This window comes from Clostridium cylindrosporum DSM 605, assembly GCF_001047375.1.
Classification (GTDB): domain Bacteria; phylum Bacillota; class Clostridia; order Clostridiales; family Caloramatoraceae; genus Clostridium_AB; species Clostridium_AB cylindrosporum.
Genome location: NZ_LFVU01000001.1, coordinates 1 through 57,671 on the forward strand (window position 1 = coordinate 1; position 57,671 = coordinate 57,671).

General features: G+C 32.0%; 52 protein-coding genes, 1 tRNA gene and 1 pseudogene (1 of these 54 running past the window's edge). 11 read left to right on the forward strand and 43 right to left on the reverse strand.

Annotation, left to right across the window (positions count from 1 at the left end; translation table 11 throughout):
- Window positions 1-151 precede the first annotated feature (151 nt).
- The 5 genes and pseudogenes from CLCY_RS00005 to CLCY_RS00020 form a co-directional block, all read right to left on the reverse strand.
- Window positions 152-227, reverse strand: a tRNA-Pro gene (locus CLCY_RS00005).
- A gap of 285 nt (window positions 228-512) precedes the next feature.
- Entirely contained in the window at window positions 513-998 is a 486-nt protein-coding gene (locus tag CLCY_RS00010) for a metallophosphoesterase (RefSeq protein ID WP_048569087.1), read from the reverse strand.
- Between the two features lie 17 nt (window positions 999-1,015).
- Window positions 1,016-1,630: an XTP/dITP diphosphatase gene (locus tag CLCY_RS14100; protein ID WP_423230483.1), complete on the reverse strand. Its 615-nt coding sequence runs from the start codon at window positions 1,628-1,630 to the stop codon at window positions 1,016-1,018.
- A pseudogene (rph, locus tag CLCY_RS14105) lies at window positions 1,625-2,359 on the reverse strand (ribonuclease PH); the annotation flags it as partial. The pseudogene rph and the gene CLCY_RS14100, both read right to left, overlap by 6 nt.
- A 30-nt stretch (window positions 2,360-2,389) precedes the next feature.
- Window positions 2,390-3,358, reverse strand: coding sequence for an AIR synthase family protein (locus CLCY_RS00020; RefSeq protein ID WP_048569089.1), 969 nt, complete (start codon window positions 3,356-3,358; stop codon window positions 2,390-2,392).
- Between the two features lie 138 nt (window positions 3,359-3,496).
- Between CLCY_RS00020 and CLCY_RS00025 the strand changes: the two genes are divergently transcribed.
- Together CLCY_RS00025 and CLCY_RS13555 are read left to right on the forward strand one after the other, a co-directional pair.
- A complete protein-coding gene (locus CLCY_RS00025) occupies window positions 3,497-5,041 on the forward strand; it encodes a hypothetical protein (protein WP_048569090.1) in 1,545 nt (514 codons plus the stop codon).
- Between the two features lie 33 nt (window positions 5,042-5,074).
- Window positions 5,075-5,224 (forward strand): hydroxymyristoyl-ACP dehydratase, encoded by a 150-nt coding sequence (locus CLCY_RS13555; protein ID WP_152668057.1) that lies wholly within the window; start codon window positions 5,075-5,077, stop codon window positions 5,222-5,224.
- 95 nt (window positions 5,225-5,319) lie between these two features.
- Here CLCY_RS13555 and CLCY_RS00030 read toward each other — a convergent pair whose 3' ends face one another.
- From CLCY_RS00030 to pyrB, 22 genes are all read right to left on the reverse strand, one after another.
- Window positions 5,320-6,945: a peptide ABC transporter substrate-binding protein gene (locus tag CLCY_RS00030; RefSeq protein WP_048569091.1), complete on the reverse strand. Its 1,626-nt coding sequence runs from the start codon at window positions 6,943-6,945 to the stop codon at window positions 5,320-5,322.
- Window positions 6,946-7,087: 142 nt separating this feature from the next.
- Window positions 7,088-7,396: a hypothetical protein gene (locus CLCY_RS00035; RefSeq protein WP_048569092.1), complete on the reverse strand. Its 309-nt coding sequence runs from the start codon at window positions 7,394-7,396 to the stop codon at window positions 7,088-7,090.
- Entirely contained in the window at window positions 7,389-9,383 is a 1,995-nt protein-coding gene (ligA, locus tag CLCY_RS00040) for an NAD-dependent DNA ligase LigA (protein ID WP_048569093.1), read from the reverse strand. Before ligA ends, CLCY_RS00035 begins: the two co-directional genes overlap by 8 nt.
- 14 nt (window positions 9,384-9,397) lie before the next feature.
- Window positions 9,398-11,614 carry a DNA helicase PcrA gene (gene pcrA / locus CLCY_RS00045; protein WP_048569204.1) on the reverse strand — a complete coding sequence of 739 codons (2,217 nt, stop codon included), beginning with the start codon at window positions 11,612-11,614 and terminating at the stop codon, window positions 9,398-9,400.
- Between the two features lie 164 nt (window positions 11,615-11,778).
- Window positions 11,779-12,081, reverse strand: coding sequence for a YerC/YecD family TrpR-related protein (locus CLCY_RS00050; RefSeq protein ID WP_048569094.1), 303 nt, complete (start codon window positions 12,079-12,081; stop codon window positions 11,779-11,781).
- A gap of 76 nt (window positions 12,082-12,157) precedes the next feature.
- Window positions 12,158-12,883 carry a pseudouridine synthase gene (locus CLCY_RS00055; RefSeq protein WP_048569095.1) on the reverse strand — a complete coding sequence of 242 codons (726 nt, stop codon included), beginning with the start codon at window positions 12,881-12,883 and terminating at the stop codon, window positions 12,158-12,160.
- 9 nt (window positions 12,884-12,892) lie between these two features.
- Window positions 12,893-14,239, reverse strand: coding sequence for a patatin-like phospholipase family protein (locus CLCY_RS00060; protein ID WP_048569096.1), 1,347 nt, complete (start codon window positions 14,237-14,239; stop codon window positions 12,893-12,895).
- Between the two features lie 21 nt (window positions 14,240-14,260).
- Window positions 14,261-15,115, reverse strand: a complete 855-nt coding sequence (locus tag CLCY_RS13250) for a lytic transglycosylase domain-containing protein (protein WP_053083203.1) — start codon at window positions 15,113-15,115, stop codon at window positions 14,261-14,263.
- A 117-nt stretch (window positions 15,116-15,232) separates the two neighbouring features.
- Window positions 15,233-16,654 carry an NCS2 family permease gene (locus tag CLCY_RS00070; RefSeq protein WP_048569097.1) on the reverse strand — a complete coding sequence of 474 codons (1,422 nt, stop codon included), beginning with the start codon at window positions 16,652-16,654 and terminating at the stop codon, window positions 15,233-15,235.
- Window positions 16,655-16,765: 111 nt separating this feature from the next.
- Window positions 16,766-17,395 carry a pyrophosphatase PpaX gene (gene ppaX / locus CLCY_RS00075; RefSeq protein WP_048569098.1) on the reverse strand — a complete coding sequence of 210 codons (630 nt, stop codon included), beginning with the start codon at window positions 17,393-17,395 and terminating at the stop codon, window positions 16,766-16,768.
- A 72-nt stretch (window positions 17,396-17,467) separates the two neighbouring features.
- A complete protein-coding gene (locus CLCY_RS00080; RefSeq protein ID WP_048569099.1) occupies window positions 17,468-18,559 on the reverse strand; it encodes a hypothetical protein in 1,092 nt (363 codons plus the stop codon).
- A 147-nt stretch (window positions 18,560-18,706) separates the two neighbouring features.
- Window positions 18,707-19,846 carry a CheR family methyltransferase gene (locus CLCY_RS00085; RefSeq protein WP_242844917.1) on the reverse strand — a complete coding sequence of 380 codons (1,140 nt, stop codon included), beginning with the start codon at window positions 19,844-19,846 and terminating at the stop codon, window positions 18,707-18,709.
- Window positions 19,847-19,920: 74 nt separating this feature from the next.
- Complete coding sequence (locus CLCY_RS00090; RefSeq protein WP_048569100.1) at window positions 19,921-23,082, reverse strand: response regulator; 3,162 nt, start codon at window positions 23,080-23,082, stop codon at window positions 19,921-19,923.
- 94 nt (window positions 23,083-23,176) lie between these two features.
- Window positions 23,177-24,388: a hybrid sensor histidine kinase/response regulator gene (locus tag CLCY_RS00095; RefSeq protein WP_242844918.1), complete on the reverse strand. Its 1,212-nt coding sequence runs from the start codon at window positions 24,386-24,388 to the stop codon at window positions 23,177-23,179.
- A 359-nt stretch (window positions 24,389-24,747) separates the two neighbouring features.
- The gene (guaA, locus tag CLCY_RS00100; RefSeq protein WP_048569102.1) at window positions 24,748-26,280 is read right to left on the reverse strand and encodes a glutamine-hydrolyzing GMP synthase; all 1,533 of its coding nucleotides are present in this window, start codon (window positions 26,278-26,280) and stop codon (window positions 24,748-24,750) included.
- 224 nt (window positions 26,281-26,504) lie between these two features.
- Window positions 26,505-27,071, reverse strand: a complete 567-nt coding sequence (gene pyrE, locus CLCY_RS00105) for an orotate phosphoribosyltransferase (protein ID WP_048569103.1) — start codon at window positions 27,069-27,071, stop codon at window positions 26,505-26,507.
- Between the two features lie 5 nt (window positions 27,072-27,076).
- Entirely contained in the window at window positions 27,077-27,982 is a 906-nt protein-coding gene (locus tag CLCY_RS00110; RefSeq protein WP_048569104.1) for a dihydroorotate dehydrogenase, read from the reverse strand.
- Window positions 27,975-28,715 carry a dihydroorotate dehydrogenase electron transfer subunit gene (locus tag CLCY_RS00115; protein ID WP_048569105.1) on the reverse strand — a complete coding sequence of 247 codons (741 nt, stop codon included), beginning with the start codon at window positions 28,713-28,715 and terminating at the stop codon, window positions 27,975-27,977. Before CLCY_RS00115 ends, CLCY_RS00110 begins: the two co-directional genes overlap by 8 nt.
- Window positions 28,696-29,565, reverse strand: a complete 870-nt coding sequence (gene pyrF / locus CLCY_RS00120) for an orotidine-5'-phosphate decarboxylase (RefSeq protein WP_048569106.1) — start codon at window positions 29,563-29,565, stop codon at window positions 28,696-28,698. The genes CLCY_RS00115 and pyrF overlap by 20 nt, the downstream gene beginning before the upstream one ends.
- A gap of 1 nt (window position 29,566) precedes the next feature.
- Window positions 29,567-30,760 (reverse strand): dihydroorotase, encoded by a 1,194-nt coding sequence (locus tag CLCY_RS00125; RefSeq protein ID WP_048569107.1) that lies wholly within the window; start codon window positions 30,758-30,760, stop codon window positions 29,567-29,569.
- 5 nt (window positions 30,761-30,765) lie between these two features.
- On the reverse strand, window positions 30,766-31,197 hold the full coding sequence (locus tag CLCY_RS00130; protein WP_048569108.1) for an aspartate carbamoyltransferase regulatory subunit: 432 nt from the start codon (window positions 31,195-31,197) through the stop codon (window positions 30,766-30,768).
- Window positions 31,197-32,123, reverse strand: a complete 927-nt coding sequence (gene pyrB, locus CLCY_RS00135; protein WP_048569109.1) for an aspartate carbamoyltransferase — start codon at window positions 32,121-32,123, stop codon at window positions 31,197-31,199. The genes CLCY_RS00130 and pyrB overlap by 1 nt, the downstream gene beginning before the upstream one ends.
- A gap of 282 nt (window positions 32,124-32,405) precedes the next feature.
- Here pyrB and CLCY_RS00140 point away from each other — a divergent pair, with 282 nt between their 5' ends.
- Window positions 32,406-32,591 carry a hypothetical protein gene (locus tag CLCY_RS00140; protein ID WP_048569110.1) on the forward strand — a complete coding sequence of 62 codons (186 nt, stop codon included), beginning with the start codon at window positions 32,406-32,408 and terminating at the stop codon, window positions 32,589-32,591.
- A gap of 10 nt (window positions 32,592-32,601) precedes the next feature.
- Here CLCY_RS00140 and CLCY_RS00145 read toward each other — a convergent pair whose 3' ends face one another.
- Both CLCY_RS00145 and CLCY_RS00150 read right to left on the reverse strand, forming a co-directional pair.
- Window positions 32,602-33,486 carry a glycoside hydrolase family 73 protein gene (locus CLCY_RS00145; RefSeq protein WP_048569111.1) on the reverse strand — a complete coding sequence of 295 codons (885 nt, stop codon included), beginning with the start codon at window positions 33,484-33,486 and terminating at the stop codon, window positions 32,602-32,604.
- A gap of 208 nt (window positions 33,487-33,694) precedes the next feature.
- On the reverse strand, window positions 33,695-35,368 hold the full coding sequence (locus CLCY_RS00150) for a DEAD/DEAH box helicase (protein WP_048569112.1): 1,674 nt from the start codon (window positions 35,366-35,368) through the stop codon (window positions 33,695-33,697).
- Window positions 35,369-35,651: 283 nt separating this feature from the next.
- Between CLCY_RS00150 and CLCY_RS00155 the strand changes: the two genes are divergently transcribed.
- From CLCY_RS00155 to CLCY_RS00170, 4 genes are all read left to right on the forward strand, one after another.
- The gene (locus CLCY_RS00155) at window positions 35,652-36,224 is read left to right on the forward strand and encodes an ECF transporter S component (RefSeq protein ID WP_082141637.1); all 573 of its coding nucleotides are present in this window, start codon (window positions 35,652-35,654) and stop codon (window positions 36,222-36,224) included.
- Between the two features lie 12 nt (window positions 36,225-36,236).
- Window positions 36,237-37,376, forward strand: a complete 1,140-nt coding sequence (locus tag CLCY_RS00160) for a pyridoxal-phosphate-dependent aminotransferase family protein (RefSeq protein ID WP_048569113.1) — start codon at window positions 36,237-36,239, stop codon at window positions 37,374-37,376.
- Window positions 37,377-37,494: 118 nt separating this feature from the next.
- Window positions 37,495-38,244, forward strand: coding sequence for a hypothetical protein (locus CLCY_RS00165; RefSeq protein ID WP_048569114.1), 750 nt, complete (start codon window positions 37,495-37,497; stop codon window positions 38,242-38,244).
- On the forward strand, window positions 38,241-38,666 hold the full coding sequence (locus CLCY_RS00170; protein WP_048569115.1) for a hypothetical protein: 426 nt from the start codon (window positions 38,241-38,243) through the stop codon (window positions 38,664-38,666). The genes CLCY_RS00165 and CLCY_RS00170 overlap by 4 nt, the downstream gene beginning before the upstream one ends.
- Before the next feature lie 43 nt (window positions 38,667-38,709).
- On the opposite strand, the gene groL is transcribed toward CLCY_RS00170, so the two are convergent.
- From groL to CLCY_RS00195, 5 genes are all read right to left on the reverse strand, one after another.
- Window positions 38,710-40,332: a chaperonin GroEL gene (groL, locus tag CLCY_RS00175; RefSeq protein ID WP_048569116.1), complete on the reverse strand. Its 1,623-nt coding sequence runs from the start codon at window positions 40,330-40,332 to the stop codon at window positions 38,710-38,712.
- Window positions 40,333-40,363: 31 nt separating this feature from the next.
- Window positions 40,364-40,648, reverse strand: a complete 285-nt coding sequence (gene groES, locus CLCY_RS00180) for a co-chaperone GroES (RefSeq protein ID WP_048569117.1) — start codon at window positions 40,646-40,648, stop codon at window positions 40,364-40,366.
- Window positions 40,649-40,881: 233 nt separating this feature from the next.
- Window positions 40,882-41,328: an ACT domain-containing protein gene (locus CLCY_RS00185; protein ID WP_048569118.1), complete on the reverse strand. Its 447-nt coding sequence runs from the start codon at window positions 41,326-41,328 to the stop codon at window positions 40,882-40,884.
- A gap of 10 nt (window positions 41,329-41,338) precedes the next feature.
- The gene (locus tag CLCY_RS00190) at window positions 41,339-42,898 is read right to left on the reverse strand and encodes a hypothetical protein (RefSeq protein WP_048569119.1); all 1,560 of its coding nucleotides are present in this window, start codon (window positions 42,896-42,898) and stop codon (window positions 41,339-41,341) included.
- Window positions 42,899-43,048: 150 nt separating this feature from the next.
- Window positions 43,049-43,936: a DNA-3-methyladenine glycosylase family protein gene (locus CLCY_RS00195; protein WP_048569120.1), complete on the reverse strand. Its 888-nt coding sequence runs from the start codon at window positions 43,934-43,936 to the stop codon at window positions 43,049-43,051.
- Between the two features lie 282 nt (window positions 43,937-44,218).
- On the opposite strand from CLCY_RS00195, the gene trxA reads away from it, so the two are divergent.
- Complete coding sequence (trxA, locus tag CLCY_RS00200; protein WP_048569121.1) at window positions 44,219-44,542, forward strand: thioredoxin; 324 nt, start codon at window positions 44,219-44,221, stop codon at window positions 44,540-44,542.
- Window positions 44,542-45,375: an NAD(P)/FAD-dependent oxidoreductase gene (locus CLCY_RS00205; protein ID WP_048569122.1), complete on the forward strand. Its 834-nt coding sequence runs from the start codon at window positions 44,542-44,544 to the stop codon at window positions 45,373-45,375. The genes trxA and CLCY_RS00205 overlap by 1 nt, the downstream gene beginning before the upstream one ends.
- 52 nt (window positions 45,376-45,427) lie before the next feature.
- Here CLCY_RS00205 and CLCY_RS00210 read toward each other — a convergent pair whose 3' ends face one another.
- Entirely contained in the window at window positions 45,428-46,882 is a 1,455-nt protein-coding gene (locus CLCY_RS00210; RefSeq protein WP_048569123.1) for a methyl-accepting chemotaxis protein, read from the reverse strand.
- Between the two features lie 248 nt (window positions 46,883-47,130).
- Window positions 47,131-47,784, reverse strand: coding sequence for a redox-sensing transcriptional repressor Rex (locus tag CLCY_RS00215; protein ID WP_048569124.1), 654 nt, complete (start codon window positions 47,782-47,784; stop codon window positions 47,131-47,133).
- A 190-nt stretch (window positions 47,785-47,974) separates the two neighbouring features.
- Between CLCY_RS00215 and abc-f the strand changes: the two genes are divergently transcribed.
- Window positions 47,975-49,900: a ribosomal protection-like ABC-F family protein gene (gene abc-f, locus CLCY_RS00220; protein WP_048569125.1), complete on the forward strand. Its 1,926-nt coding sequence runs from the start codon at window positions 47,975-47,977 to the stop codon at window positions 49,898-49,900.
- Between the two features lie 266 nt (window positions 49,901-50,166).
- Here the strand turns inward: abc-f and CLCY_RS00225 are convergent, their stop codons facing one another.
- The 6 genes from CLCY_RS00225 to CLCY_RS00250 all read right to left on the reverse strand — a co-directional run bounded on the left by CLCY_RS00225 (window position 50,167) and on the right by CLCY_RS00250 (window position 56,070).
- On the reverse strand, window positions 50,167-51,423 hold the full coding sequence (locus tag CLCY_RS00225; RefSeq protein ID WP_048569126.1) for a glycoside hydrolase family 18 protein: 1,257 nt from the start codon (window positions 51,421-51,423) through the stop codon (window positions 50,167-50,169).
- Window positions 51,424-51,515: 92 nt separating this feature from the next.
- Entirely contained in the window at window positions 51,516-52,139 is a 624-nt protein-coding gene (locus CLCY_RS00230; protein WP_048569127.1) for a cadmium resistance transporter, read from the reverse strand.
- 244 nt (window positions 52,140-52,383) lie between these two features.
- Window positions 52,384-52,848: a sporulation membrane protein YtrI gene (locus CLCY_RS00235; RefSeq protein ID WP_048569128.1), complete on the reverse strand. Its 465-nt coding sequence runs from the start codon at window positions 52,846-52,848 to the stop codon at window positions 52,384-52,386.
- Entirely contained in the window at window positions 52,836-53,174 is a 339-nt protein-coding gene (locus CLCY_RS00240) for a YtrH family sporulation protein (protein WP_048569129.1), read from the reverse strand. Before CLCY_RS00240 ends, CLCY_RS00235 begins: the two co-directional genes overlap by 13 nt.
- A gap of 179 nt (window positions 53,175-53,353) precedes the next feature.
- A complete protein-coding gene (locus CLCY_RS00245; RefSeq protein ID WP_048569130.1) occupies window positions 53,354-55,408 on the reverse strand; it encodes a HelD family protein in 2,055 nt (684 codons plus the stop codon).
- Window positions 55,409-55,659: 251 nt separating this feature from the next.
- Entirely contained in the window at window positions 55,660-56,070 is a 411-nt protein-coding gene (locus CLCY_RS00250; protein WP_048569131.1) for a CGGC domain-containing protein, read from the reverse strand.
- Between the two features lie 127 nt (window positions 56,071-56,197).
- On the opposite strand from CLCY_RS00250, the gene pdxR reads away from it, so the two are divergent.
- Window positions 56,198-57,604 carry a MocR-like pyridoxine biosynthesis transcription factor PdxR gene (gene pdxR, locus CLCY_RS00255; RefSeq protein WP_048569132.1) on the forward strand — a complete coding sequence of 469 codons (1,407 nt, stop codon included), beginning with the start codon at window positions 56,198-56,200 and terminating at the stop codon, window positions 57,602-57,604.
- Window positions 57,605-57,663: 59 nt separating this feature from the next.
- Here the strand turns inward: pdxR and CLCY_RS00260 are convergent, their stop codons facing one another.
- Window positions 57,664-57,671, reverse strand: the 3' portion of a protein-coding gene (locus tag CLCY_RS00260) for an LURP-one-related/scramblase family protein (RefSeq protein ID WP_048569133.1). Its footprint extends 487 nt past the window's final position; only the last 8 of its 495 coding nucleotides appear in the window; the start codon falls outside the window, past its right edge; its stop codon occupies window positions 57,664-57,666.

Sequence of the window (57,671 nt, forward strand, 5' to 3'; positions counted from 1 at the left end):
AACCCACACAACCAGCTTGGAAGGCTGGGATTCTACCATTGAACTACACCCGCATGTAGTACTTAACACCATTTCATTGTTTTAAGCATTTACTATTTTAATGCTTTTATTTTGTTTTGTCAAACGTTTTTTAAATCTTTTTTAAAGATTTTGGTCGGGGTGACAGGTCTCGAACCTGCGACCTCATGGTCCCAAACCATGCGCGCTACCATCTGCGCCACACCCCGAAGTGTTTCTTTCGTATCGCCCGTTTGCCCTAGCGACAAGATTAAGTATATACTATGTTTCATATTCCGTCAACACTTTTTTAGATATTTTTTTATGTTTTTTTGTATTTTTTTCTGAAACCTTGTATTTCCAAAGGTTTCAGAGGTTATCTTTTTCACTTTTTTATAATAATACAGGTTTAAAGTCATATTTAGCTACACTTTTTCCCCCTATAATTATATAAAAATATAAAGAAAAAGAATAGGTTTTTCATAATATTCCTATCCTTTTTCAATAATTTTATGTTAAACAGACTGCATCCTCATTGGGAAGATCGTAAATTCCCCTTGATTTATATCGATAAGTCCAAATCCTGGTCCTATATCCCTAGGATAAGCTATACTTCCTGGGTTAAAAAAAGTTATACCATCATATAGTTCATAAAATTGCCTATGGGTATGACCAAAAAGTACAACATCTGCATTTAGTTCTTTTGCTCTATAATACAGTTTGTCTATTCCATAGTGAATCCCATATCTATGCCCATGGGATAAAAAGATTTTTAACCCCTCTATATCTATTAATCTTTCCTTTAGAGAAGAATCTCCCCTGTCCCAATCATTATTTCCTGCAACATATATAATATCTCTATTATACTTTTTATTTAAGCTTATAATATCTTCATAATGATCCCCTAGGTGTATTATCTTATCTATATTATCTAATGACTCTATAGCCCTATCCAAGTTATAAAGATCTCCATGAGAATCACTTACTATAGCTATCTTCATTAATTCCTCCAAAGACCTTATAATCTTTTAAGCTTATTTCTTAAATTCTCAAGTGCCCTACTTCTATGACTCATTGAATTTTTCTCATCCATTGATAATTCTCCAAATGTACTTGTATATCCATCAGGAGTAAATAGTGGGTCATATCCAAAGCCATTTTCTCCACGAGGACTTTTTTCAATCACTCCTCTTACTTCTCCTCTAACTACTATCTTTTCATTATCTGGAGTAATTAGAGTTAATACTGTAACAAACCTTGCACCTCTTTTAGAATCTTGTACATTTTCCATTTCATTTAAAAGCTTTGTATTATTTTCTTCATCTGTAGCATTTTCACCTGCATATCTTGCTGAATACACCCCTGGGCTTAAGCCTAATGCATAAACTTGAAGTCCTGAATCATCTGCAAGAACGGCATGCTTAGTTAATTTCTTTACTTCATTTGCCTTTTTAAATGAGTTTTCTTCAAATGTTAAACCATCTTCTTCTACATCTATATCAATACCAGCATCTTTTAAAGATATAACATCTATACTAAGATTTTTTAGTATATTTCTAATTTCAATAAGCTTATGTTCATTATTACTTGCAAGAACTACTTTATCAATTCTAGTTACTCTTTTCTCTCCAATTCTGCTTTTCCCTTGTCCTAGTGCTTGTTTTTGTATCTTTATTATTTCATCTATTCCACTCTTAGCGGTTTCTATCATATTATTCATCTCATTTAATGTATAAGGCCTTTCCTCTCCAGTACCTTGAATCTCGATAAATTCATGTAAGTCTGTCATAACAATATTCATATCTACTGCTGCTGATGAATCCTCTTCATAGCAAAGGTCTAGAATAACTTCATTCTCTAATACCCCTACACTTACAGCAGCCACATAACTTTTTATTGGATACTCTTTAAACTTAACACTTGCGTCTAGTTTATTAATTGCATCAACTAAAGCTACGAATGCTCCTGTTATAGATGCACATCTAGTTCCACCATCTGCTTGTATTACATCGCAATCTATCCATATAGTTCTCTCTCCAAGTTTTTTAAGGTCAACAACTGATCTTAAACTTCTACCTATTAGCCTTTGAATTTCTGATGTTCTTCCATCAACCTTTCCCTTCGATGATTCACGTGCCTTTCTATTTCCAGTTGACCTTGGAATCATTCCATATTCTGCTGTTATCCATCCTTCTCCAGTACCCTTTATAAAATGTGGAACTCTATCTTCAATAGAAGCTGTACATATAACCTTAGTTTCTCCAAACTCTATAAGTACAGACCCTTCTGCGTGCTTTATGTAATCTCTTGTTATTTTAATATCTCTTAGCTTATTAAAATTTCTCTTGTCTATTCTCTTCATGACATATCTCCTTATCTAAGAACTTAAAAACTATATCTTATATATTTCATCTGACTCAGGCTGAGTTAGCTTCATCTTATTATTATCTTTTATAATAAGATTGTCTCCTGTTGTAATTTTCCCAACAACTGCAGAGTTAATTCCTTTTTCTCTAAAAAGAGATACTAATTCTTCACCTCTTGGAGTTGTAATTATCATAGAACCACTTGATATAAGCTTATATGGATCTAAATTAAATATTTTTGATATTTTCTTTGTTTGATTTTTTATTGGAATTTTATCCTCTTCAACTACAACTGAAAGTTCACTTGCCTCGCCAACTTCCCAAATTGCTCCAAGTATTCCCCCCTCTGTTGCGTCATGCATAGAATTAACACCAAACTCTGCTGCTATAAGTCCTGTTTCAACAACGCTTATACTTTGAAGCATTGATTTAATCCCCTCTAACTCCTCTTCACTAAAATGCTTTAAAAGAGTATCATACTTATCTGAGGCAATAATTACTGTTCCCTCAAGTCCAGCATAACCAGTAACTACTATATCATCATTAATCTTTGCCCCTTTTGTACTTACAATATCACGTCCTTTGCCTATTGCTGTAATAGATACTATCATTTTATTTACTGCATCAGTAATTTCTGTATGCCCTCCAAGAACAGATACTGAAAGGGATTTACAAGTAGTTACTACATCATCCATAACATTTTTTATATCTTCTAATTCACATGTAGGAGGTGCAAGAATAGTTACCATAACCCCAATCGGTTTAACCCCAGCAGATGCTATATCATTACAAGAAATATGTACAGATAATGCCCCTATGTTATTTGACGCCCCTGTAATTGGGTCAGTTGTTATAACACATTTTTCATCACCAAAGTCAACAATAGAACAATCTTCTCCAACTCCAGGACCTACAAGAACATCTTTACTATTTATATTTATCTTTGAAAGAATTTCATTCTTTAAAATATCATTAGGTAGCTTTCCTATTTTCATACATAATACCTCCAATCTAATTATATTATAAGTTAAAGACTATGTTTTTCAAAGAAATACCTAAGTTTATGCACAATTCTAGCATTTACTTCATAGAATATTATGAGATCCTATTAAAATTTTAGGTGGTGAACTTAATTGTATTATCCTCTTAATGAAAATATATCTTCAAAGCTTGAGGACATGGCACTTAATCTATGTTATTCATCAACAAGATGTACAGAATGGGCACTTCTTTATTCAGGTATAGGTATATATAATCATGTATCTAGCAAAGAGATGAAGCGTATGTTTTCTCACTTTAAAGTAAAGTCTGATGATAAATTTCTAGATTTACTGCATTTTATAAAGTGTATATATAAAAAAGGAAGACCAGACTTTTTAAAACCTTTAAAATCCTCTAAAAGAGATAGAAAATATATTTGGAAATCTGATAGCTTTAATAAAGAAATACCTGTACTTTCACAAAGCTTTGGTATACTGTCACTTTGTACATGCTCAAGACTAATAAAACATCATGAAAAAAGACTTTCCTTAAGTATGCTAAAAGCTGCTGATTTATTGTTTGACTTTACAGTTAAAAATATGAAATCCGGTGAAGGACACTTTGTTTCATTTGAGAACAAAGCAAATAGTGCTAAGGAAAATATGCTTCTTAAAAGATGCGAAAAACACCCAAATACAGTTAGTCAAGTTTTTTTACACGAGGCCTTCTTAACTCTATATTTCGAAACATATAATGCAAAATATAAAAATTATTTTAGGGAAAATTCTCAATATCTAGATGAAGCAAAAAAAATATTTAAGTACTTATTTGATAACCATTTAAATCTAATAACTTTAAACTCTCGTGATCTTTCAAATGTTATTTCATCTTTATATAGATGCTGTGCTTTAGATAAAGATGATAGTATTGATTCCTATAGACATTTAATAGCTATACTTGCTGCTGAACTTGACTCAAGAGTAAGAAAAAGTGGAGAAGTCGAAAGAAATGAAAACAACGACGATATATCCAGTACTATTACTCACTTTAGATCTCTTGGAGCACTAATTGAAAGTAACATAGAAACTGGAATAGATAAATTTAAAGATTCAGCAGAAAAAATATTTTCACATATAAATGAACTTTATGACATTATGTCAGGAATGTTTATAAGTAAGGATGAGTACAAAATAAACTATACTTTAAGAGATATATCAGATATTATAAGAAGTCTTTTCATTTACTATACTTCTACTGAAGATGATAGAGCCTTAGAAATGCTTAAGGGTTTTTATAAAACTGCTATAGAAGAATCATCAATAATAGCAAGTACACCTGAGAGAAAACCTGAGTTTCTATCACATGAATTAAAGATTCCTGATTGTATTCCACTATATGAACAAAACAAAAAAGCTCCAGTATTCTTAAAAGGCTTTAAAATAAATACAAAAAAATCACCATATCCTATTACTTCAAAAAGTTTTAATAGCTATTATGGTTTATATTCTAGCTATATTTTTTCCTTTTATTTTACTCCTATAATAGAGCATAAAAAAAGACTTCGAGGTGAAGTTAGTAGTAGGGATACAGATTTTCTTGAGGATATATTCTACAATGTAGTAAATCAAAACAAATATCCTAGTGAAATTAAGGATGAAGAGATTAATGAAAATATTGGGCTAAATATTTTAGACTAAAGTGCTAATACTACTTACAAAGGAGGAGATGGAATGACTAATATTAACTGCTCTGAATATTGTAAGCATGAAAGAAATGGTAAATGCTCTCTAACCCACATAACGCTTTCATCAAGCTATATAGGTTATGATTCTAATTGTGCCTATTTCCATCCAATTAATACTCCTCCTAACATAACATAAATACTTTTACTCTCTAAAAACACCTAAATTTAAATAAAGAGGCTAGGCTAAAATATATACTTTGCCATAGCCTCTTTATTTATAATAAGTATTAATTATTTTTCTTTCTGCGCTTTATAGAATGTTATATGTCCAAGAGGTGATTTATATACACCCTTTACCTTAGGATTAATACATACTACATCAGTATAGTAGTAAATTGGAATAACAGGCATATCATTTAATATAATTGATTCAATCTTATGATAAGCCTCAAATCTCTTAGATTCATCTAACTCTGAAGAAGCCTTTTTAAATAATTTATCAACTTCTGGATTTGAGTATCCAGTTTCATTATTTTCTCCATTTGTTTCAAACAAACTTAAGAATGTTGACGGATCTCTATAGTCAGCTACCCATCCCTTTCTGGCCATTGTATAGTCTTTGCTTTTTAGTTTATCTAGGAATACCTTCCACTCCTCACTAACAAGCTTTATGTCAATGTTAAGATTCTTCTTCCACATTTCCTGAGTAGTCTTTGCTATCTCTTCATGATTTCCTCCCTTATTATACATAAGCTCTATTTGAGGAAAACCTTGACCATTAGGATAACCAGCTTCAGCAAGTAATTTCTTTGCTTCAGCTACATTACCTTCTAATTTAAAGTACTCTTTATCCTTAAAATCTTTACCTTTGCTATCCTTAATTCCTGGAGGAACTATACTACTAGCAGCTTTTTCTACACCTTTGCTTACTGTTTCAACAATTTCTTTTCTATCTATTGCAAGGGCAAGTGCACGTCTTACATTAGGATTATTCATAGCAGCATATGCCTTAGGATCTTTTTGCTTCATCTTATCTGAAAGGTTAAACATATACATATATGTACCTAGGTTTTGGTACTTTTTTGCTGTACCATTCTTTAGAAGGCTAGGTATTTCTTGTGCAGGTGGATTTTCTATGTAGTCAAGCTCCCCTTTTTTAAATGCATCAAAAGCCTTAGTAGGTTCTGCTATCATTTTAACTTCTAATTTATCTAACTTAACAGCATCCTTATTCCAATAACTTTTGTTCTTTTCATATATCATTATCTCCTTCGCTCTCCACTCTGTAAGATTCAAAGGACCATTTGAAATATAAGTTTCAGGTCTATTTGACCATTCTGGATTTTTTGCAACGTCTTCTCTAATTGGCATAAAGGCTCCTAAAGCGGTAAGCTCTAAAAAGTATGGTGTTGGATTTGTAAGAGTTATCTTCATCTTGAAGTCATCTACAACATTAATTCCTACAACTTCCTTTGCCTTACCTTCAAAGTATTCTTTTGCTCCCTTAATGCACATCATATATCCTGAGTAAGGAGAAGCGGTTTTTTTATTTAATACTCTTTTCCATGCAAATTGAAAGTCTTTAGCATTAACAACCATACCATCTGACCATCTTGCATTATTTCTTAATTCAAAGGTGTACTCCTTACCGTCAGGTGATACCTTCCAACTCTTTGCAATTCCTGGCTTAGGCTTTTGATTTTCATCTAGTCTTACTAGCCCCTCAAATGCATTTTCAATAAGAGTTGCCATATACATTGAATTATTAATAGCTGGATCGATACTTCCCTCTTGTTCCTCAATATTGAAAACAATCTTATTTTCAGAAGAAGATTTACCGCAGCTCGAAAGTCCTGTAACCATTAGTACTGCTGTTAGCCCTATAGCTAAAGCTTTAGAAAGCTTTTTCATTAGCATCTTAATTCCTCCCTAAATTATTTAGTGATTAAACATTATTTATATCATTTCCCAAAAAGCCCTTTTTTATAGGAAAGTATTTCTTTAAATTATAAAAAGGATATAAAAGCAACATTTTTCAAATTGCTCTTATATCCTTTTTCTAGTAAACTTCTAATATTAAAAACACTAAAAGTACTCCTCCAAATAGGAAAGAAAATATACCATGTGTTTTACCTTTTTTATCACTTAAACTAATTATCGAGGTAGTACCCCATAGAAAAAATGTTATAGCAAGACTAATTTCAAGTGGCATAAAGTTTGAAAAACGTGATAACCAGTTACTCCAGGCTATTCCAAATACCACTATAGTCGTAAAAATTGATATAACAAAGGTTACAATCATCATTATCCATGTTAAGAAGTCAAATAGCCTTCTTGCATAGGTTACACAGTTTATTGAATTATTCATTTATAAGCACCTCAAACTCATCTTCACTTAGAACCTTAACACCAAGGTCCTGAGCTTTTTTTAGTTTACTTCCAGCTTCATTTCCAGCTAAAAGATATGAGGTTTTCTTAGAAACACTAGAAGATACCTTCCCTCCAAGTGATTCTATTATTTCTGCTGCTTCATTTCTTGAATACTTTTCAAGTGTTCCTGTTAATACAAATACTTTACCTTCAAATGATTTAACCTTACTATCACCTAGGTCATCTTTTTCTTCTATTTTAAAGCTTACTCCAGCATCTTCTAGCTTCTTTAGAACCTTTTTATTTTGTTCATCCTTAAAGAAGTCTATTATACTCTCAGCCATCTTACTTCCTATTTCCTCAACTTCCAAAAGCTGTTCATATGTAGCCCTTTCTAGATTATCAATAGATTTAAAATGACTTGCAAGAGTTTTAGCAGCCTTAGAGCCAATAAACCTAATACCTAGAGCAAAAATAAGTTTACTAATATGATTAGTCTTTGTCTTCTCTATTGAATCTAGTAGTTTTTCTACTGATTTTTTTCCCATTCTAGGAAGTGATAATAACTTCTCAGGGTCTAGATAATAAATATCCGCTGCATCATCTAAAAGTTCATTATCCATTAATAAATCAATTACCCTTGGTCCCATTCCTTCTATATTCATAGCATCCCTTGATGCAAAGTGAATTATATTTCTTTTTAGTTGTGCAGGACAGCTAATATTAATACATTTAATGGCAGCTTCTCCTTGAAGCCTTACCGCTTCTTCACCACATTCTGGACAAGAGGTAGGCATTTTAAATTCCCTTTCACTTCCATCCCTATCTTCAAATACAACCTCAACAACCTCAGGGATTATCTCACCAGCTTTTTGGACTATAACAGTATCGCCTATCTTAATGTCTTTTTCTTTTATGTAATCTTCATTGTGCAAAACAGCCCTTGATATAGTGCTACCTGATACAAGTACAGGCTCAAGAATTGCTGTAGGTGTTATTGCACCGGTTCTTCCAACCTTAACTTCTATATCAATTACCTTTGTTTTTTTCTTTTCTGCAGGGAACTTATAGGCTGCTGCCCATCTTGGGAACTTTGCTGTATCCCCTAAAACTTCTCTAGACTTTATGTTATCTACTTTAATTACCACTCCATCTATTTCAAATGGTATGTCTTGTCTTATTTCTGCAATTCCATTAATAGCATCTATAACTTCTTCAATGCTACCGCATACTTTTCTATTTGGACTTACTTTGAAACCTAATTCATTAAGATAGTTAAGTCCATCCTCATGACTTATAAATTCCTCGCCACCATATCTTTGAATATTAAAAATAAATACATTTAATCTTCTTTCTGCTGTTATCTTAGAATCTAATTGTCTAAGTGACCCTGCTGCTGCATTTCTAGGGTTCGCAAATAATGGCTCTCCAGCCTCTTCTCTCTTTGAGTTTAAGATTTCAAAGTCTTTCTTCGGAATATATACTTCTCCTCTAACTTCCAAAAGATTCTTATCCTGTATTTCTAGAGGAATGCTCTTTATTGTTTTTAGATTCTCTGTTACATTTTCTCCCTTTAATCCATCTCCTCTTGTGGCTCCTTGAATAAATTGTCCATTTTCATATAGAAGTGATACTGAAAGTCCATCTATTTTAAGTTCAACAACATAGCTAACCTCATCTACTACTCCTCCAACTCTTTTGTCAAAGTCACGAAGTTCTTCAAAGCTAAAAACATCTTGTAGACTAAGCATTGGAACACTATGATTTACACTTAAAAACTCTTTTAAAACAGCTCCTCCAACTCTTACAGTTGGAGAAGTTGCTGACTTGTACTCAGGATTTTCCTCTTCTAGTTTTTTAAGCTGCCTCATTAGATCATCATATTCAAAGTCGCTAATAGAAGGATTATCTAATACATAATATTTATAATTATGACTTTCTATCTCTTTTCTTAGAGACTCAATTTTATCCTTTATATTTTCCACCTTTTTTCACCTCATTAAAGTATCTCTATAGGTGCTGATCCTAAAAGTAAATTCTTAAGCCCAGCTGACTCAAAATGTACCGTAATTTGAGTGTCTCCTCCAGAAGGCCTTGTTGATATAACTAGCCCCTTACCGAATACCTTATGCTTTATCTTAATTCCTGCCTTAATCTCTGACTTACCTATGGTGTTCATTTTCTTGTTTTCCATAACAGGCATTTCAACTTTAGAATAAATATTTCTATTAGCTGCTTTTACTTTTGGAGCTTGGGCCTCATGATTATACACTCTATTAAAGCTTTCCCTAGGTTTAGGACTTATATCCTGAATAATATCCTCTGGGATCTCCTCTACAAATGATGAAGGAGCATTAAATGTAGTTCTACCAAATAGAAGTCTTTGTCTTGCACATGTTAAATAAAGGTGCTTTTTAGCTCTTGTTATACCAACATAGCAAAGTCTTCTTTCCTCTTCCATTTCCTCCTCATCTTCTTGAGCTCTAAAGTGAGGGAACACCCCTTCTTCAAATCCAGCTATAAAAACAACAGGAAACTCTAGTCCCTTAGCGGTATGAAGAGTCATAAGTGTTACACGGGAATCGTCATTTATATTATCTTGGTCTGATACTAGTGCTATTTTTTCTAGGAATGCTGCAAGTGACTTGTCCTCTTCATCACTAGATTCAAATTCAACAGCTGCAGAGTAGAATTCCTCAACGTTTTGAATTCTATCAATCTTGTCCTTATCCTGTTCTTTTCTAAGCTCTTCTATATAATCTGTCTTATCTAAAATCTCACGAATAATCTCTGATACACTCATTGTTTCCTTTGACATAATCAAAGTATTCATTATACCTATAAACTTTACAATTGAGTTTGATGCTCTTTTTGTTAGTGTACTTATTTCTTCGATATCAAGCATTGCTGAATATAAACTTACATCTTGAGATGCTGCAAATTCTTTAATCTTATCAAGACTTGAATCACCTATACCTCTTTTTGGTACATTAACTATTCTATCAAGACTTACAGAATCCGCTGGGTTATTAATAACTCTAAGGTAAGCAATTACATCCTTAACTTCTTTTCTATCATAGAACTTAAGTCCTCCAATTAACTTGTATGGAATTCCCTTATTCATAAGACTTTCTTCTATAATACGGCTCATTGCATTTGTTCTATATAAAATAGCAAAATCCTTAGCAGAATATCCCTCATTAATATTAGTCTGCACTGTTTCTGCGATGAATCCTGATTCTTCCCTGTCACTATTTCCCTTAAAGAACTTAATAGATTCTCCTATTTCATTTTCAGTCCATAACTTTTTATTTTTTCTGTTTTCATTATTAGCAATAACACAATTAGCAGCGTCTAAAATTCTTTTAGTACATCTATAGTTTTGTTCAAGCTTAATAATTTTAGTATTATCATAATCTTTTTCAAACTCTAGAATATTTCTAATATCTGCTCCTCTCCAGCCGTATATAGACTGATCATCGTCTCCTACAACACATAAATTCTTATGCGCAGACGCTAATATCTTAATAAGATTATACTGTGCACCATTTGTATCTTGATACTCGTCAACTAATATATAGTTAAACTTTCTGTGATAATATGAAAGTATATCCTCATTATCCATTAAAAGCTTAACTGTTTTCATAATAATATCATCAAAATCTAGTGCATTATTATTTTCTAGCTTCTTTTGATATCTTTCATAAACTTCAACTAAATTTTTCTTCTCGAACTTATTCATATTATCTCTTTTAAAGCTTTGCCAATCTATAAGGTTGTCCTTTAAATTACCAATGCTTGATAGCATACTCTTTGGTGGGAATTGCTTTTCATCTATATTAAGCTCTTTTAAACACTCCTTAACAAGTTTTTCTTGGTCTGAAGTGTCATAAATAACAAATGATTTATCGTATCCTAGCTTATCTATGTGTTGTCTTAAGATTCTAACGCATACTGAGTGAAATGTTCCAACCCATATACTTTTAGCCCTTTCATCTACTAAAGCCTCTATTCTTTCCTTCATTTCCTTTGCTGCTTTATTTGTAAATGTAATAGCTAAAATGTTATCTGGATACACCCCATTATCAATAAGATGGGCTATTCTATATGTTAAAACTCTTGTTTTACCTGAACCTGCACCAGCTAGTATTAATAATGGTCCATTAAGTGTTTCTACTGCTTCCCTTTGACTTGGATTAAGTGTATCTAAATCTATCATATTATCCTCCTTAGTTTCCCATTCTCTTTAAATCATTATAGCACTTAAGTAATAATAGTAAAAACTCGAACATTACATTTTATAGAATTTAATTCCATATTAACCCTAATTCAATTAAATATAAACAAAGTAAAAATAGCGCTTAAGTCTATGACTTAACGCTATTTATTATTTCCGTATAGTTTATCAAAAACTAATTTATATCCTTCACTACCATAGTTTAAGCACCTATTTACTCTACTAATTGTAGCTGTGCTAGCACCAGTAGCCTTTGCAATGTCTATATATGTCTTTCTCTCTCTAAGCATAAGTGCTACCTGCATTCTCTGGGATATAGATGCCATTTCATTAATGGTACATAAATCTTCAAAGAATTTATAGCAATCTTCCTTTGTCTCAAGAGATAAAATCGCTTCAAATAAAAGATCTAACTCTTCATTATTAAGCTTGCTAAAGTGTTTCAACTATACCACCTCGTAACATAAAGTTGATTTATCTATCAATACTTTACATTATTAAACTAGTAAAGTCAATCTTTCTCTACTTAGCACAACTGAATAATGCTTCTAATTCTTCATCTGTAAGCTCTCTATACTCTCCAATTTCAAGTTCTTCATCAAGCTTTAAAGGACCCATCTCTAGTCTTTTTAAGTATGTTACCTTTTTACCTACTGATTCGAACATCCTTTTAACTTGATGGTACTTTCCTTCATATATTACAACTTCTATCTTAGACTTTTCCCCTGCCTCTAAAATAGTAAGCTCAGCTGGCATAGTTTCATATCCATCATCTAAAACTACACCTTTTTTAAATTCCGCTATATCACTTTCAGTAACTTTTCCATCTATATCAGCATAATACTTTTTCGGAACATGGTTTTTAGGTGATAGTAGCCTATGATTAAGGTCTCCATCATTTGTTATAAGTAGAAGTCCCTCTGTATCTTTATCAAGTCTACCTACTGGTGCTGGCTTAAATATTGCATCCTCATACTCTAGTAAATCTATTACTGTTTCAAGATTTCTATCCTCAGTTGCAGAAATTACACCAGGTGGTTTATGCATCATTATATATATGTATTCTCTATAATTTACCCTCTCCCCTGAGATAATTATTTCATCCTCATAGGGATTAACATGGGTAGATGAATCCTTTACAATACTTCCATTAACAGTTACTTCACCTGATTTTGTAATAGCCTTCACTTCTTTTCTCGTACCGTATCCCATATTAGCTAAAACCTTATCTAATCTTTCTCTAGCCATAAATTCCTCCTAAATCAGTGTAATATAACCCTCTTTATCTAAAAATAACAAAACCACAGCAGCTATTGAAAGTCTTGGATATAACCTTGAGACTACTTTTCTAAATGGTAGTGTAGTTTGCTCAAGTCTACATGACTTTGCATAGAAAGCTAGGTTTGACTTCTTATTTATAGAGTCTAAAAGAGCCTTGCTCATTTTCTTCTTATCTGTTAATAATACACTATTTTTTATATAGTCTAAATAGTCTTCTTCATTTAAATTGAAAAGAACCTCATTAATACTTTTTATTATTTCCTTAATAAAGTCTTCTATATTATAAACCTTAATCTTAGGTATATCTAGAAAGTCTGCTGTTATTTCAAGTGATGCCCTAAGAATTGATTCCTTTGATATTATATTTTCCCCTGAATACAATTTTAATGTGTTCATTATAGTATCTAGAATAGCCTTACTTATTCCAATTTCCTTAGGATTAATTTCTATTCCAAAATAATTATATATATTAATTATATCTTTAGATGATAGTGATGAAATATACTTTTTTGTAAGGTCATAAATACTTCCGTCTACATTGAAATAATATCTATAACCTCTTAAATATCCAAATGCCTTTTTCCCATCGATATATCCAAGGTTCATATTAAATATGATATTTTCTCTATTAAAATTAAGAACTGAGCCCTTAAGTTCAAATGGATTCTTTATATTAATTACATTAAAGTCACTTGTATCAGCTCTTTCTACAATACCTGGACTTAGTATATCTACTACTATTATATTACTGGCATCTCCATTAACAGCAAGTGATAATGGTATATTATCACAAAATGCTCCATCAATAAAAACCTTATCCTCAATTGTGTGCTTTTTAAATGCAGGAAGCGCAGAACTTGCTATAAGATAATCTATGAGTTTTCCCTTTGGTATGTCACTTTTACAGAGCTTTACTGGCCTAAAATCGTCTAAAGAAAAGGTTACAATCCCAAAATCAATAGGTGAATTTCTTATAGATTCTTCATCTACAACCTCTTCTAAAAGCCTTTTAAAGGGGGTAATATCAACACCCCTCTTGCTTATAACATGCATCATAAACTCAAGTGTACTTGATATACCCCCTACTTCTAGCAAAGACTCAATATTCTCTTCAATATCCATAACATCCCTTGCAGTAATTTCACTCCAAAGCCTTTGTGCTCTATCAATATCACCTTGAATAAACAAAGCTCCATTTAAAGCTCCAATAGATGTTCCATAGATAGATGTTATTTCTATATTCATTTCCTTTAATGCTTTAAAAACTCCAAGTTCATAGCTTCCTTTAGCACCTCCACCACCGAGTACTAAAGAGTATTTCATAGGTTTTCCTCCTGAAATTTATTAAATATTTTGAACCTGTTTGTATTGATTATAATATCCCATAACCTTAGATACATAATCTCTAGTTTCCCTTGGCATATTCACTATTTCAGGAACAGTGTCTACACCTCTTTTACTCATTCTTGTAATGCCACCATTATAAGCAGAAAGTGCTAATTGCTTGTTACCATTAAATTTATCTAATAAATCCTTTATGTAATTGACTCCGCCATTTACATTTTGCTCTATATTATATGGATTCTTAACACCATAATCTGTAGCGTTATATGACATAAGCTGCATAAGTCCCATAGCACCAGCCCCTGACTTAGTATTTGGATTAAATGATGATTCCTGCTTAATGATTGCCCTTACAAAACTTTCTTCAACACCATATTTCTTACTAGCTTCCTTTATAGCATCATCAATTCTAGGGGATATATTTATATCCTTACTAGATAACTTAGGTGCCTTACCCATAGGATAAAAATCACCATACACTCCATAAACCTCACCTGAGGTACTAGATGAAGTATTTGTACTTGGTATAGCTGAAGCAGTTGAAGATTTTGATGAATCAGAAACTACTTTATCTAAAGTATTATATGTATTATTAATATTATTACTCAAAGATTGCCCATTATATGAAGAACTACAACAATTACATCCGCAACTTGATGTAGAGTTGCCATTATTTAATGCTGATTGAAGCAAATACTCAAAAAGATCTGAATTATTAGACCCAAGTCCCGATGAACCTAGAGAACTTACTCCTGTAGACTCTACTCCTGATGATTCTGAAGATGTAATTCCTGACTTCATCATTGTATTTAACATATATATATTCATAAGTCTTGATACTTCATTAACATTCATTTAATTCACTCCTTGTAATTAAAGGTACTTTAATTTGTATCGTCACTTTTAATAAGGCTCTTAACAACAAAAGGCCACTTACATTTGTAAGCAGCCTAAAATTTTTATAATTTCATATTAATGAGGAAGGGCTAAATATCTAATTATAAATAGTACAGCAAGTACATAAACAATCGGATGTACTTCTTTCCATCTTCCTGTGAAAATCTTCATTATAGGATACATTATTAAACCAATTGATATACCATTTGCAATTGAATATGTAAATGGCATCATTGCGATTATAAAGAATACTGGAACAGATTCTGTAAAGTCGCTAAAGTCTATTTCTGATACAGCTGAGAGCATTAGAACACCAACTATAACTAGGGCAGGAGCTGTTGCTTGTGCTGGAACTATACCTACTATTCCAGTTAGAAACATTGCAGCTATAAATAAAACTCCAACTGTTACGGAAGTAAGTCCTGTTCTACCCCCTTGAGCTATACCTGCAGTTGATTCAACATATGTAGTCATTGTTGATGTACCACAGCTTGCACCAATTACAACACCAAATGAAGCAGCCATCATAGCTTTATTTACATTTTTAACTGTACCATCTTCATTAACAAGTCCAGCTCTACTTGCTGTCCCAATTAAAGTACCTACAGAATCAAATAAATCAACAAGTGTAATTGTAATAACAACTAGAACAATACTTAAAATTGTAGCTAGTATTCCTTTATCTCCACCAAATAATAGTCCTGCAAAGTCCATTTTAAGGAATGTTGGACTCATTGATGGTGGCATTTGAAATATATTTGTAATCTTATGAGTTATTCCCATGGGAATACCAATTAAAGTGGTAACTATGATTCCAATAAGCATTGAAGCCTTAACATTTAAAGCTAAAAGTATAGCAGTTACTATTATACCGATAATCGTTAGTAATACAGCAGGATTAGTAACATTTCCAAATCCAACTAATGTATCAGGGTTGTCTACTATTATTCCACCTGATTTAAGACCAACAAGTGCTATAAATAAACCAATTCCCCCTGTAATAGCTAGCTTAATATTTTTAGGAAGAGCTTTTACAAGTATATTAAGAAGTGGTGTAACACAAATACTAAAGAAAACTACCCCTGAAATAAATACAGCAGCAAGTGCTTCTTGCCATGTGTGTTTCATTCCCATAACAACTGTAAAAGTAAAAAATGCATTAAGTCCCATACCTGATGCAACTGCAAATGGTAGGTTCGCAAGCAACCCTAAAAGAATTGAACCTGCAGCTGCTGCAACACAAGTAGCCATAAATACTGACGCCACTACTGGGTCTGCGGTAGTAATTTTTGCAGCTCCCTCGCCTAAAACTCCCGCTGAATTCATACCAGCCATCTTAAGTATATTTGGATTAACGAATAAAATGTATGCCATTGTTAAAAAGGTAGTAATACCTGCTAAAACTTCTGTTTTTATATCTGTTTTATTTTCTTTAAGTTTGAAAATCTTTTCAAATAGTGATTCTGAGTTCTTTGATCTAACATTTTCCTGACTCATATTTACCCCCTAGCGTATAAATTATTAACATTAACTTCATATTATCACTGTATATTATGCTTGTCAATTGAACATTATTTCAAATTTACTGATAATCATTCTGATTTTATCTTATATTATTTCCAATATATCATTAAGCTTATCTACTTTATAATCGGGTTTGTATTTATTTATTTCTATTTTATCAAGTAAAGTGTAGTTAACTAAACATGTTTTTGCTCCTGCATTTTTTCCACATAGTATATCAAAACTACTATCTCCTACCATGATACTTTCATTAGGTTTTATTTTAAGATTCCTACAAGCTTCATATATAGGCTCTGGATTTGGCTTGTGCTTATCTGTAAGTTCCGGTGTTATAACTGTATCAAAATACTTTTCTATATCAAAAAGAACTAAGCCTTTCCTTGCCATAACCTCTCTTTTCGATGTAACAACCCCAAGCTTAATACCTTTATTTATAAGGGATTCAAGAGTTTCCTTGGCCCCTTCCATAATACTAGTCATAGCATCATGATTATCATAATTAAACCTTCTATAGGTATCTAACATTTCATCTATATTATCCTTTGAATACCTATTAAGGGTTGTAATTAAAGGCTCACCAAAATTCTTAATGATTTCCTTTTCCTCTACATTAAAGTCAAGGTGTTTTCTATAGGTGTGTTTAAATGATTCCATTATTAAGTTATTAGTATCAAGTAGTGTTCCATCTAAATCAAACAAAACTGCTTTAACCATAAATACTCCTCCTAAATTTCTTTTAGATAAATTATATCACACCTTTATTATGAATTAATTAAGTTAAAGCCCCTAGATAGATGTATGTTCTAGGAGCTTAATACTTCTTGAAAAATTACCACTTTCAAAAAATGAGTATATGATTTTCTTTTCCTTAGACTTAATATTAAATGAGTAAATACACTGTAAACTTTGGTCCTTTTCATATGCTGCACCTATTATACTTTTTCCATCATTTGAAAAAATAGCATTATATATACCATTAATTAAATCTATTTTCCCACTTTCAAGATCTATTATGTTTAACTTATCCTTATAACCTTTGTTTAGTGTTGTACATAAAAGGTACTTATCATCAGGAGACCAAACTATACTTCCACCTACTATTGGCTCCTTAAGTTTTATCTGAGTAGTTTTTTTGGAATTTATATCATAAACATATAGGTTATAGGTATACTTATCCTTTTTTATATATGCAGTTTTATCTTTTTCATTTGAAATAATAGAACTTACAACCTCTGAGTCACTATCTGTAGTCTTAGTTTCCTCATTTCCCCTTACATTATAGGAATATGATTGAAATATTGAATTCTTTATAGCTATTAGCTTCTTAGAATAAATCACATTGTTAATGTCTATAAATTCAATATCTTTAATATCAGCATTACTAAAGATACTAACTTCCTTAGTATCAATTTTTTCTGTAGCTAGATTATATCTACAAAATACCTTAACTCTATTATCATTAATATTTTCTGCGAAGAAAACAATGTCATCAGCGAATCTTTTTCCATAGCTAATTGGAACATAGTCCTTTAGAATTAAGGTTTTACTTTCATTATCTTTATAGATGCTATCTGCCATATATATACCTGAAACATTCTCATCCTCTTCGAATATTAATCCTACATCCTTGTCTGCATAGTAATATTCGCTAGATAGCCTATATAGCATTTTATTTTTTTGAGTACTCTCTTCATAGCTATATACTCCCTTTTCTGCGCCTATTCTCTCGTACATAATACTTTCAATCTTCTTTCTTGCAATAGAAACTTCTTTTACTTCCTCTTGAGATCCGTAATCCTTAAACTTATTTCCTATATAAATAAAAGTTATAATAAGCATAAATATACTAATTCTTTTAAAAAACTTGTAAAGCTTCATAAGAAAAGCACCCCCTTGATAACATCTATTAAGATTATTACCAAAGGAAGTGCCTTTTAGTATTTTATTCCTACCCTATTCTTGAATATTATTTAATTAATAACTACTTATTTTTAGTGTTTTATTATCTATTTTAATTTAAGTATACTAACGCCTTATATATATCCTATGTTTTTCATGATATTTATCAAAATAAGTACTTCCATTATTCAGAAGTATTCCTTCACTTTTCCCTAAAACTAAGAATCCCTTTTCATCTAAAGCCTTACTAAATGTTTTTAGCATTTTTTCCTGAAGCTGAAAATTAAAATATATAAAGAGATTTCTACAAAGTATTAAATGAAATTCTCCCGGTACCCCGTTATCGATAATACTATGATCAAAGAATAATATTCTCTCCTTAATATCTTTTTTTATTTTTAGATATTTATCCTTTACTTCAAAATATTGAGTGAAACTTTCAGTTCCACCGGAACTTTTATAATTTCTTTCAGCTACTTCAACACTTTGTAGTGGATATATTCCATTTCTTGCCTCTGAAATCACATAGGGATTTATATCTGTAGCATATATTTGACATTTATCTAACATACCTAACTCTTTTAAAACAATAGCCAGTGAGTAGGGTTCTTGACCAGTTGAACACCCTGCACACCAAATTTTAATATAGGAATGAGCATTTAAATGTGGCAATATTTTCACCCTAATTGTATTAAACACATTAGGATTTCTAAAAAACTCCGTTGTATTTATAGAGAAATCTAGAAAAATCTGTTCAAATATATAGCTATTATTAAGTACCTTTTCTTTAAATTCCTGAAACTTTTTCGTATTTTCCCTTAACATTCCTATTTTAATTCTTCTTATTATGCTATCTAATTGATATTCTGTATAATTGTATCGGTATTTTTCATATATTTCTTTTAAGAATATCGTTACTTCATCTTTATTTATTTCTTCTGTGTTATCAACCTTGTTATGTAAAATAGCTTTACTTTCCACAGATTTACTTTTAATGTAAAGACAATTAACACCAAGGCTATAAAGGTATGAATATAAATATCTTCTTAAAACATATATTTTGCATTTTTTATTTTTTTGCACCCATATAAGGTTTTCTACTATTTGAGATGGAAGCATTGCAGCACTTAAAAATGTAATTTGCATCTCTAAATTATCGCTTTTTAAAAGAAGCGAAGATAGGTATTCTATATCCTCCTTAGAAGATATATTTCCAAGTACTGATATATAATTTGTTATGCTATCTTTATTTGAGTAGATGTTCAAAGTTCCACCCCTATCCTTAATATTCTATATTGAGGTTTAAAGGGAGTAAAACTCTCTTTAAACCAAAGTTCTATTTATCTTCCAATCCATGCTTTAACTAAACGAATTAATATATCATGATGTACAGGTTTTGAAATATAGTCATTGGCACCAGCCTCAATACATTTTTCCTTATCTCCCTTTAGGCTTTTTGCGGTTATAGCAATTATAGGAATATCCTTTAAACTTTCATCTGTACGTATGGCCCTTATTGCCTCAAATCCATTCATCTCAGGCATCATAATATCCATTAATACTAAATCTATTTTTTCTCTGCCTAACTGTTCAAGACAATCCCTTCCATTTTCAGCTTCATAAATTGTTGCTCCATAATTCTCAAGGGCTGCTGCTAAAACAAATATATTTCTTGGGTCATCGTCTACTACAAGTATATTCTTATCCTTTAGACTTAAGTTTGTTATATCCTCTAGTAGGTTATCTCTGTTTTCCTGAGAAAGATTAACCATTTCTAGTACTAATGATGTAATTTCTTCATCACTAATTGGCTTTTCATGATAAATACTATCTTCAATTTCCAAATCACTACTATCCTTACCTCTTGCGGATATAATATGTACAGGTATATTCCTTAACTCAATAGTGCTCTTTAATTCTCTTAATACCTCAGCACCACTAATATCAGGTAAACCTAAATCAAGTAGTATACCATCAATCTTAAATTTTTTAGCTAAGTCTAATCCCATTTTCCCATTTGATGCTACTAAAGTATTAATACCTATATCATCATTAATTTTTTTTATTATATTTGCAAAGTTTATATCGTCTTCTATTACTAATATAGTTTTACTACTACCTTCCTCTAAATCCACTGCTACCTCTGATTTTGATAGTTCTATATCATCATAGATTAAACATGATTTGCTATTATATTTTTTACCTTCACTGTCTTTAACTATTACATCTTTTAAGTATAGTGAGAATGTACTTCCTTCTCCATCATTACTTACAACTTTTATTTCACCATCCATAACATCTGCTAACTTCTTAGAAATACAAAGTCCAAGTCCAGTTCCTCCATATTTTCTTGTTGTAGACCCATCAAGTTGTTGAAACTCTTCAAAAATAAGTAACTGCTTTTCTTTTGGAATTCCTATTCCCGTATCTATAACTGAAAAAACTATATCACTATTATTTTTAAGCTCAGCCCTTAAGGTAACTGACCCCTCATTTGTAAATTTTAAAGCATTGGATAAAAAGTTTCTAAGAATTTGAGATATCTTATTCTTATCTCCTATAATTTCTTTATCTGCTAAATCCTCAGCTATAAATTCTATATTCTTTTCATTTGCGGATTCTTTAAAAAGTTGCTTAAGTTCAAATAACAAATCCTCTGAATAAAACTTAGTAATATCTAAGATCATTTTTCCAGACTCTATTTTTGATAAATCTAATATAGAGTTAATAAGCCTTAACAGTTCATGTCCTGATTTATGTATAACATCTATTTTTTCTAAATTATTATTACTTAATTTATCTGCATTATCCTTAATCATAAGTCGTGAAAGTAAAATTATAGCATTTAGCGGCGTACGAAGTTCATGTGACATATTTGCAAGAAACTCAGATTTATATTTATTAGCCATCTCAAGTTCCTTGGAACGACCTGAAAGCTCTTCTCTTGACTTTTCTAGATTTTCATTTTGGATATTAAGCATATTTGATTGTTCTTCAAGTTGCTGCTGTTGTTCTTCAAGTTGTGCATTAGTTTGTTGTAACTCTTCACTTTGTTGTTGAAGCAATTGATGTTGTTCCTCGAGTTGTACATTGCTTTTTTGAAGCTCCTCGGTTTGTTCCTGAAGTAATTTCTTCTGCTGTTCTAGTGATTCATTTACCTCTTCAACCTCTTCACGAGCTTTTTCTGCCTCTTTTTTAGCCTTCTCTGAGGCTTCAAGAAGATTCTTAATCTTATTATTTTGTATCACTGAATATAGGTTAATAGAAATAATTTTACTAGCTTCCTCAATTAATTCCTGCTTTAATTTAGTAAATGGTTCAAAGGATGCAAGCTCAATTACTGCATAAATCTCATCCTCAAAAACTACCGGGAAAGTATATGTATTTAAAGGAGCTTCACATACAGTACCTGTAGTAATTAAAACATCATTTCTTTTAATATTTTTTAAAAGTATAGGTTTTTTTTCAAGGGCAGCTTGTCCAATAGTACCCTCTCCAATTTCATATTTATGGGATAATGCATCTCTTTCAGTAAATGCAAATGAAGCATTAAGGTGTAATGAATTACTTGCTTCATCATATAGATAAAAAGCTGCATTTCCACATTCCATATTTCTTGATAAAAAGTTAATAGTTTTTTGAGCAAATTCATTTAGGTTAACACTTATAGATAGTTCTTGGTTTAGTGAGTTTAACCCATCTTTTATCCAAAATTCTTCCTTTAATATCTTGACTAAATTATTATAATATCTTGCCATATCTGCAACTTCATTTTTTCCATCAATATCTGCCTCTTCTATATGACCTGTATTCGCACTAATAGACATAGTATTTTGGAGCATACTAATTGGCTTTAAGATACTGCTTATTGTTAAAACAAATAGTCCAAAGATAAATGCTAAAACAGTAATAGTTGATGTAATTAAAATTGATTTTTGAGAACTTTCAATTTGATTTGCCTGTTTAATTAATACATTTGCCTTATTCGTTGAATAATTCTCTATTGCATTTAGTACATATTCTAGCTGCTGAACATAATTTGCACCTTTGGTTTTTGTTGCTATAGCAGCTTCATTAGTTTTCTTAGCTAAAACCAAATTAAATAGTGTAATTTGTTCACGTTTCCATTCTATTAAAATATCTCTGGCTTCCTTTTCTACCTTTAGTATTTCTTCATCCTGGGACTTTTCTCTTATAGAATTAAGATTCATAAAGACTTCTTGAACAAGTACGTCTACTTTGTCCTTTTCCCTTTGCAATTCCTCGGGACTTTGTGATAATACAATATAATTTAGTCCTCTATGGATTTTAATAACATTATAATGTGCTTCAGTTGCAGCACTAGAAACTTGCATAGGCTGATTATATATTTTTTCAGCTACATCTCCTAGTTTTTGCGCTTGCATAGATGCAAATATACTAAAGCCAATAAAAGCACTCATTAATATCGCAAATACTATAAGTAATCTCTTTTTTATAGTAATTCTTCTTAAAAAATCCATATGCCCTCCTCTAATAATATAATTCAACATTATCAGCTTAGTCACAACTCACATAAGTTAATTTATCTTCTGCTATAGACACTAAATTAACCTTTTAAAAGTATATATCAGAAAATTCCATAAGCACTTTTTGATTAATATCCTCAATTGATTTGTTTACTAAGTCTGAAACAATGACCTTTTCCTTTTCTATAGGTTTTGCTGGTAGCTCAACAACAAATTCACTTCCGTTTTTATAGTTGCTATTAATATAAATTCTTCCTTCATGCATTTCCACAAGTGATTTTACAAGACTTAATCCTATACCACTTCCCTCATGCTTTCTTGTAAGCAAATTATCTACCTGTTTAAATCTTTCAAATATAACATCTGCCTTATCCTTACTTATTCCAATACCTGTATCAGCTACTGAAATTTTAACTATATCATCCATAGCCTCTACATTTACATAAATACACCCTCCACCTGGAGTAAACTTAATAGCATTTGAAAGAAGGTTTAACATAATTCTCTCAATTGCACTTAAATCACATTCTATAACTTTTTCCTCAATATCAGTATCAAACACAAGTGTAATGCCTTTACTCTCAACATACTCAACAACTGATAGCGTAATTCCCTCTATAACCTCTATAATGTTATGTGTATCTAGACTAATATTAAAATGCTCCTTATCAATTCTTGTTATATCAATTAGATTATTAATAAGCCTTAATAATCTATAACAGTTTTGCTTTTGTAAATTAATTTTCTTTCGAAACTTGTTCCTATCTATAACTTCATCTTTTTTCAAGTATAGATTCATTAATTGTATGGTACTTAACAGAATATTAAGTGGCGTTCTTAATTCATGAGATATATTTGCTAAAAATACATCCTTTGCCTCACTTGCAGCCTCTGCTTTTTCCTTTGCTTTAATTAACTCATTAAACTGCTCATTTACTCTCTTTTCTAGTTCAATATTCATATTTCTCTCTTTTTCAATAAGCTTTAAGTATATATTAATTCTATTAATTAATTGATATTCATCAATTGGCTTTGTGAGGTAATCTACTGCTCCTATTTCAAATCCCCTTTTTCTAAACTCTTCACCTACATATGAGGCAGTTAAAAAAACTATAGGAATATCCTTTGTTTTTTTTCTATTTTTTATAATAGAAGCAAGTTCAAAACCATCTATTTCTTCCATTTGAATATCTAAAATAATTAAATCTACTTTGTGCTTAAACAGTTCCTTTAAAGCATTTTTAGCTGAATCTGCTTCTATTACTGTAGAATCAATATATTCTTCAATTAAAGCTTTCAAAGAAAATAGGTTATTATGATTATCATCTACAATGAGAATTTTATATGCTGAATTTTTTATGATAATATCCCCCTTTATACAGTATACTTATACATCCCACCCTATATAATTACATTTTACCTTTATTTTTAGTAATATCAAACACCCTTTTCGGATAATTTTGTAATAATTTATAAAAATTTCCCACCAGTTTAATATTATATAACTTTTGCCAGTAAAAGTTAATAGGGTATATTCTAAAGTCTAAATAGAATTTACTTTCTAACTATGTATTATTAAAGGAAAACAGTAAAAAACTTGTAGACAAAGGGAAAAGTCTACAACCCCTACTTTATAAGGATTGTAGACTTTTCAATTAACTATTCCCACTCGATTGTTGCTGGTGGTTTTGAAGTTATATCATAAACTATTCTGTTTATGTTTGGAACTTCATTAACAATTCTTGATGATATCTTTTGAAGTACATCATATGGAACTCTGAACCATTCTGATGTCATACCATCAACACTTTCAACAGCTCTTAGAGCTATAGTGTGTGAGTATGTTCTTTCGTCTCCCATAACTCCAACACTTCTTATGTTAGGAAGTACCGCAAAGTATTGCCATATTTCCTTATCTAATCCTGCGTTTTTAACTTCTTCTCTAAGTATAGCATCTGCTTCTCTAAGGATCTCTAGCTTATCTTCGCTAACTTCTCCAAGTATTCTAATTCCAAGTCCTGGTCCTGGGAATGGTTGTCTTGAAACAACTTCCTCTGGAATTGACATTTCACGACCAACTTCTCTAACCTCATCCTTAAATAGTTCTCTTAGAGGTTCAATTAGCTTAAATGTAATGTCTTCTGGAAGTCCACCAACATTATGGTGACTCTTGATTGTTTGAGATGTTTCTGTTCCACTTTCAACTATATCTGGATATATAGTTCCTTGAACTAGGAAATCTATACCTTCTAGCTTATTTGATTCAGCTTCAAAAACTCTTATGAATTCTTCACCGATTATCTTTCTCTTAGCTTCAGGTTCTGTTACACCCTTTAGCTTAGTTAAGAATCTTTCCTTAGCGTCAACCATAATAAGGTTCATATCAAACTTTTCTTTGAAAGTGTCATATACTTCCTTACCTTCATTTTTTCTAAGTAGACCGTGGTCAACGAAGATACAAGTTAGGTTCTTTCCAATTGCCTTATGAACTAAAACTGCTGCTACAGATGAATCTACTCCACCTGAAAGTCCACATATAACCTTCTTATCTCCAACTAGTTCCTTAATTTCCTTAATCTTATCCTCTACAAATGATGACATAGACCAATCAGCTTTTAAGTCACAAATTTCAAATAGGAAGTTCTTAAGTATGTCCTGTCCATATTGTGAATGCTTAACTTCTGGGTGGAATTGGATTCCGTATAAATTCTTTTCTTCGTTAGCCATAGCAGCATTTGTACAACTATCTGTAGATGCTATAACCTTAAATCCTTCAGGAAGCTTAGATATATGGTCTGTATGACTCATGAAAACTTCTGCTTCTTCTGCAACACCCTTAAATATAGGTGACTTAGTGTCAAACTTAATCTTAGTATTACCATACTCTCTGTATGATGCAGGTTCAACAGTCCCCCCTAGTTGATGTGCCATAAGTTGGTCTCCGTAGCAAATTCCAAGCACTGGAATAGAAAGTTCAAATATTCTCTTGTCTATTAATGGTGAATCTTCCTTGTAAACACTGTTTGGTCCACCAGTAAATATAATCCCACCTGGTTTTCTTTCATCTATAACTTCAAAAGCCTTACTGTATGGTATTATTTCACAGTAAACACCAGCTTCTCTAACTCTTCTAGCTATTAGCTGATTATATTGACCTCCGAAGTCTACAATAAGTACTAATTCCTTATTCATCGTCCGTCTCCCTTCAATTACTATACGATTTAGTATGTTTATATAAATAACTTTATAACGTAATACGGCAAATTGCAACATATAATTTAGCATATAACTTTATTCATGTATAGTATACCCATAAAAAGTATATTTACATACTAAATATTAACTATTCAATAAGTTAAAAGTTATTAACCCTTTATAGAGTAATATCTATAAAGGGTTAATTTTATATATTTTAATTACTTTATATTTCTGCTTCCTGGCTTAATGTATGGTAGTCCTTCTTTACATAGTGGACAATCATCTGCATCATATGACTTAACATCAAGCTTTATAGCACTGTATAGTGGTAGGTCGAATTCTACACCTTCAGCTCTTCTATCTACTATACAAGCAATTGCTACAACTTCTCCACCAGCCTTTGTAACAGCTTCGATAGCTTCGTTAAATGACTTTCCTGTTGTTACAACGTCCTCAGTGATTATAACCTTTTCACCCTTAGCTATTTCAAATCCTCTTCTAAGAGTCATAACACCATTTTCTCTTTCAGTGAAAATAGTTCTTTTTCCTAGTTGTCTTCCCATTTCGTATGATACAACAACTCCACCCATAGCTGGTCCTACAACAACATCTACATCTATGTCCTTAAGTTGGTCTACTACTGTTGATAGTACCTTTGCAGCTTTATCTGGGTACATAAGTAGCTTTGCGCATTGGCAGTACTTATCACTGTGTCTTCCTGATGATAGTAAAAAATGTCCTTCTAGTAGTGCTTCAACTTCCTTTAGTATTTCTATTGTACTCATATTTGTTACCTCCTAGCAATTCCTCTAATTTCTTCTAAACTTTTTATACCTTCTTTATTCATGTATTCTTCTATTCCATTTACTATATCAAGGGCTGCATCTGGCTTTATAAAGTTTGCAGTTCCTACTTGAATTGCAGTTGAACCTGCCATTATAAATTCTATAGCATCTTCCCAAGTTGTTATTCCACCCATTCCTATTACAGGAATGTTTACAGCACCTGCTACTTCATATACCATACTTAGTGCTATTGGCTTAATAGCTGGTCCTGAAAGTCCTGCAACTACATTTTTAAATACAGGTGCTTTCCTTCTTATATCAATCGCCATTCCCTTAAATGTATTTACAAGTGAAAGTGAGTCTGCTCCAGCTTCTTCGCATGCTACTGCAACCTTCACTATACTTTCTGCATTAGGAGAAAGCTTAACCATTAATGGCTTCTTGCTTACTTCCTTAACTTTTCTTACAACATCCGCTGCTGTTTCCGCCTTTATACCAAGTGCCATTCCCCCACACTTAACATTTGGGCATGATATATTAAGCTCTATTATGTCTACATCAGTATCATTAAGCTTTAATGTACCATTTATGTAGTCCTCAATTGTAGCTCCTCCAAGATTTGCAAGTATTCTAGTGTTTAGCTTCTTCATTCCAGGAAGTTCATTACTTATAAAAACATCTATTCCTGGGTTTTGAAGTCCTACACTATTCATCATCCCTGCTCTTGTTTCTACTACTCTTGGCCCATCATTTCCCTCTTTTGGATTTATAGTAAGTCCCTTAGATGATATACCGCCTAAGCTTGATACATCATATATTTCGTTATACTCTTGACCGAATCCAAATGTCCCTGAAGCTGTTATTACAGGGTTTTTAAAATCTATTCCGTTAATTACAACCTTACTACTCACCAAAAATCACATCCCTACTTGAAAATACTGGCCCCTCTTTACATGCTCTTTTGTTTCCGTTTTTTGTTTTACATGTACATACAAGACAAGCACCAACTCCACATGCCATATGACTTTCCATTGAAACATAGCATTCAACATCTGCTTCATTACACATATCCGCTACCTTTTTCATCATTATTTCAGGTCCACATGTAATTACTACATCGTACTTTTTAGGATCTAGTAGGTCTATTACATACCCCTTGTGGCCTTCATCTCCTGATTCAGTTGCTATAAATACTTCATCTGCATACTCTTTCATCTTGTCTATTCCGTAACTTTTATCTCTAAACCCACAATATAAATCTATTTTCTTAGCATCCATTTCCTTCATTGTATGAAGCATAGGGGCAGTCCCGATTCCCCCTGCAACAACTGCTACATTCCCTGTTAACTTATCTAGTGGGAATCCATTTCCTAGTGGTCCTAGAAGCTCTATTCTGTCATCTTTCTTAAGATTCTTAAGGTGCTCTGTTCCAACTCCACAAACTATATATAAGAATGATATCTTTCCATCTTTGTAATCATGTATACTTATAGGTCTAGGTAGTATTGGCTCACATCCCCATCCTCTAAGCATGTAAAACTGTCCAGCCTTTACCTTAGCATCGATTTCTACTTCCATTAGGTAGACATTATCTACTACATGTTCATTACTGTATACTTTTGACTTAGTGTAGCTTAATGGCATTTCTAATATCCTCCCTCATTCTTATAGCTTCTTCTCTTGCACATTCTGCGAAGTTCTTTTCGCCGTTTTCCTTTTTCTTATAGGCAAGTAGTATTCCTCTTGATGAGTTTACAACTCCTCCATTACCATCCTTAAGACTTAGTGCAACATCCTCAGCCGTTCCACCTTGCGCTCCATATCCTGGTATTAGGAAGAACATCTTGTCGAGCACCTTTCTAAGCTTTACTGACTCATCTCTGTGGGTACATCCAACAACTCCACCTATTGAACTATATCCACACTTTCCTAGGTACTCTTCACCTAGTTTATTTAATTTATCTCCAACTACCTCGTATATCTTTTCCCCATTTTCATCAGTTATATACTGAATATCCTTAGCACCTTCATTTGATGTTCTAACAAGTAGGAATAGTCCCTTTTCCTTGTTCTTTACATAGTCAAGATATGGGTCTATACTGTCTAGTCCCATGTATGGGCTAAGTGTTATAAAATCACTTTCAAAATCCCCTTCAAAGTGTGCCTTAGCATACATCTTTGCAGTGTTTGAAATATCTCCTCTTTTTATATCCGCTATAACAATCTTGCCCTTATTTCTTATATACTGCATAGTCTTCTTGTAAGCTACCATTCCAGGTATTCCATAGGCTTCATAGTAGGCTATTTGAACCTTGTAACATGATACCGCATCTAGTGTAGCATCTATAATTTCTCTATTAAATTCAAATATCGCATCTTCTAAGTTGTCATATTTCTTTAAAAAGTCCCCTGGGATATATGAAATATCTGTATCAAGTCCTAAACATACGTGTCCTTCTTTTTCTACGTCTTCAAATAATCTATCTATAATCATTTTATTTCTCCCTTCTGTATACCACTTTTCCATCCTTGATAGTTACTGCAACTTCGCCTTTGTATTTCTTTCCATCAAATGGAGTATTCTTTCCCTTTGATTTAAATTCACTTGAATCTATTGTTACTTCTTTATTTAAATCAACTAGTACTAGATCTGCATTCATTCCAAGTTTTATTTCACCTGAATTTAATCCCATCATTTTTGCTGGGTTTTTAGCCATTATTTCTGTAAGTTTACTAAGGCTTATATGTCCTTCACTTACAAGAGATGTGTAGCATACTGAAAAGGATGTTTCTATTCCAGATAATCCTGGAGCTCCACTTTCCTTATCCTCAAATGTATGAGGTGCATGGTCAGTAGCTATAGCATCCACATATCCATTTTTAATCGCATCTATTAAAAAGTTAACGTCCTCTTTACCTCTTATAGGAGGGTTAACTCTATACTCTACTTCATCACTAGTTAGTGCAATATGGTGAGGTGCAACTTCACAGGTTACCATATCCCCTCTATCCTTTGCTCTAATTATCTCTTCCATAGCTTCCTTAGTACTTACATGGCACACATGAAGGTGACACCCTGTATGTCTAGCTAGTGCTACATCTCTTCCAGTCATTATATTTTCTGAAAGTCTTGTATCTTCTTTTACTATTTCTGTATGTTCAACATGGCTCATTATAATAAGACCCATTGATTTTGCCTTCATCATGGCATTAAGCATTACTCTGCTTTTGTCGATTCCCTTACCGTCATCTGATATAAATCTTATTGGATATTTTATTTCATCTAGATGGTCTAGTGTCTCACCATCAAAGTTTTTAGTAATTGATACTACTTGATGTACATTTAGAAGACCTATTTTTTCAGCTTCATCTAGAACTGTTTTAAGTACTTCATTTGTACTACATATTGGGTTTGTATTTCCCATTAAGTTTACAGCTGTATATCCACCTCTAACTGCTGCAAGACTTCCTGATAACATATCCTCTTTATGAGTTAAACCTGGAAATCTAAAGTGACAATGAAGATCTGTAAATGAAGGAAGAAGTACCAAACCTTCTCCATCAATAGTTTCACAGTCTGCCTCTAAGTTATTTCCCATTGTTTCAATAATCCCATTTTTTATATATAAATCACCTTTAAAATCGTTATTCGAGTCTACAATTCTTGTGTTTTTAATTAGAAGTTCCATTTACCTTATACCTCCGAAACAGTGTAAATTTCGTCACAGTATATACACTTATATTCTGCTTTTTTATCATTTACTAGCGTGAAAACATGATTAATTTCTCTTTCAACTGATGTTACACATCTAGGATTCTTACATTTTATAATATTTTCAACTTTTTCTGGAAGCTTCAGATTAATCTTATCTTTAATCATCTCATCTTCTATTATATTTACAGTAAGATTTGGATCCATAAGACCTAGCATTGTTAAGTCAAGGTCAATAACATTTTCTATTTTGATAATGTCCTTCTTTCCATTTTTACTACTTTCCGCATTCATAATTAATGCTACAGTAAAATCTGCATTATCAAGTCCTAGATAATTAAAAATCCTTATTCCAAAACCTGCTCTTATATGGTCTATTACTATTCCTTTTTTTATCCTATTAATAGTTACCATTATTCATCTACCCCCAATAGTTTGCAGATTAATGCCATTCTAGCAAACATTCCATACTTCGCTTGTTTAAAGTACCAAGCTCTTGGATCTTTGTCTACTTCAACTGCAATTTCATTAACTCTTGGCAGAGGATGCATTACTATAAGATCTTGACTCGCCATATCCATTTTTGTTTTGTCTAGTATATAGCTATCCTTAAGTCTTATATAATCTTCTTCATTGAAGAATCTTTCTTTTTGTACTCTTGTCATGTAAAGAATATCAATTTCCTCCATAACTTCTTCAAGTCTTTCAACTTCTTTGTACTTAATATTATTCTTCTCTAGAACTTCACTTTTAATGTAACTTGGAACTTGTAGCTCTTTCGGTGATATAAGTATAAATTCATTTCCTTCATATCTTGATAAGGCTTTGATAAGAGAGTGTACAGTTCTTCCAAACATAAGGTCTCCACAAAGTCCAATTTTAAGCCCTGTAAGCTTTCCCTTTGCAGCTCTTATAGTTATTAAGTCTGTAAGGGTTTGTGTTGGATGTTGATGACCTCCATCTCCAGCATTTATAACAGGTATATCTGAATTCATCGCAGCAACTCTTGGAGCACCTTCTTTAGGGTGTCTCATTACCGCAATGTCCGCATAACAAGCTACTGTTCTTATAGTGTCTGATATACTTTCTCCCTTTGAAGCTGATGATGAGTTTGGTTCTGAAAAACCTATAATTTGACCACCAAGTCTAAGCATTGCAGCCTCGAAGCTGAATCTTGTTCTTGTACTTGGCTCGTAAAATAGTGTTGCTAGTAGTTTTCCCTTGCACACATCTAAGAAATTTTCTGGGTTTGAAACAATTCGATCTGATAGCTCGAAGATTTCTTCAAGCTCTATAAGTGAAAAATCCATTGGATCTATAAGATGTTTACCTTTTAACATTTACCTAACTCCTCCTTTTTAGCCTCACGGGACTAGATTAAAGGTATAAAAAATGCCTCCATAAATGGAAGGCATAGTATACTACCCATTAACTGTGGTATAATATAGCTGTCCTTCCTAGTATCTCAGTACTAGATTAAAGCTATCAAATAAATATTAACACAGCATTTTACAAAAATCAATGTTATAATCTAGAAAAATTTTGCTATTTTATACATTATAATCACGACTTTTCGAAGTAGCTTAATTATTAAATTTTATGAATTTTTAGGAGGTATATTAATGAAATTACGTTTTGTATATCTAACTATATTTTTAGGACTTATATATTCAATATTAACATTTTTATCAGCAGAAACTATTACTATAAATGATATAGCTACAGTAATTATGGTGTCCGGGTCTGTTATATTTGTAGGCTATGTATTAGATTCAAAGGCAGATCACAATAAAAATAAAAATACATAATACTTTAAAGCTACTTACTTATCTCCCAGTCTAGTAGCTGAAGATCATTAGAAATTATAATATCTAGCACATACTGGGCATATACCTTTTCACCTTTTTCATTAGATATTGTGCTATATCCTGCTTTTTCAATAGCTTTAATCTGCTCATTATATGTTTTAGCCTTAAAAACTCCTGCCCTTTTGTACCTTGGGTTGTTTTCAATAAACTTCCCAAAATCCTCTACTGATTCACTTAAACTACTATACACTCTAAAATCATCTCTTATTTTTGTATTATAGTATTCCGATGTACTGAAATTTATCTTCTTACCCTTCCATGATGAATCTGCTTTTATTCCAAACAAGTTCTTATAATCCTTTGAGAGCTGGGATCTTCCCCAATTAGATTCCAGTGCAGCTTGTCCCATAATAACAGATGGCATAATACCTGTTTTTTTACTTACCTTTATAGCATCAGATTTTATAGAATCAAAAAAATCTTTTTTATGCCCCTCATCCATTTTTCTTGATTTGTTTATTACTTTTAAATATCTTTTTGCCTTTTCAATATCTTCACCTTTACCGCCAAAACTCTCAACAACAGAATCTATACTTCTTAGGGTATACCCCTTATCAGTTTTTGTGATAAATCTTTCAGCTACTCTTTTAATATTATTTTCCGTAGCAGTTTCTATATGTCCATAGTTAAATGTAGCATCCACAGATGCAACCTCTCTCCAATTCACTTGAACTTTTCCTCTACTCACTTCATCAACAACATTTACATATTTTAGCCTAACTTCCTTTGATACAGTGAACCTAAATATGGAGTAATCTAAATCTTTAAAGAACTTAATTCCACCAAAAATCAAAACTCCTATAAAAAGTGTTATTATAATACTTCTTTTTTTCATATAAAAATTCCCTCGCTAGTACAAAATTATCTAATTATCTCCAAATTAATACAGGTATTTCTAAATTATTATATATTATTTTACTAATTAATACCTTACAAAATTTTAACAATAAAAAAGAGACCACAAATTAAGCTTAATAGCAGTCTCAATAACCACAAAACTTAAAGTCGCCTCTTTTTGTACTATATAGGACTATATTTAAATGTTACTTTGAGTTAGCAACCTCGATTCTAACTGTTCTTGAATCAAGTTTCTTTCCTTGACAAGTATTTAATATCTTATCCTTAGCATTCTCACTAGTATTAATGAAAGTAAACTTCTCAAATATGTCTATAGCTCCAATGTCTCTCTTAGTAATATTAGCTCTATCAGCAAAGAATCTTAATAGTGCAGATGCGTTAACATTATCCTTCTTTCCAACTGAAACGAATAATCTAACAAATCCCTTATCTCTATCTCTTCCTCTACCTCTTGAGTATTCTCTACTACCTCTGTCTCTACTATCTCTACTATCTCTACTGTCTCTTCCTCTGTCGTCACGACGTCTGTCCCTTGACTCTTCTTTAAAGTCTTCTGCATAGTTAAATGAAACTTCTCTTTGGTATATGCTATTCATAAGAGCAGCAGCTATTTCTATAGGAGATGTTTCTTCACTTAGTGATTCTATTATAGGAATAAATCTCTTGTATTCTTCAGTAGCTAGTTGAGTCTTCACAGTTTCTAACATTGTTTTGCTCTTAGTAGCAAAAATTTGTTCAACTGTTGGTACTATAGCCTTTTCTATTTTACCCTTAGTTTCTCTTTCGATATCTCTAATTCTTCTAAATTCTCTTGAGTTAATTATGCTTAGTGCAACACCTTCGTTACCAGCTCTTCCTGTTCTACCTATTCTATGGATGTAGCTTTCAGTATCTTGAGGTAAATCATAGTTAACAACATGTGATAGGTTCTCAACGTCGATTCCTCTAGCAGCAACGTCAGTAGCAACTAGTATCTTAAGGCTTCCTTCTTTAAACTTTCTAAGTGTATTAGTTCTATGAGCTTGAGTCATATCACCATGCATACCTTCAACACTATAGTCTCTTTGTTGCATTGATTCTACAAGTTCATCAACACCCTTTTTAGTTTTACAGAAAATAATTGCTGATTGCATTTCTGTAGCATCTAGAACTCTACATAAAGCTTCAAACTTAAGGTCACGTCTTACTTCATAGTAGTATTGCTTAACTGTTGTAGCTGTCTTACTCTTTGATTCAACTTGAACACTTACAGAGTCAGCCTTCATGTATTTCTTTGAAAGTTCTCTAATAGCGTTTGGCATAGTAGCTGAGAAAAGAAGTGTTTGTCTTTCTGGACTCGCTGATACCATAACTTCTTCTATATCATCAATAAAGCCCATGTTTAGCATTTCATCAGCTTCGTCTAGTACTAGATACTGAAGATTTTCAAGGTTTATAACCTTTCTTCTCATAAGGTCAAGTACTCTACCTGGAGTTCCAACTACAAAGTCTACTCCTCTTTTAATTTCTCTTATTTGCTTATCTATTGAATCTCCACCATAAACTGGGAATGACTTTATCTTAGAAAATGATGATATTTTTTTGACTTCTTCATTTACTTGAAGTGCAAGTTCTCTAGTAGGCGCTAATACTAATGCTTTAATCTTTCCTTTATCTCTTTCTATACCGCTTAAAATCGGTGCAGCAAAGGCAAGGGTTTTTCCTGTTCCTGTTTGTGCTCTTCCTATTATGTCATATCCATCCATTATAACCGGAATCGCCTTTTCTTGTATCTTTGATGGTACTGTATAATTCATGGCCTCAATCGCCTTAATTATTTCTTCACTTAATCCTAGTTCATTAAAATTCGTATTTTCCATTCTAAATCCTTTCTTAATATGGGTTACCGTTATATTTCTAAATTTTACACACTTGTTTAGTATGCCACTTATATTGAAAACATGCAAGGGTAAAGTTCATAAATTGTCTACATTAATTAAATTGTCCCTTGGATATTTATTTTCTCCTATTATCTAAATATTAAACCTCATTTTATATATAAATTTTTATTGACTATAAAAATTTATTATATATAATAACTGTATCGAAAAACTTAATATAAATGTATGGGTACATTATTTTTTATTTATAAGGGGGATAATTATGGCACAGGAAAAATTATTTGAACAAAATCAAAACTCTACTATTAAAAGATCAAAAATCTTTGAAATGGTAACATGCTCATTACTTATTGCACTTGTTTTTGTATTTACTTTCTTCGTACAATTTACTCTACCTTTCGCTTCAGGCGGTGGACTTATTCACATGGGTAACGTTATGGTTTTTGTTGCAGCTATTGTATTTGGACCTAGAAGAGGTTTTATAGCAGCTGCATTTGGTATGGCACTATTTGATGTAGTAAGTGGATGGGCTTCTTACGCACTTATTACTTTTATATCAAAGGGTCTAATGGCTTATATCGCAGGCACACTTGCTTACACAGCAGGTAAACAAGGAAAATCTGTTTTATTTAACTCACTTGGAATAATCTTAGGTGGCCTAGTTATGATTGCAGGCTACTATATTGGGGAAATATTTATGTTAGGTAGCTTTGTTGCTCCACTTGCAAACATTCCAGGAAATATAACTCAAATAGTTATAGGATTTGTTCTTGGTTTACCACTTGCATCAATTCTTAAAAGATATAAGTACTTTAGTAACATGTACGGTGCTTAGGAGGTTATTAATATGAGAGTACCTTTAATTATGACACCTGGTCCAACTCAGGTTCGTGAAAATGTTAGAATGGCAAGATCAATCGAATGTACTAACCCAGATATCGACATAAACTTTAAAAACTTTTATATAGAAACATGCTACAGAATAGCGAAATTCTTAAAGACAAAAAATCTTGTAGCAGTTCTAAGCGGTGAAGGAATACTAGGACTTGAAGCTGCATGTGCATCTCTTACGGAAAAGGGAGATAGAGTACTAGTGCTTGATAACGGTGTATACGGCGGAGGATTTAAGGACTTTGCTGAAATGTATGGCGGAGAAGCTGTGGTTTTAAAGTCAGATGAGAAAAAAGCTTTTGATGTAGATAAATTAAAAGCCTTTCTTGAAAAGGATTCTAATTTTAAATACGCAACTCTTGTACACTGCGATACCCCATCTGGTGTTTTAAATGATGCATCTACTATATGTCCACTTCTTAAGGAATACGGAATAATAACTGTTGTAGACTCTGTAGCTGCAATGGGTGGAGAAGAATTAAAGGTAGATGAATGGAAAATAGATATTGCTATAGGTGGAAGCCAAAAAGCTATATCAGCACCTGCTGGACTTACGCTTTTATCTATAAGCGACGATGCATTCTCTTCTATGGAAAGCAGAAAAACACCTATAGCAGGATTTTATTGTAACCTTCTTATGTGGAAGAACTACAAGGAGAATGCTTGGTTCCCGTATACTATGCCTATAAGCGATATTTATGGCCTAAGAGCCGCTATTGATAATATTCTTGAAGAGGAAGATATACTTATAAGACATGAAAAGATAGCATCTGCCGTAAGGGATGCTTTAAAGGAAGTAGGAGTTAAGTTATATCTTGAAAGTGGATTCTCAAACACAGTAACAGCTATTGAACTAGATAGCAAAATTCATGACAAGACTCTTCGTGATAACCTTGCTAAGAACTATAACCTTCTGATAGGTGGCTCTGTAGCTTATTTAGAGGGAAAAGTAATAAGAATAGGTCATATGGGTGAAAACGCAAAAGCTCAACATATAATCTATACTCTTACAGCACTTCAAAGGGAATTTGAAGCATTTGGAGTTAAGCTTAATGGAAATTTAACTCAAGCTTTTATTAATAAATTAAATAGTTAGCTTTCTAGCTGCTGGCAATGTAAATTGTCAGCAGTTTTTTATTTTTTTAAATTTATTAACCTATATTATTTAACTTCATATTATAGTAATGTAGTCATTATTTTATAAGGAGAATTCTATGGAAACTTATTTTGATCCTGAGCTTAATCAGAATCCTCAGGTAAATTATTATATTATTGATATGCAAACAGGAGATGTAACTGGTGACGGTACACCTGATGAGGTTTATCTTTTAGGTACTCAACCTTCTAGCTCCCTTGGACCTGACTTCTTTGACAATATAACCCTTGGCGTAATAGATGGGAAAACTAAGAAAACTACTTATCTTAGATTTAAATTCAATGCAGGAACTAATCCAAGAATGGTTCTTTCTGACTTTACTGGAGATGGTGCAAAGGATATATTTATATCTATTGCTGAAAATGTACCTGGTGGAAACTACTTTTATTACTTATTCTCAATGATAGACAATAATCCAAAAAGCCTTTTTAACTTTATGCAGTTTAACCAAGACTCTATTTATAGTGTAATCTTTAAAGATTATTACGAAGTACAAGTTACAGGCACAAATACTAAAAAAGAATATGTATTAAATATAGGATTTAAAGGACCTGAGTATCTTTCTAAATTCTATCTTGCTAATGGAAAGCTAATAAATCCTGTTAAAGGTAATGTATTACCACTTGGATATTTGTTCCCAGTAGATATTAATGATGATGGAGTAATGGAACTTATGGCATTCCAAAAAATAGTTGGCAATGCGCCATCTGACGTTTTAGGATATATTCAAACACTTTTATCATTTAATGGTACGCAGTTCACTCCTGGCCTTGTGCTTGCTGCTATACCTGGAAAGAGTACAATATGAGCTGCGCTAACTCATCAGGTACAGAATACTCAAGGATAATAAATACACTAAAGGAATGCATCATTGAAGTTAAAATGGATATAACTAGATATAAGATAATCCATAAAAGTTGCAATAAAAAGTCTCATCAGGATATAGTGAAATCCATAATAATAGATAAAGACTCACACCTTAAAATATTAAAGGAAATATTTAAACTCGCTACTGGAGAAGATTTGCATGAAAAGGTTTTAGAGGAAAAGACTATTACTTCTGATACATCAAATCTTATTAAACTTAGTATAGAAAAGGAATTTCAATTTGTTATACTTCTTAAAAACCTCCGATTTATTCTTCCAGAGCCAAGCGTTAAACAAGCAATTAATGCTATTTTAATAGATCAAAATTTAACTATAAATAAACTTATATATATGAATATATAAAAATAAAGAGTCCAATTTGGACTCTTTATTCATTAAGTTTATTTTAGTACATATCTGGCATTCCACCTGGCATTCCTGGCATAGCAGCATCCTTCTTTTCTGGAATATCTGCTACAGCAGCTTCAGTTGTAAGGAATGTTGATGCTACTGATGCAGCATTTTGAAGTGCTGATCTTGTAACCTTAGTTGGATCAACAATACCTGCTTTCACCATATCAACATATTCTTCCTTGTATGCATCGAAACCGATTCCAGCTTCGCTATTTCTTACTTTCTCAACTATAACTGCACCATCAACACCTGCATTTTCAGCAATTTGTCTTACTGGCTCTTCTAGTGCTCTCTTTATAATTGATACACCAACCTTAATATCTCCCTCAGCTTCAATCTTTTCTATAGCTGATAAAGCGTTGATATAAGCTGTTCCACCACCTGGAACTATACCTTCTTCAACAGCTGCCTTAGTAGCTGCTAGAGCATCTTCTATTCTAAGCTTTCTTTCCTTAAGTTCTGTTTCACTAGCTGCTCCAACCTTAACTACAGCAACTCCACCTGAAAGCTTTGCAAGTCTTTCTTGTAGTTTTTCCTTATCGAATTCTGATGTAGTTTCTTCGATTTGGCTCTTTATTTGTGAAACTCTGCTCTTAATAGCTTCCTTATCTCCTCTACCATTTACAATAGTAGTGTTTTCCTTAGAAATCTTAACGCTATCAGCTCTTCCAAGCATTGAAAGGTCAGCTTCCTTAAGATCACGTCCAAGTTCTTCTGAAATAACTTCTCCACCTGTTAGGATAGCTATATCTTGAAGCATTTCTTTTCTTCTATCTCCAAATCCTGGTGCCTTAACAGCAACACAAGTGAATGTTCCTCTTAGCTTATTAACAACTAGAGTAGCCAGTGCTTCACCTTCAACGTCTTCAGCAATTATAACTAGCTTCTTTCCTTGTTGTACAATTTGCTCAAGAACTGGAAGTATTTCTTGAATGTTTGATATCTTCTTATCTGTAATAAGTATATATGCATCATCAATGTCAGCTTCCATTTTATCTGTATCAGTTACCATGTATGCACTTAGGTATCCTCTGTCAAATTGCATACCTTCAACTACTTCAAGTTCAGTTCCCATTGATCTTGATTCTTCAACAGTTATAACTCCTTCATTTCCTACCTTTTCCATAGCGTCTGAAATAAGAGTTCCTATTTCTTCGTCTGCAGCTGATACAGCAGCAACTCTAGCTATATCTTCCTTACCACTTACTGGCTTTGAAAGTTCCTTTATTTGATCAACAGCAGTTTCAACAGCAAGTTTAATACCTTGTCTGATTAGCATAGGATTAGCCCCTGCTGTAACGTTCTTAAGACCTTCTCTTATAATTGCTTGAGCAAGTAGTGTAGCTGTTGTAGTTCCGTCTCCAGCTACATCATTAGTCTTAGTTGAAACTTCCTTAACTAGTTGAGCTCCCATGTTTTCATATGGATCTTCTAGTTCAATTTCTCTAGCGATTGTTACACCATCATTTGTTATAAGTGGTGAACCAAACTTCTTATCAAGTACAACATTTCTTCCCTTAGGTCCAAGTGTCACCTTTACTGTATTAGCTAATTTATCAACACCTTTTTGCATTGAACGTCTTGCGTCTTCACCAAAAATTAATTGTTTTGCCATAAAAAAATTCTCCCCTTTCTTTAAGTAAAAATTATTCTACTATTGCTAGAACATCTTCTTGCTTTAGTATTGTATATTCAATTCCATCAACCTTAACTTCATTTCCTGAGTATTTTGAGAAAATTACCTTATCTCCTACTTTAAGTTCCATTTTAACTTCTACGCCATTTTGGAATCCTCCTGGTCCAACAGCTATAACCTCAGCTATTTGTGGCTTTTCCTTCGCTGCTCCTGGTAGCACAATTCCACTCTTTGTAGTTTCTTCTGCTTCTACTTTCTTAATAACAACTCTGTCTCCTAATGGTCTTAGTGTCATTAATAATCCCTCCTTAAAGTTATATGTAATTTATTTATCTTCTCACTTTTATTATTAGCACTCTATTAAGTTGAGTGCTAATATATTTATAATATAAATAAAACTAGGGGTTTTTTCAAGCCTATTTTTAACCAAAAATTACTTATTCAAAGCATATTTACTCAATTAACTAAAAATATTTTAACTTTTCTAATAGTTTCTCAATATTTTTATTAATTTCTTGAATTTTTAAATTAAAACTTTGATAAAACCCTTAGACTTTTAACTCCTAACTGACTTTGAATAGAATCAAACAATTCCTCTATACTTTCGTCTAGATTAGAAACTTCTATTGATAAGGAAACCATTGCTATATTGTTTTGAGGTATGTTCTGATTAATAGTCAAGACATTTGCATTATGCTTTGCAATAAGGTCTAAAATTCTTGACAATGTACCCTTAACATGCTCAAGCATTAGCATTACTGTTATGATGTTATCTCGCCTTTCATCATAAAGATCAAAAATACTATCCTTGTACTTGTAGTATGTACTTCGGCTTATTCCAACCATCTTTACTGCATCGTTTATCTTATCACATGTGCCTTCGCCTAGAATCTTCTTTACTTCCATTACCTTTATAAAAACCTCAGGTAATACATTAGAACTAACAATATAGTACTTATCCTTATTATCTTCCATTTTTTTCACCTCAGTCTACCCACATAGCATTAACTTCTTTTACTGTACCTCTTTCTCCTATATAAGTTATAAGGTCTGCTAGTATGGAAATCTTAGAGTACTTGATGTCTCTTTTTGAAAGATCAATTACACCTACAAAAGTTTTATCTAAGAAAATATAATTTATATCTCTTCCTAAAATAAAAGATCTTGAATCATTCCATTTTGAAAGATATTTTTTGTTAAAATCCTTTTCAACTTTAATATTAAGTAATATTTTTTCTTGTTTTTCTGAGTGGTTAATTAGATTTCTTAGATTACTATGAAGCTTTTTATCACCACTTAAAAGTTCTACAACTATATCTTCTCTTTTATGGTCCATATCTCCTTCAAATACTTTATCTATCATAAGTGTCAAAACAAGCATTATAGCGTACAGTATACCATTTATTATACGTAAATCATATACAAATAGCAAAGAAAATATAGACATCACAATAGTGTATAGGAATAAGCTACGCTCTATTCCTATTGATATATTTTTTTGCTGTATATGCAGAAGATACATAATACGAGTAGACTTACTTCTCAGCCTAAAAATTCCAATAGATAATGCAAATGCCCCAGACAATGTCCAAATGAAAAATACACTTTGGATCAAGGATAAATCTATATATCCTAAACTATATATAAATGTATATATAATTATTGACGAAATAATACTAATTAAAAAATTTTCCTTAAGAATTTCTATAATCATAAAGTATGCATATGGAATCTTGACATTTTCTTTCACTATAGGAACAGCTACAAGCTTATCCCTACACTCAACCATCTGCTTAATATCAAATATATGTATAGACTTATTACTTAGAATATATACTTCATCATTCTTTACTACAAAATCAACTATCTCTTTCATATTAAGATGCTTTGGGTATAGTTCCCTTATCTTTTCACCTGTTCTTTTTAGAATATATATGCTATCGTTTTCACCATTTATGTTTAAATAAATTCTTTCTTCATCAATTTGAATCTTAGATATAAGCCTTTCATCAGCATCAGAATCTATAATAAACTCTTCTAACAAAGCTCCTATGTAGTTAATTTTAACCAACTTAAACTCATTATTAGCTGTAAATCCAGCGGCCCAGATATATTCTCCAATTACTTTGATTGAACTTGCGAAAAATAGTGATGTTAAAGAGATATTTTTTATCTCTTCCCCTGTACTTGAAAATATTTTTATAATGCTATTTTCACCATCATGGCCAAGACAAACAATATTATCATCTTCATCTACTTTAAAATCAAAGTATGTTCCATTAATTTGTATATGTATAGGATTTTTTGAAATCCTTTTGATTTCTGTATTTACTCCTATCTTTACAGAGTAGAGTTCTCCCCCTTCAATCATTCCATGGGACTCATATACATTATGTAGAAGCTTAAAACCATTATCATTAATAGTAAAAAACCTTCCTTCTTCTGGATTAACCTTCTCAAAAAATATAAGACTTTCTCCCTCTATATTAAAAAGCTGTGGTGCAATACATCCTTTTATCGGCAATATACTCTTTGCTTTTGTCATTTTAACCCTCCTTAGCAATTCTAATAGTATTATTGCCTAAAAATAACTTTCTAACCATAAAATAAGAGCTAACTATAATAAGTTAGCTCAATTTATAATAAACTTATATTCTGAAAAATCCCTAAGTAGCTTTGAAGCATGCAGCCTTCTTTACTTATCCTTTCCAAATCCTTCTCTTCCCTTAAAGTCTCTTGCATAATAGAAAAGATATTGTTGAGCTATTCCTGCATTTTCTTTAAACTTTTCCCTTGCATACTCTCTCATTTTCTTTAGAGATGTTTTTTCTGTTACGTAGAAATGCTCCATTATTCTTTGTATCCATACATCTACAGGAAAGGCATCTGTTTTTCCTAGGGAAAATAGCATTATACAGTCTGCTACCTTTATTCCAACTCCCTTAAGAGCAGTTAACTTTTCCATAGCCTCATCAGTACTAAGCTCACGAAGAGCATATAAATCAATTTTCCCTTCTAATACATCCTTAGTTGTTTGAAGTACGTATGGTGCTCTAAATGAACATCCACATTCTCTAAGCTGCTCATCTGTAGCCTCACTTAGCTGCTTTGGTGTTGGAAATGAATAATACACCTTTCCATTAAACTCAAGTTTATCTCCAAAGTTTCTACTTAGCTTTTCTACTGTTCTTTTAATGTTTGGAATTGAGTTTCTAGCAGATATTATAAAGGAAATTACAGTTTCAAATGGCTCTTGCTTAAGTATTCTAATTCCTTCTCCACACTTAATAGCCTCTTTTAATACATCATCATTTTCACTTACTATATCTTTAATTTTTGAATAATCCTTTTTTAAATCGAAGTATTCCTCTAAAAGACCAATATCCTCTGAATCTGCGCCTTCTATATATACCTTTCCATCTACTTCATACAGTCTCAAAACCTTTGAATGTATAACTCCGATATAGCTTCCATCCTCCTCTTCATTCCATCTAAAACACTGCCCACAATCAAATATGTGTTTAATATTAAAATCTTGAACATTTTCTATATAAAGACCTTTATCATACTCTTTAAAATTCATAACAAATATCCCCTTTAATTTTATTTAACATAACATCTTTGAATATATTTTGAAACTTTACGATAAAATATAAGTAAGAAAGAAAAATTTTTATTTGCATATTATGGTATAATATTTTACAATATTAATGGATAATATATATTAATTAATATTTAGTTTCAAGCAATATATTAATTTTAACTCTATTAAAAAATTTTTTCAATAAGGATTCACTTATCCTTATATTTCTAATATAATATTAATATAATATACCCATAGAGGGTATACGAGGAGGAGTAAATTATGGTAGCAAATGTTAATGATGTAAGCTTCAACGAAGAGGTAGTAAATGCAGGTAAACCTGTTTTAGTAGATTTCTGGGCAGAATGGTGTATGCCTTGTAAAATGTTATCACCAGTTATTGAAGAAGTAGCAAAAAGCCTTAATGGTCAAGTAGAAATTGTAAAGGTTAATATCGACGAGAACCCACAATCAGCATCACAACTAGGAATTACTAGTATTCCAACACTTGTTCTTTTTAATGATGGAAAACTAGTTAGTAAGATTGTAGGATTCCAACCAAAGGAACAAATCGAAGATGCAATTAAGGGAGCACTTAACCTTTAATGTATGATGTAGCAATTATAGGCAAAGGTCCAGCTGGTATATCAGCTGCAATTAACTCCTACGCAAGGGGTAAGAAGGCAATTATTTTTGGCGGAGATAGTAAAAAGGTACTACTGTCTCCTATTATAGATAATTATCCTGCACTACCTGGAATTACAGGTGTTAATTTTATGGAGGCCTTAAATAATCATCTTAGTAAAACAGATGTTGTTATTTCTGACAAATCAGTTTTAACTATTTATGCTATGGGTGAATCCTTTACTATCCAAGCACAGGATGAGATGATTCAGGCGAAGAAAGTAATTCTGGCAACAGGAGTTAACTTTAAGAAAACCATTGAAAATGAAGATAAATTTCTTGGTCTTGGAGTTAGCTACTGTGCTACATGTGATGCTCCTTTATATAGGAACAAAACTGTTTGTGTTGTAGGGTATAATGATGAGGCGGTAACAGATGCTAATTTTCTTTCTACACTTTGTGAGAAAGTCTACTTCGTTCCTATGACTAATGTCAAGGATAAATCATTTAATGATAACATAGAAATTATTACTGGAGTTCCTAAAAGCTTTGAAGGAAATATGAAAGCTGATAAGCTGAATTTAAAAGACTCTTCTATAGAATGTGATGGATACTTCATAATAAAGGATAGTTATCCCCTATCCTCTCTTGTTCCAGGACTTGAACTAGATGGTCCTCATGTTAAGGTTAACAAAAACATGGAGACTAATATTAAAGGTTTATTTGCCTCAGGTGATATAACAGGAAAACCTTATCAACTAGCTAAGGCTGTTGGTGAAGGTCAAATAGCCGCACTATATGAACATGAATCTTAAAATAGGTAGAATTTATAATCTACCTATTTTTTATTACATTAAAAATATTTATTTAAAATACTTCTTCTCCATTCTTTTCAAGTTTATTAACCATATCAGACATATCACTTAGCATTCCTATAATAGTAGTTGATATATCTACTGCTCTCTTAGTTAAATCATTTGCCCCTTTACTGTCTCCTCTTTTTATACACATAGCAACCTTATCACCTATAGAGTGAAGCTCATTATGAATTCCATCTACTTTATCCCACACCTTTCTAACTTCATGATTAGAAGGTGAAACTGAATGATAAAAATGCCCAAAGCCACACTTATGTCCGTCTGACTGTAGAGGACTAATTTCCATTTTATTTGTCATAGTAACTAGATCATTAACCCATGCCCTATGGGAGTTAATGGCATTTTCCATAACATTAATAAACTCTTTATTAGAAATCTTAAAATATTCACAGGTAGCTATATCTCCACTAATATTTGCTATATTAGAAACCTTATCTTCTATACTGGCAATTTTAGATGAAAGTTTCTGAGACTTTTTTGAGAATTCATAAATGTCATCACTTACAAATGTTAATTCATTTGCAAAATCCTCAATGGATTTCATAGTAACATTTATCTCTTCACTTGATGCATTTATCTCTTCCATCTTTGAAGTTAGTGTTCCTATATCACTAATAATATTATTAACCGAATTTATACTATGGGTAAATGAGTCTACAACCTTATTAGTATTTTCACTTACCTTCTCTATTCCTACTAAAGTATGTGAAAGACTTTCATTACTTTTCTTTGATGATTCCTCTATTGTATTCATAAACTTTTCCATGAGCTCTAACTGCTGCTTAGTGTTTTTAGATAAATCTCCAACTTCATTTGCTACTACGGCAAAACCTCTACCTTCTTCCCCTGCTCTTGCAGCTTCAATGGAAGCATTTAAAGCAAGTAGATTTGTTTGTTCAGAGATTTTCCCAATCCCTGCGACAATTGCCTTCATATCTTCTATTTGCTTTAGAAGATTTCCCATGTCACTTTGCATAGATATTGCATAATCCGATAATTCCTTTTTGGCTAACTTAATTTCATCTAAAAGTAGTCTATCCTCATTTAAGATTTCCTTTATAGAATCTGCCTCACTTGAGATATTGCCTAATGCAGAGGTATTTTCATTTAAGGTTTTACTTACATCCTCCATACAAGCATTTGTTTCCTCAACGGATGAAACAAGACTTCCTGAATCTTCTTTAAGAATCTCTGCTATACTTATAAGCTTCTTTGAAAAAAACTCCAAGTTTATACTAAAACTACTTATTTCCGTTGATAGGCTCAAATTCCCCTTTACAACTTCACGAACCTTTTTTGATACATTTTTTATTATAAGTGCAAGCCTCGCTGCAAAACTTATAGATTTATCCTTTGAATTTTTAAGCTCGATAATATCCTCATCACTGTATTCATGGAAATCTAATAGTTTACTTAAGGATTCATTTTTAAAATTAAACAACATTACTCTTCCCCTTTTTTCTACAATTGTGTGTATATTACTACCTAGTAGTACATAATATATGTCGTCCATAGTTTTATTATCTTTAGATAATTTTTATTCGTTAATCCTTATAATTATAGGCTATTATCAAAGACCTTATAAAAAAGTCCTTTGATAATAGCCTACTTAATCTATATATAATTTAATTTATCATTCCTATAAACTAAATCTAGGTAATGTTATTCTTATCCTATGCATATAAAGTAAGATTATTTTTCTTCTGTACCAAATAATTCCGCCTCATTTAACCTATAACTTAAAGTTAATAAACTATCACTTAAATGAACATTTTCAATAACTACGCCTTCCTGTACTTTTAAATCAATTGGCGCAAAATTCCATATAGCTTTAATACCTTTATCCTGAAAAATATCAGCCGTTCTTTGAGCTTGTGCCTTAGGCACACATATAATTCCAATATCTATTTTATTTTCATCAAGATAACTATCTAAGTCATCTACATCTCTAATGTCAATATCTCTAAACTTAAGACCTATTAGCTTTGGATTAACGTCAAATATAGCTACTAAGTTAAATCCTAGCTTTCCAAAACTACTATAGTTAGCAATAGCTTGCCCAATATTCCCTGCTCCTACAACTACAGTATTATATGACTTATTCAATCCTATAATTCTAGCTATTTCGTTATAAAGTTCCTTAACATTATAACCGTATCCTTGTTGGCCAAAGTCGCCAAAACAGTTAAAATCCTGTCTTATTTGGGAAGCAGTAAGATTCATTCGTTCAGATAGTTCCTTTGAGGATATTCTATCTACACCATTCTCCAACAACTCTGACAAATATCTACGGTATCTCGGAAGTCTTCTTACCACTGCCATAGAAATTACTGTAGACTTACCCATGATTACCACATCCTTTTTTGTAACTTGTAATATTATACACATATTCTTTTAAAGCTATCCATTATCCTATAATTATTTTACTATATTAGAATAATATTTACTACTATATTGAAAGTCTTTTTTAAAAAGTTGCATAATTTGCATATAAAAAGTAAAATTACTGTAGAATAATTAACTAGAGGTGTTTATTATGTTGGCGTTATCACTTAATAAAATAACAAAATCATACGGTGTTGATGTAATATTACAGGATGTTTCCTTTACAATAAATGAAAATGAAAAGGTAGGATTCGTTGGTAAAAATGGAGCAGGTAAAACTACCCTTTTCAAAATACTTACCGGGGAAATAACTCCTGACAGTGGAGAAAAATTTATTCCTAAGGATAAAAAGCTTGGATATCTTTCTCAGAACCTAGGACTTGATGAAGAATTAACAGTTTTCGAAGAAACTATGAAGGTTTTTGAAGATATAAAATCTATTGAATATAGACTTCGTGAACTTGAGGTCCTAATAGCTGAAAATGCAAATGACTCAGATAATAGCAATTATGAAAAATATCTTAAGGAATACGGAAGACTTCAAGATGATTTCGAGAAGAAAAATGGATATGGCTGTGAAAGTTTTGCTAAGGGAATACTTGTAGGTCTTGGAATTGGACCAGAATATCTAGATAAGAGTATTAGTCTACTTTCAGGGGGACAAAAAACCCGTGTAGCATTATCAAAACTACTTCTACAAAATCCTGATGTACTTCTACTTGATGAGCCTACTAACCATCTTGATCTAGAGGCTATCAACTTCCTTGAAGGTTTCCTTCGCGATTATCGAGGAACAGTTATAATTATCTCCCATGATAGATATTTCCTTGATGTAATAACTACTAAAACATTTGAACTTACAAATGGAGTTGTAGAGGAATATGGTGGAAATTATAGCTACTTTATTGAAGAAAGAAGAACAAGATACAAGCAAAGACTTAAGGAATATGAACTTCAACAAAAAGAAATAGAACGAATTGAATCTATGATAGAAAAGTTCAGATCATTTAACCGCGAGAAAAGCATTAAACAAGCTGAAAGCAGAGAGAAAATGCTTGAGAAAATAGAAAGAATAGATAAACCACTACTAGATGAAAAATCATCTAGAATAAACTTTGAATGTAAAGTTAAAAGTGGTGTTGATGTTATGATAGTTGATGAACTATCTAAATCCTACTCAGACAGAAAACTATTTGAGAATATCTCCTTCATGATAAGACGTGAGGAAAGAATTGCCCTAATAGGTGAAAATGGTCGTGGTAAAAGTACAATATTCAAGATAATAAAGGAGGACATTGCCCCTTCATCTGGATATATAAAAATCGGTAAAAACGTTCAAATAGGATATTATGACCAGGAACAACGTGAACTTTCAACACACAAAACAATACTTGATGAAATATGGGATTCATTCCCTCACATGGCTGTTAAGGATGTTAGAAATACACTAGCCGCATTTTTATTTACTGGGGATGATGTATTTAAGGAAATAAGCCTACTATCCGGTGGAGAAAAATGCCGTCTAGCTCTACTTAAGCTAATGTTAAGCAAACCTAACTTCCTACTTCTTGATGAGCCTACAAATCATCTTGATATACTTTCACGTGAAGCACTTGAAGAGGCTCTTCTTAGCTATGACGGAACATTATTTGTTATATCCCATGACAGATACTTCCTTAATAAGATTATAAATAGAATACTAGAACTAGATGAAAATAGTATTACTGAGTATCTTGGAAACTTCCAGTACTACATAGAAAAGAAAAATGCAAATGATGATGATCTAGTAGTAAGTACTGTTGGAAAAACAAAAACTCAGGTAAAGGAAGAAAGAAAAAAACTTCGTGGGGAAAGAGAAAAGATAAAGAAGGCAAAACTTGAAATAAAGGATATAGAAAAAACTCTAGAAAAGCTTGAAAGTGAAATAGCTTCTCTTGAAGAGGACCTTTGCAATGAAGAGGTTTACTCAAATCCTGAAAAATCCTTAGAAGTAAATACTAAGATTAACAATAATAAAAAGAAAATAGATGAACTTTATGAAAGATGGGAAATTCTCATGGAGGAAGTTGAGGAATAGTGCACTACAGGAATGGTGTCATTAGCCTAAACCACGAGCTCTTCGAGAAGATAGCCTAATCTACAAAATCCCCATATGCTAAAAGCTATGTCTAAAAACCGCTTCCCTTGACGACATATCTCTAAGCATATGGGGATTTTTACAGATAAGGCTATCTAGCTCTCGACTCTATAGTTTAGGCTAATAACACCATTTCTGCAATGATACTTTTCCTACATAACAAAATTTAATATATTATGCTTTTCTGTATAATTAATATTACTTTATTATATTTTTCTTATGGTGAAAAACTTTCTTACAAGCCAAGGTCCTGGTGCGAACTCAAGAGCTATTTGCCATAGACCTCTTCCTTGCAACTTGTATTCTCGAACTAATTTCATTTTCTCACTTATACTTCTAACATCTTCAAACCAAACCTCATGAAGTTGTCCCTGCTCATCTCTATAGCGGAAAAACGGTGATTTATATTCCTGTGAATATTGTATAGGAACTTGATACTTCATAGCTGTTCTAATGGCATCTTGATTAGATGTAGAAGTTGCAGCTATTCCTGGTCTGTATGGTAATAGCCAGTTATACCCATATCTAGGCACTCCAAGCATAATCTTATTTCTTGGTACCCTCTTCATAGCAAATTCAATTGTTCTTCTAACTTCATCAATTGGAGCTACAGGTCCTGGTTCACTTCCTGGATGATGCCAATCATATGCCATGACAAACATAGAATCTACAACAGAGCCGATTCCTCCATAATCATATCCTCTTAACCATGGAATATCTTCACTTGTTTTTGCTGGAACAGCTACAGTAATATAATATCTACCTAAACTATCTCTTAATTCACGTAGAAACCCTGTAAAAAGATCTCTATCCTGAGCACTTACTCTTTCAAAGTCAATATTTACTCCACCATATCCCTTTCTGGTTACTAAATGAACTATATTATTAATAAGATTTCTTCTTGAACTTGGATTATTTAACATCTGATGAACAAGCTCAGTACCAAAACCCTGTGGAGTTAGATTAGTAATAGTTACAAGGGGTGTTGCCCTGTTTTCCCAAGTGGTTTGAATAGCAGCTGAATCATCTAAATCATTTGCAATATCCCCGTTAGGTAAAAAGTGATATTCAAAAATAGATATTGCAGTTGAATTAGGTGCGAATCTATTGATTAGTTCACGATCTAAAGATGGAGTTCGAACAACATAAAAATTTAAGGAACTTGCAAGATAATTTGATATATTAGGAATTGTTATTTTCATTCCTGGCTGTAATGAATATGGTTTAATCGAAGGGTTTGCTGCTCTTAATTGCTGTAATGAAACATATGCTTTCTTTGCAATAGTAAATAAAGTGTCCCCTGGTTGAACAGTATAAACATAAAGTGGTATAAGTAGAGCCTGCCCTGGAACAATATTTACTTCTTCAAGTCCATTTACCATAAGTATCTGATCAATAGGTGCATTATACATTTTGCTTATTGAATATAAAGATTCACCAGGCTTAACTGTATGAATAAACATTTCTGTCCTCCAATAAATACTCTTATATAAATTGATTTTAGGTTTTTATATAAATTATATTATTTCTTTCAGCAAACTATTACATATTTAACTTATATAATTAAATCAATAGTTCCACTTTCTATAAAAATATATATACCTAATGCTATAAATACTATTGGTACAAAAATATGCTTGTATCTTTCTATAATCCCCTCTACAAATGGATACTTTAAAAGTTTAAAACCAATATAACACCAAACTCCCGTAAGTATAATAAAAATTATACTTGTAGCTAAAATTTCAAATGTACTTAACCTAGCAAATAGTGGTATATAAATTCCTATATTATCTCCTCCATTTGCTATAGTTACACCTGCCACACTTATAATACTAATAAGTCTTTTACTCGTATTTTCTTGATTTATTTTCTCATTAATTTCTTCTACTTCATCATCATCTTCATTTCCCTTTTTATACTCTAAATACTCTTTTATACCTAGATATATAGGTACAATACCTAAAAGTCCAATATATTTACTTGGAAACAGATTTGCTCCAAGCGCACCTAGAATGCTTATTATCACTAATGATGCAATTCCTAAGTACTGACCAAGAACAATGTGTCTTACTTTAAGAGAATTATTTACCCTAGAGAAAAATAACATAAGAATGAATATATCATCGATATTAGTAGTAACAAATGAAATAACAGCCTTTATAATTGTATTTATCAATTAGTACCTCTCCTTAAATAATAATATTAATTATAACATCTTCTAAACACATCATGGAATCCTCCACCTTCCCACTCCTCCGCCTCTATCCATATCTTATACTGACAATTAATCATATTTACCTCCGCTATTCTAATACTATAATTTAATCCTTCTTATCCTAGTCGTAATCTATATGTATTCTATATATTATATTATAAATTTAAACACACATAAAAAATGAGTAAGAATATATACTTCTCACTCATTTCTTTAATGGCTGAATTTCAATCCATATATTAATAATCTCAGATATTACAACTTTATTTGCCTTCAACCTATATTCTTTGCCTCCAATTTTCATAATCCTTTGATTAATAACTTCCCAAAGCATATCCGCCTCAACCTTTTTTACTTCCTTACCAACAAAGGTTCCAAGCTTTTTTTGGATATACTTTTTAAGTTCTATATTTATTAACTCATCTTCCTTAGAAGTAAGATTAATCTCAATATCCTTAACTATAAGCTTTTTCTTATTGATATTATCCTCTAACTTTTCTAATACCATATTCTTTTCATCAATTATGGAATTTAAAATTGCTATTCTTTGATGATATTCGTCTAGTCTATAACTAATAAATGCACTTAAACTAGCACACCCTAGTAATACACCTAATATGAATCCACTTAAGAAAAATAAAAGGAAACCTGCCTTTCTTACTCTCCCCATATTTGACCACACCTATGTAGCAGCTTAACTAAATAAAACCCTGCATTTGCACCTAAAAGAGCTACCAAAATATAGACCATTTGCTTTATCACAAGACGAATTTCCCCTTTAAAAACTCCCTCATCTAATACCTCAAATGTAGAAAATGTTCCACCTAGTGCAGTTGCAACAGCCCATATTTTTATTGATCCAGCTAAATCAATAATAGTCTTTAAGGGAGGTTGATTGTTTATAATAGCTGCAAGTCCTCCAAAGGCACTTGCCCCTACTATTACACCAAAGGATATAAGAAAACTATATATAATATTGGAGATAAAATTTATCATCTAATTACCTTTTCCATATCAATTATTACTATATAAATTATGCTTTTTATATTTTTAATATGTTTGCTTGTGTATTATGAAAGAGATAAAATCCCTCTTATGCCTTTATTATCGAAGATGACTAAAGGATTTACCATTAATGATGGGCTTATGTTTTATAAAGAGCTGATTGTGATTTATTATAGGAATTGGGTCAATTCTCCACAATAAGTCAGATCCAATCGATGCATAGCTCTAGTACATGCAACATACAACATGCTTCTATCCAAATCCGTATGATAGGTAGAAGAACAAACAGAAGGTACTATTACTTGGTCAAACTCTAGCCCTTTAGCCATATGGGCGGTTGTAATAATTATTCCATCCTTTAGCTCAGTACTGCCAAAATCCAGTAAGAAAACATCCTTGTACCTATCTTTGATCTGATTATAAATCTCTGCTGCCTGTTCCTGTGTTTTACATACTATTCCTAGTGAATTGTAAGCTGATTTTACATAATCATTAATCAAATCTTTAATCTCTTCTGATTGATCCTCTAAGGTTGCACATTTTCTTATTGTAGGCTCTTCACCATGTCTTTCAATTGGAACCAGTTTGCTGTTGCTTTTAATCTTTTGTGCAAAATTTGTGATTTCAATCGTTGAACGGTAGCTTTTGCATAATTCCATACAGTCTGCATCCCCAAAAACACTTTTTAAAATCTCAAGGGATGAAGCACTATGAGGATTAACCGATTGGAAACTGTCACCTAAGATCGTCATTTTACAGTTAAATAGCTTTCTTATAACCGCATATTGTATAGGAGTATAGTCTTGCATTTCATCTACTAGCAAATGCTTTACATACTTAAAGTTTGTTTCAAATCCTTCAAAAAACATCTTTGTGTATATATAAGGAAATACATCAGCATACTCAAGTTTATTCTTCTCTACAAAATGGAATAACTTTGGCTTTTCAATATAATCATAGAAATTCTTATATAAAGAAAGTGCATCCTTGAATTTGTACATTTTCAAGATAGCAGTCTTAACCTGATTTGCAATTTCAGCCTTTATCCTTTTACCATTACTTGTTTTTCTATTTTCTATAATATCATTTGCTATTTTCTCTAGACGTTTCTTAACAGGCATTCTTTTTAAGGCTATATAACTTAGCATCAAATACTCCTTTGATACCTTGATACTTTCAATGCAAATATCCTCTGGAGAAAAGTATTCAGTGTTTGCCTTTTCTAGATAGGAATCAAGATCACTTACAAAATCCAAAGTAGCTTTGTATCTGATGCGTTCAATGGCTCTATCATCCTCTGTAAGCATAAGGTCTGTAACTTGCTGATTGAAGGATTGAAAATTCAGCCTTCCCGCCATCTCCTCCTCTGCAACTTCCTCCATGCCCATTTCCATGATTTCCTCTTCACCTAGCTCTGGTAGGACACTTGAAATATAATCAGAGAAAACTTTATTTGGTGAAATAATCAAGATATCCTTTGAAGTCAGCTTCTCTTTAAAGCGGTATAACAAAAATGCAACCCTATGAAGTGCGATAGAGGTTTTTCCTGAACCAGCCACCCCTTGAATTATTAGGATTTTTGACTCTTCATTTCGGATAATGCTGTTTTGTTCTCTTTGTATAGTAGATACAATGTTCTTCATCTTCTCATCAGAAGTACGGCTAAGCTCCTTTTGTAAAACATCATCTCCTATATTCAGTGCACTTTCTAGCATATACTCCATATGACTATTTTTAACCTTGTATTGTCTTTTCAAAGAAATATCTCCGCAAATCCTTCCCATAGGTGCAGTGTAATATGCTTCCCCCATTTCAAAATCATAAAACATACTGGAAACCGGTGCACGCCAATCATAGATCAGCACATCCTCGCCATTTTCCTCTCCAAAGGAATGCATTCCAATATAAAAAGGTTCTTCCTTGCCTTCTCCATTCTCACGAAAATCTATCCTTCCAAAGTATGGAGAATAGATCAGTTTATCAATCTTTTGTTTTTGCACAACAGCTTTTTCTCCAAAACCAATAGTTTCATGAACAGCAATACGGTTTGCCGCTTTTTCTGCCTGATCCATCTGTGCAAGGTTTTCCCAGAGATATTTCTTCGTTTCTTGAACCTCATTTGCATAATCAGATATCTTTTGGTCAATATCCTGATATGTTGCTTTCAGTTTTTTCAATATCTCATTAAGATACTGTCTTTCCTCTTTCTCTGTCTTATTCAACATTACTTCACCCCCCTTTGTTAAATCAAGGATAATTATAATGCTTTATGAAGAAAAGTACTAGACTTTTTCCTTGATTTATTATATCCTATTGTTATAGTACGCCCCTATATATTATGGTAAAATATACCAAATACATAGGGGCATTTCTTCTTTCACAAAGGCTATTTAAGGTTTTTTATGTTTTTAATAAATTTGTTTTGATATTACTACTTGATAATCGTGATATAAAACATCATCTCGCCTAAATACTATTAATAACTTTTATATATACCTTTTTCTCTTTTCTTCTCTGTATTTTCATATATGTATGACTTCTCTACTACATTTTTATATCCCTTCTTTTGGATAATACTTTTAATATAGTCAACATGAGGACATCTATCAGAGTGATGATTATCAGTTACCATACAAGATGACAGGTGAATAACAACATCATCCTTATTTAATTCACTAAGCTTTCTAGACTTTTTAGCAAATTGCTCTAACTTTGCTGATAAACCTTTTCCACAGCAGCCCCCACAAGTAAAAGAAATATATCTTACATCCTCTTCGTATTCTTTAAACATTCCCTCTCTATTATAAAAAGCATCAGTACAAGCTATACCACTACATCTTCTTTGTGTAATGTCACACTGAATAATAACAACATACTTTAAACCCATGTCAATTCCTCCCCATTAATTAATAATCTTTATTTTCAAATCTAATTGAGAATAGTCTATCATAGCATTGTCAATATCGTTAGATACAGTTACTCTATAATTAATAGGTACAGTTTGGAGGTGTATTATGAAAGAGATGATGATTAATTTAGATAAAAATTCTAATGAAGCGCTATACATACAGCTTTATAAATATCTTCGTGAAGAAATAAAATCTAATAGAATAAAAAAAGGTACTAAACTCCCTTCTATTCGCTACCTAGCAGATTATCTTAAGCTTAGTAAAATCACAGTGGATAATGCGTACCAACAATTATTAATTGAAGGATATATAGAAAGTAGAGAAAGAAGTGGTATGTATGTTCAAGAAATTGAGGAAATGCCATTTAATTCTCCAAAGATTAGTAAAATGACTACTTCTTCTCCCCTATCTTCTAATAGAATCAAATATGATTTTCATTATGGAAGTATTGATACTGAGAGTTTTGATTTTAACCTATGGCGAAGGTTAACTTCTAAGGCTTTAAAACTATCTAATGGAGATCTTCTTCAGTATGGAGATCATCAAGGAGAATTAGAGTTTCGAGAAGAAATAGTAAACTATCTTAGATTATCAAGAGGTGTATTATGCTCATCTAGTCAGGTGATAATCACATCAGGAACCCAGAACTCACTACAATTATTATGTGAATTAATAGATAATGATGATAAATCAATAGCCATTGAAGACCCTGGCTGGAATATTTCAAGGTTTATCTTTCAGAAAAACAACTTTAAAGTAACTCCTACCCCCCTAGATAAAGATGGTATATGCTTAAAAACACTTCGAGAGGCTTCCCCAAAATTTGTTTATGTTACTCCTTCTCATCAATTCCCATCGGGAGTAGTTATGCCTATAACAAGAAGGCAAAACCTCTTAAAATGGGCTAGAGATACTAATGCCTTTATTATTGAAGATGATTATGATAGTGAGTTTCGCTATATCGGTAGACCTATCCCATCTCTACAAAGCCTTGATGAGGATGAACGTGTTATTTACTTAGGTACATTTTCAAAGTCTCTTGCACCTTCTCTACGTATAAGTTATATGGTACTACCTAAGAAACTCCTAGATAAATATAAAGAGAATATGTCTATGTATGAGCAGCCAACCTCAAGACTAAATCAAAAGACTCTTCAGTTATTTATGTCTAATGGCTACTGGGAGAGACATGTTCAAAGGATGCGTAAAATCTATCGTAAAAAACACAATACATTAATAAAATCTATCGAATATTACTTAAATGATAAGGTCAGATTGATTGGTGGAAATGCTGGTCTGCACATACTTCTAGAAATAAGAAACGGTATGCCTGAGGATATGATTATTCAAAAGACAGAAATGGCAGGTGTTAGAATATATCCAACTTCAAAATACTGGGCAAATAATAATAATTTAGATAACCCTGTTTTCTTAATAGGTTTTGGGTGTTTAAGTGAAAATCAAATAAGAGAAGGTATAGAATTACTTGGTGAAGTATTAAGCAATAATTAATCATAAAAAAGAAGGAGTACTCTTCAAAAATGCTCCTTCTTCTTAACTTATATATCCAACTAAGTTG

Excerpts from the sequence above, each read along its gene's own strand:
- CLCY_RS00130 (WP_048569108.1), bottom strand. The coding sequence starts at position 31,197 with ATGGTAACTATTAATAGGATAAAAAAAGGAATAGTAATAGACCATATA.
- CLCY_RS00080 (WP_048569099.1), bottom strand. The coding sequence starts at position 18,559 with ATGAAGCTTTACAAGTTTTTTAAAAGAATTAGTATATTTATGCTTATT.
- CLCY_RS00165 (WP_048569114.1), top strand. The coding sequence starts at position 37,495 with ATGGAAACTTATTTTGATCCTGAGCTTAATCAGAATCCTCAGGTAAAT.
- CLCY_RS00215 (WP_048569124.1), bottom strand. The coding sequence starts at position 47,784 with ATGGGTAAGTCTACAGTAATTTCTATGGCAGTGGTAAGAAGACTTCCG.
- groES (WP_048569117.1), bottom strand. The coding sequence starts at position 40,648 with ATGACACTAAGACCATTAGGAGACAGAGTTGTTATTAAGAAAGTAGAA.
- CLCY_RS00190 (WP_048569119.1), bottom strand. The coding sequence starts at position 42,898 with ATGACAAAAGCAAAGAGTATATTGCCGATAAAAGGATGTATTGCACCA.
- CLCY_RS00155 (WP_082141637.1), top strand. The coding sequence starts at position 35,652 with ATGGCACAGGAAAAATTATTTGAACAAAATCAAAACTCTACTATTAAA.
- pyrF (WP_048569106.1), bottom strand. The coding sequence starts at position 29,565 with ATGATTATAGATAGATTATTTGAAGACGTAGAAAAAGAAGGACACGTA.
- CLCY_RS00150 (WP_048569112.1), bottom strand. The coding sequence starts at position 35,368 with ATGGAAAATACGAATTTTAATGAACTAGGATTAAGTGAAGAAATAATT.
- CLCY_RS00205 (WP_048569122.1), top strand. The coding sequence starts at position 44,542 with ATGTATGATGTAGCAATTATAGGCAAAGGTCCAGCTGGTATATCAGCT.
- CLCY_RS00145 (WP_048569111.1), bottom strand. The coding sequence starts at position 33,486 with ATGAAAAAAAGAAGTATTATAATAACACTTTTTATAGGAGTTTTGATT.
- pyrE (WP_048569103.1), bottom strand. The coding sequence starts at position 27,071 with ATGAGTACAATAGAAATACTAAAGGAAGTTGAAGCACTACTAGAAGGA.
- groL (WP_048569116.1), bottom strand. The coding sequence starts at position 40,332 with ATGGCAAAACAATTAATTTTTGGTGAAGACGCAAGACGTTCAATGCAA.
- CLCY_RS00115 (WP_048569105.1), bottom strand. The coding sequence starts at position 28,715 with ATGCCATTAAGCTACACTAAGTCAAAAGTATACAGTAATGAACATGTA.
- CLCY_RS00210 (WP_048569123.1), bottom strand. The coding sequence starts at position 46,882 with ATGTTGTTTAATTTTAAAAATGAATCCTTAAGTAAACTATTAGATTTC.
- CLCY_RS00160 (WP_048569113.1), top strand. The coding sequence starts at position 36,237 with ATGAGAGTACCTTTAATTATGACACCTGGTCCAACTCAGGTTCGTGAA.
- trxA (WP_048569121.1), top strand. The coding sequence starts at position 44,219 with ATGGTAGCAAATGTTAATGATGTAAGCTTCAACGAAGAGGTAGTAAAT.
- CLCY_RS00070 (WP_048569097.1), bottom strand. The coding sequence starts at position 16,654 with ATGAGTCAGGAAAATGTTAGATCAAAGAACTCAGAATCACTATTTGAA.
- CLCY_RS00140 (WP_048569110.1), top strand. The coding sequence starts at position 32,406 with ATGAAATTACGTTTTGTATATCTAACTATATTTTTAGGACTTATATAT.
- CLCY_RS00035 (WP_048569092.1), bottom strand. The coding sequence starts at position 7,396 with ATGAATAATTCAATAAACTGTGTAACCTATGCAAGAAGGCTATTTGAC.
- CLCY_RS00195 (WP_048569120.1), bottom strand. The coding sequence starts at position 43,936 with ATGAATTTTAAAGAGTATGATAAAGGTCTTTATATAGAAAATGTTCAA.
- CLCY_RS00060 (WP_048569096.1), bottom strand. The coding sequence starts at position 14,239 with ATGAAATACTCTTTAGTACTCGGTGGTGGAGGTGCTAAAGGAAGCTAT.
- pdxR (WP_048569132.1), top strand. The coding sequence starts at position 56,198 with ATGAAAGAGATGATGATTAATTTAGATAAAAATTCTAATGAAGCGCTA.
- CLCY_RS00055 (WP_048569095.1), bottom strand. The coding sequence starts at position 12,883 with ATGGCTAGAGAAAGATTAGATAAGGTTTTAGCTAATATGGGATACGGT.
- CLCY_RS00030 (WP_048569091.1), bottom strand. The coding sequence starts at position 6,945 with ATGCTAATGAAAAAGCTTTCTAAAGCTTTAGCTATAGGGCTAACAGCA.
- CLCY_RS00225 (WP_048569126.1), bottom strand. The coding sequence starts at position 51,423 with ATGTTTATTCATACAGTTAAGCCTGGTGAATCTTTATATTCAATAAGC.
- CLCY_RS00185 (WP_048569118.1), bottom strand. The coding sequence starts at position 41,328 with ATGGAAGATAATAAGGATAAGTACTATATTGTTAGTTCTAATGTATTA.
- CLCY_RS00245 (WP_048569130.1), bottom strand. The coding sequence starts at position 55,408 with ATGTTGAATAAGACAGAGAAAGAGGAAAGACAGTATCTTAATGAGATA.
- CLCY_RS13555 (WP_152668057.1), top strand. The coding sequence starts at position 5,075 with ATGACTAATATTAACTGCTCTGAATATTGTAAGCATGAAAGAAATGGT.
- CLCY_RS13250 (WP_053083203.1), bottom strand. The coding sequence starts at position 15,115 with ATGAATGTTAATGAAGTATCAAGACTTATGAATATATATATGTTAAAT.
- CLCY_RS00010 (WP_048569087.1), bottom strand. The coding sequence starts at position 998 with ATGAAGATAGCTATAGTAAGTGATTCTCATGGAGATCTTTATAACTTG.
- ppaX (WP_048569098.1), bottom strand. The coding sequence starts at position 17,395 with ATGGTTAAAGCAGTTTTGTTTGATTTAGATGGAACACTACTTGATACT.
- CLCY_RS00170 (WP_048569115.1), top strand. The coding sequence starts at position 38,241 with ATGAGCTGCGCTAACTCATCAGGTACAGAATACTCAAGGATAATAAAT.
- pyrB (WP_048569109.1), bottom strand. The coding sequence starts at position 32,123 with ATGTTAAAAGGTAAACATCTTATAGATCCAATGGATTTTTCACTTATA.
- CLCY_RS00125 (WP_048569107.1), bottom strand. The coding sequence starts at position 30,760 with ATGGAACTTCTAATTAAAAACACAAGAATTGTAGACTCGAATAACGAT.
- CLCY_RS00090 (WP_048569100.1), bottom strand. The coding sequence starts at position 23,082 with ATGGATTTTTTAAGAAGAATTACTATAAAAAAGAGATTACTTATAGTA.
- CLCY_RS00235 (WP_048569128.1), bottom strand. The coding sequence starts at position 52,848 with ATGGGGAGAGTAAGAAAGGCAGGTTTCCTTTTATTTTTCTTAAGTGGA.
- guaA (WP_048569102.1), bottom strand. The coding sequence starts at position 26,280 with ATGAATAAGGAATTAGTACTTATTGTAGACTTCGGAGGTCAATATAAT.
- abc-f (WP_048569125.1), top strand. The coding sequence starts at position 47,975 with ATGTTGGCGTTATCACTTAATAAAATAACAAAATCATACGGTGTTGAT.
- CLCY_RS00250 (WP_048569131.1), bottom strand. The coding sequence starts at position 56,070 with ATGGGTTTAAAGTATGTTGTTATTATTCAGTGTGACATTACACAAAGA.
- CLCY_RS00020 (WP_048569089.1), bottom strand. The coding sequence starts at position 3,358 with ATGAAAATAGGAAAGCTACCTAATGATATTTTAAAGAATGAAATTCTT.
- CLCY_RS00240 (WP_048569129.1), bottom strand. The coding sequence starts at position 53,174 with ATGATAAATTTTATCTCCAATATTATATATAGTTTTCTTATATCCTTT.